This is a genomic window from Mesorhizobium sp. M0478 (genome assembly GCF_040321305.1).
Lineage (GTDB): Bacteria > Pseudomonadota > Alphaproteobacteria > Rhizobiales > Rhizobiaceae > Mesorhizobium.
On the sequence record NZ_JAMYRH010000024.1, the window covers coordinates 1 to 42,374 of the forward strand.

Genomic DNA, 42,374 nt, shown 5'->3' on the forward strand with positions numbered 1-42,374 from the left:
CCCACACGCTGCCCGCGCTCACGGCGCTTTTTACGCGGGCTCCCCCCCGCCGACCCCCCCCCCCTGTGGGGGGCGGGCGCCCCCCCGGCCGGGGGGGGGCCCGGTGCCGCACCCCCACCCCGCTGCTTCGCAGCGACCCTCCCCACAAGGGGAAGGGTAAAACTTACGCCGCCAGCAACGACTTCAGCTTTACCCCCTGCGATCCCAGCGCCTCCGGCGCCGGCCTGGCCCGTTTGGCGATCAGCATCTCGGCCAGCCTGATGTCGCGCGCCACGGCATTGCCCGTACCGAGGCCGCTCGCCGCCACCAGCCTGCCATCCTCGGCCAGATGAAACAGAATAAAAGCACCGTCGCCGAGATCGCGGCGGACCGTGCTTTTGCCCTCGTCCGAAAGGCCGGCGATCTGCAGCGACAAACCATACTGATCCGACCAGAACCATGGCACCGCGGCATGCGCTTCGCGGGCGCCCAGCATGTTCTTCGCGGCCAGCGCACCCTGTTCCTGCGCATTGCGCCAGGCTTCCAGCCGCACCCGCCGGCCAGCATAGACAGCGAGCGGAAACGAGCAGCAATCGCCGGCGGCGAAGATGTCGGGATCGATTGTTTGGAGTTCGCCATTGACGGCGATGCCGTTATCGACGGTCAGGCCCGCTTCCGCGGCAAGCCCGGTCACCGGCACGGCGCCGATGCCGATGACGGTGAGATCGGCGACGATGTCCTGCCCATCGGCGAGCATGATGTGCACCTCAGCGCCGTCGTCGGCGATATCAGCGATGCCCTGACCGGTGAGCACGGTCACGCCTTCGGCCTCATGCGCCTGATGGATGATTTCAGCGATCTCCGCCGGCACCCCGCGCATGAGGATGCGCGGCTGCGCCTCAATGACCGTGACGCTGGCCCCGAGCTTGCGCGCCGAAGCGGCGAGCTCCAGGCCGATAAAGCCACCACCAATGATGGCGATGCGGTTTGCCGGGCTGAGGTGGGCGCGAATGGCCAGCGCGTCGGCAAAGGTGCGGAGGTAGACGCAGCGCGACCCCAATCCCGGCATCGGCAGCTTGCGCGGTGTCGAGCCGGTCGCCAGCAGCAGCTTGTCGTAGGGCAGGGCCGAACCGTCCGACAGCCGCACCATATGCGCCGGGCGGTCGATCGCCACCGCTTGAACGGAATGGATATGCCGGATCGATTTCTCGGCCAGAATTTCGTCGCTGGCGATCGTCTTGATCTCGGCCGCGTCGCTCGTCATTGCGTCCTTGGACAGGGGCGGCCGCTCATAGGGCAGATGGGGTTCGTCACCCACCAGCGTCACCGGCCCGTCATAGCCCAGTTCGCGCAGAGCAAGGGCTGCCCGCCCGCCGCACTCGCCGGCGCCAATGATGACCATTCCCGCCTGCATGGTCCTACCCGATCTGGATCAGCACTTTGCCGGCCTCGACCTTTATCGGATACGTGGCGAGATTGACGCAAACCGGCGCGCCGCGTGCCGCCCCCGTCTTGTAATTGAAGCGGCCATTATGCTTGGGGCACTCGATGATGTCATCCATCACCAGCCCGTCGGCCAGATGCACCTTTTCGTGCGTGCACAGGCCATCGGTGGCGAAGTAGTCGTCATCGGGGCTGCGATAGATGGCGAAGGTGCGGCCGCCATGATCGAAGCGCATCACATCTTCTTCGTCGATGTCGCCGGCAGCACAGGCCTCGACCCAGTCGCTCATTTTTTCTCTCCCAAAGCAATTCCAGGAAAAGTGCGTAGCGGTTTTCCGTCCGGAATTGCGTCAAAACAAACAGTCTAACAGGATCGTCATTCCGCCGCGGCGGCGACGGCGTCGTTGTGGAGTTCCTCGCGATAGGGCCGCGCCGTCGGCGGCAATTCGCGCTTGAGGAAATAGTCCTCGTTGCGCAGCTGGCGCAAAAAGGCCGGGATCATCTCGCGATAGCCGGCCAGGATCGACGGCGTCGGCGCCGGCAGATCGTGCTTGATCAGCGCATGCAGTTTGGGCAGCGCATGATAGGGCACCATCGGGAACATGTGGTGTTCGACGTGATAGTTCATGTTCCAGTAGATGAACCGGCTGACCGGGTTCATGTAGACGGTGCGGCTGTTCAGCCGGTGGTCGACGACATTTTCGGCGAGCCCGCCATGCTGCAGCAGGCCGACCATGACATGATGCCAGGCGCCGTAGAGCCGGGGCAGCCCGACCAGCATCAGCGGCAGCCATGAACCGAAATAAAGCGCCAGCGCGATCGTCACGGCATAGATCGCCGTCCAGATGCGGGCGATGCGAATGGCCTTAGGCTGCTCCTGTTCGGGGATAAAAGTCTTTTCCGCCGCGCTGATATTGCCGGCGGCAATGCGCAGCATGTCCGACATCGCATGCCAGGCATCCAGCACGCCGATAAAGCCAAGCGCGACCCGGAACAGATCCGGCGGCCGCATGACGGAGATTTCCGGGTCGCGGCCGACGATGATGGTGTCGGTGTGGTGGCGGGTGTGGCTCCAGCGCCAGGTCACCGGATTGCGCATGATCATGAAGCAGGCGATCTGGTAAACCGCGTCGTTCATCCACTGGGTGCGGAAGGCGGTGCCATGGCCGCATTCGTGCCAGCGTGAATCGGTGGACGAGCCGTAGAGCACGCCATAGACGAAGAAGAACGGCACGCACCACCAGCTGCCCCAGAACCAGGCGCCGCCGGCGGCACTCAGGATCAGCGCGGCGAGCCAGATCGTGGTGTCGCGGATCGCCGGCCCGTCGGAGCGCTGCATCAGCTCCTTCATCTGCTTGCGCGGTATATCGGTGTGATACCACTCGGCCGCCGCCAGCCCGGTCTCGACGGCGAGCTTGGAATCGCGGCCGATCAGGCTGTAGTCGCGCCGGGACGGTGGTGTGGATAGTGTCGCTTCCATAGGGGCTGCCTCCGTCGGCCACAGCATCCGTCAGGACGGATATGTCCATTACAGGCGGTTATGTCCGAGCGCAAAATAGCGCCATGCGGTGATAGTCTCAATATCACAAAGATAGTTTCTATCATTTTCCATCAGAACGATGTAAGCAGTTGCAGGCACTCATGCGGGACAGTCATGGCAAAACGCCCAACCATCACCGATCTGGCGCGCATCTCCGGCGTCAGCGTCGCCACTGTCGACAGGGTGCTGAACAACCGGCTGCCGGTGCGCGAGGAAACCGCGCGCCGCGTCTATGAGGCGGCGACCGGCATCGGCTACCACGCCGCCGGGCTGATCAAGCGGCGCATGCGCCAGGAATTGCCGGAATTCCGCCTCGGCTTTCTGCTGCTGCGAGGCAATGATGTTTTTTACGGCGATTTCGCGAGGGAGCTAGAAATGGCGGTCTCGCAATCGCAGCGCTTCCGCGGCGTCGCCACCATCGATTTCGCCAGCTCGCTTGCCGCCGACGAGATCGCCGCCCAGATGCGCAAGCTGGCAGCGAAATCCAGAGCAATCGCCGTTGTCGGTCCGGACCATCCGACGCTGACGGCGGTCGTGGAGTCGCTGAAAGCGAGGGGGCAACCTGTCTTCTCGCTGCTGTCCGACTTTGCCGCTGGCATCCGTGAGGGATATGTCGGCCTCGACAATCGCAAGGTCGGTCGCACCGCGGCCTGGATGATCGCCAGGGCGGCAAAGAACCCCGGCAAGGTCGCCCTTTTCGTCGGCAGTCATCGCTTCCACGGCCATGAACTGCGCGAGATCGGATTTCGCTCCTTCTTCCGCGAACATGCGCCGGACTTCACGGTGATGGAAACGCTGGTCAATCTGGAAGCCAACCAGGTCACCCACGATGCGATGATCGATCTCCTGGTGCGGTATCCGGATCTTGCCGGCTGCTATGTCGCCGGCGGCGGCATGGAAGGCGCGGTCTCGGCGCTGCGGGCTGCGAAGCCCGCAAGCATGCCGGTGGTCGTCTGCAACGAGATCAACGCCGAATCGCGCGCGGCACTCGCCGACAACATCCTGACCATGGTGATCTCGACGCCGCTCGCCGCCTTGTGCCGCGAGCTTGTCGACCTGATGGCGCATTCCATCGAGGCCGGCGCCGCCAACGCGCCGGGCCAGACCTTTCTGCCCTTCGACATATATCTGCCGGAAAATATCTAACGCGTTGCCGCGCCGACCCGTTCGGCGCGGGCTCTCCCGGCGATGATAGAATCTATCAGATTCTGCCTTCAGACTCGGCCTGGGCCGCTGCCGGCCTTGATTCGACGTGAAATTGCGGCGCGGCGACCGAAAATCCGCTTTCCGACTTAGGAATCGCTCTTGACGTCTCGCGAAAAAATGGAATAAATATTTCATCAGATTGGTATTTTGGTTCTTTCGTTCCGGAACATCTGTTTCAAACTGGGAGCCTGGCGTTCCATCGCTTGGACAAAACGCCATACGGAACAGGAAGGCATCAGGGAGAGATTCCTCGGGCTATCGGGGATTCCGGGTAGATCGGTGCAGCCGGACACCAATGTGGAGGAGAAACACAATGAAGAAACTGATTTTGGGCGTCGCCTTTGCGGCGCTGATGAGTTCGTCCGCTTTTGCCGCCAAGGTCGGCGTGTCGATGGCCAAGTTCGACGACAATTTCCTCACCGTGCTGCGCAACGGCATGATCGAGCAGGCCAAGGGCATGAGCGGCGTGGAACTGCAGGTCGAGGACGCGCAGAACGACGTCGCCAAGCAGCTCGACCAGATCAAGAACTTCGCCGCCTCGGGCGTCGACGCCATCATCGTCAACCCGGTCGACACCTCGGCCACGCAGGCGATGTCGGACGCCGCCGCAGCCGCCAAGATCCCGTTGGTCTATGTCAACCGCCAGCCGGTCAATGTCGACACGCTGCCGGACAACCAGGCCTTCGTCGCGTCGAACGAGGCCGATTCCGGCACGCTCGAGACCAAGGAAGTCTGCCGCCTGTTCACCGAGGCCGGCAAGAAGGAAGCCAATGTCTATGTCATCATGGGCGAGCTTTCCAACCAGGCCGCCGTGCAGCGCACCAAGGACATCGAAGAGGTGATCGCCACGCCGGAGTGCAGCTTCATCAAGATCATCGACAAGCAGACTTCGAACTGGAACCGCGACGAAGCGCAGAACCTGATGACCAACTGGCTGTCAACCGGCAAGCCGTTCGACGGCGTCATCGCCAACAATGACGAAAGCGCCATCGGCGCCATCCAGGCGATGAAGGCCGCCAACATCGACATGAAGACGGTTGTCGTCGGTGGGGTCGACGCCACGCAGGACGCGCTTGCCGCCATGCAGGCCGGCGACCTCGATGCGACCGTGTTCCAGGACGCGGCCGGCCAGGGCGCTGGCGCGCTCGACGCGGCACTGAAGCTCGCCAAGGGCGAGAAGGTCGAGCACAAGGTCTACGTGCCCTTCCAGCTGGTTACGCCGGCCAACATCGACAAGTTCCTGAAGAAGAACTGAGCCGGCAACTCGTTCGACTAACGGAGCGGCGCATCAATCGCGCCGCTCCTGTTTCCCTCACCGCCCTTACGTGCGGGAGGGCAAATGCCGCCTCACGGAGGACAGACATGTCACAGACATCTCATGGCGTCGGCGGGGTCAGCTATGACGCGAAGAGGCGGACATGGCCGGCCGAATTCAACGTCTTCCTGGCGCTGGTCATTCTGGTCGTCATCTTCGAACTGATCGGCCGCATCTTTCTTGGCGACAGCTTCCTGTTCAACACGCGCGACAACGTCGCCGGGATCTTCAATGAGGCCCGCCTGCAGATCATCATCCTGCAGGTGTCGATCGTCGGCATCATCGCCATCGGCGTCACGCAGGTGATCATTTGCGGCGGCATCGACCTGTCCTCGGGCTCGATCGTCGGCGCCACCGCCATGATCGCCATGAGTTTTGCCCAGGTGGCGACGGTCAACGGTAACCCCAACCCCAAGGCGATGTTCCTGGCGCAAGGCTGGACCGACCTGCCGGTGATCGTGCCGGTACTGGTCGCCATCGGCTGCGGTCTGCTCGCCGGTCTCGTCAACGGCTCCTTGATTGCCTATACGCGCATTCCACCGTTCATCGCCACGCTCGGCATGATGGTGACCGCGCGCGGCATTGCCAAATGGTGGTCCAAGGGCCAGCCGATCTCGTTCCCGACCGAAAGTTTCGCTGGCATCGGCAAGGGGCTGATGCCGGTCATCATCTTCCTGTCGCTGGCGGTGCTGTTCCAGCTGATCATGACCTACACACGCTACGGCAAGCACTGCTACGCCATCGGCTCCAACGAGGATGCCGCGCGCATGTCGGGGATCAAGATCGCCAACCACAAGATCCTCGTCTATGTCATTGCCGGCATCCTCGCCGCGCTGGCCGCCGTCGTGCTCTCCTCCAAGAACCTGACGGCACAGTCCGGCATGGGCGTCATGTACGAGCTCGACGCCATCGCCATGGCGGTCATCGGCGGCGTCTCTTTGTCGGGCGGCCGCGGTTCGATCGTCGGCACGGTGATCGGCGCGCTGATCTTCGGCGTCATCATTTCCGGCTTCACCTTCCTGCGCCTCGACGCCTACTATCAGGAGATGGTGAAGGGCGTGATCATCGTCGGCGCGGTCGTTCTCGACCAATGGCGCCAGCGCATGCGGGCATTGAGGGCTTGACCATGCCAGATATCTCCACGACAGACATCGTCCTGAAGACCGAAAACCTGACCAAACGCTATGGCGGCGTGCACGCGCTGGAAGGCGCCAATTTCGAGCTGCGCAAGGGCGAGCATGTCGCCATCATGGGCGACAATGGCGCCGGCAAATCGACCTTCGTGCGCCAGATCACCGCCGTCGAGCAACGCACCAGCGGCCAGATCTGGTTCGACGGCAGGGAAGTGAATTTCGCCGGGCCGATCGAAGCGCGCACGGCGGGCATCGAGACCGTGTTCCAGAACCTGGCGCTGGCCGACGATCTCGACGTGCCGTCGAACCTGTTCCTCGGCCGCGAAAAGGTGCTTTTCAATCTCGGGCCGTTCTCGATCCTCGACCGCAAATACATGCGCAAGGCGACCGAGGCGGCGCTGATCCGCACGGCAGTGAAAATCCCCAATTTGTCCAACACCATTCGCCACATGTCGGGCGGCCAGCGCCAGTGCGTTGCGATCGCCCGGACCGCGACCTTCGCCTCCAAGCTGATCATCATGGACGAGCCGACGGCAGCCCTTGGCGTGCAGGAGACGGCGCAGGTCGAGAACATCATCCGCACGCTGAAGGACAATGGCGAGCCGCTGATCCTGATCAGCCACAACATGCGCCAGGTGTTCGACCTGTGCGACCGCATCGTCGTCTTCCGGCGCGGCCGCATCGTCGCCAACCTGCGCAAGGAAAACACCGACGGCAACGACATCGTCTCCTACATCACTGGCGCCAAGACCGGGGAGGCGGAACTCGCGGCCTGAACAGGATGGTCATCCTGTTTTCTGGCGTGCTCGAAAAATTATCTTGCCACCTTTCTCAAAAGGAAGGTGGAGACACAACTCTCTCGAACCCATCCCCCTAGAGGAAATACCCCATGACTGTTCGTTTCGCCCTCCTCGGTGCCGGCCGCATCGGCAAGGTCCATGCCCGCGCCGTCGGCTCCAACCCGCAGGCCAGACTGGTGGCCGTTGCCGACGCTTTTGAAAAGGCGGCGACCGAGTTGGCAACCGCCTATGGCGCCGAAGTGCGCACCATCGACGCGATCGAGAAGGCCAAGGACATCGACGCCGTGGTCATCTGCACGCCGACCGACACCCATGCCGATCTGATCGAGCGTTTCGCCAAGGCCGGCAAGGCGATCTTCTGCGAGAAGCCGATCGACCTCGACGTCAAGCGTGTCGAGAAATGCCTTGCCGTGGTCGACAAGGCCAAGGCGACGCTGATGGTCGGTTTCAACCGCCGCTTCGATCCGCATTTCGCCGCCGTGCGCAAGGCGATCGACGACGGCGCAATCGGCAAGGTCGAGATGGTCACCATCACTTCGCGCGATCCAGGTGCGCCGCCGGTCGACTACATCAAGCGCTCGGGCGGCATCTTTCGCGACATGACCATCCACGATTTCGACATGGCGCGCTTCCTGCTCGGCGAAGAGGTGGTCGCGGTCAGCGCCCATGCCTCGGTTCTGGTCGACAAGAAGATCGGTGAGGCTGGCGATTTCGATTCGGTCAGCGTCATCCTCGAAACCGCGTCCGGCAAGCAGGCCGTCATCTCCAATTCGCGCCGCGCCACCTATGGCTACGACCAGCGCATCGAGGTGCATGGCTCCAAGGGCATGGTCGCCGCCGAGAACCAGCGGCCGGTGTCGATCGAGGTGGCCAATGAGAAGGGCTATACGCGCCCGCCGCTGCACGACTTCTTCATGACCCGCTATCTCGACGCCTACGCCATCGAGATTGCCGCTTTCATCACTGCTGCAACCTCGGGCAAGAAGGCATCGCCGAGCGGCGCCGACGGCCTCGTGGCGCTGAAGCTGGCCGATGCCGCGCTGAAGTCGGCGAGATCAGGCAAGACCGTCCGTCTCGACAAGTAAGAACCGGAACCAAGGCACAGGAGCAGAGCGATGAGCACATCCGCCGATCGCAATTCGAAGACGCGCGCCATCGTCACCGGCGGCGCGCAAGGCATCGGCTTTGCCGTCGCCGAAGCGCTGGCCGACGAGGGCTGCAAAGCGCTGGCGCTCATCGGCCGCTCGCAGGAGAAGGGCGACAAGGCGGTCGCCCACTTCAAGAAGGCCGGCGTCGATGCGATCTTCATCAGCGCCGACGTCTCGAAAGTGGCGGACTGCAAGCGCGCGGTGGCAACCGCGATCTCGCATTTCGACACCATCAACGCGCTGGTCAACGCCGCCGCCACGTCCGCGCGTGGTTCACTTGTCGAAACTTCGGAAGAGGTGTTCGACCAGATTTTCCACACCAATGTGCGTGGTCCCTTCTTCCTGATGCAGGGCGTGGTGGCGCATCTGCTGGACAAGAAGGCGCCGGGCTCGATCGTCAACGTGCTCTCTATGTCGGCGCATTGCGGCCAGTCCTTCCTGGCGCCCTATTCATCGAGCAAGGGTGCACTGGCGACACTGACCAAGAACGTCGCCAACGCCTATCGCTCCAACCGCATCCGCTGCAACGCCGTTCTGCCGGGCTGGATGGACACCGAGGGCGAGGACATCGTGCAGAAGAAATGGCACGGTGCCTCCGACGACTGGCTGGCAAAGGCAGAGGCCGGCCAGCCCATGGGCCAACTGGTGAAGCCCGACCAACTGGCGCGGCTGATCAGCTACATGGCCAGCCCGCAATCCGGTGTCATGACCGGCTCGCTGGTCGACTATGACCAGAACGTCGCGGGGACCTCGCCGGAGTAGCTTCAAACCCTGTTGCAGCAACATCGCCATTCCCAGATAGTCATGATAGTCATGATAGTCACGAGGGATGCGATGCTAACGTCATCCAAAGGCACCAACTGGACGGTTGCCGGGGCAAAAGCCCGGCTCTCCGAGGTCATCGAGCGCGCGCAGTCCTCGCCGCAGACGATCACCAAGAACGGCAAACCAAGCGTGGTTGTCGTCTCGGCCGAGGAATGGCAGCGCAAGATCGCACGCAAGGGTACGCTTGCCGAGTTCCTGCTGGACTCGCCGCTGCGCGGCGCCGATCTCGACCTTGAACGTCAGCGCGACGAACCGCGTGACCTGCCGCGGTGAGACTGCTGCTCGACACGAATGTCCTGTCCGAGGTGACGAGGCCAGCGCCTGTCGCACGTGTCCTGGGCTGGCTGGACGAGCTTGATGAGGACCGCTCCTTCATCAGCGTAGTGTCGATCGCCGAGATCCGGCGCGGCGTCTCTCTGATGGATGAGGGCCGCAAACGCGAGGCGCTGGCCGAATGGCTCGCCCGGGACCTGCCCCAGCGCTTCGAACAGCGGGTTTTGCCGGTGGACGATGCGGTTGCCTTGCCTGGGGCGACCTGATGGGTCTTGCGAAGCGCCGCGGTCGTGGTCTGTCGTCGATGGACGGCCTGATCGCAGCCACTGCGATTGCGCACGAGCTCACCTTGGCAACGTGCAATACGAAAGATTTCGAAGGCTTTGGGCTTGAACTCTTCGATCCCTGGACCGCATGAGCCGCTCCGCGTTATACGTGTTGGCGATTGGCGAACCGCCGGCACTTCGTCATCCACGGGCGGAGCAAGGAGCGTGGCGACGCAGCGCAGACCCGAGGATCCACGCCGCGACTTCAGAGCGCTGCTACGGTCCAGAATTCTGCTCCGCCGCACTCCACGGCCCAGGTCACGGAATGGATCCCAGGGTCTCCGCGACGGAGCTTCGCTCCTGCTCCGCCCAGGGATGACGAAATCGCGAGGATTCGGCCCATCCCGAATTGTCTCCGCATACCCCACGTGACAAACACCCCCGCATCGACTATATGAGCCTCATGATCAACCTGACCGCCACCTATTGGTACTTTACGAGCTCGCTGGCGGCGGGAGGATTGCGCTCGATCTGAAGATTGCAGCAACAAGTCCGAACAGCCGCCAGACCTGGCGGCTTTTTTGTATCAGCCGGCAGGTCTCCTAAAAACAGGAGCAGAAAGCCGTGTTGACCACCACAGACGATCTTCGGGTCAAGGAAATCCGAGAATTGAGTACGCCGGACGAGGTGATGCGGGAGATCCCGCGCACGCTGACGGCAACGCGCACCGTGAGCGCATCACGCAACGCCACCCATGCCATCTTGAACGGCACCGACGACCGGCTGCTTGTCATCGTCGGCCCGTGTTCGATCCACGACCCGGTCGCGGCCGTTGACTATGCCAGCCGGCTAGTGGCGCTGCGCGAGACCCTGTCCGACCGGTTGGAGATCGTCATGCGGGTCTATTTCGAAAAGCCGCGCACGACTGTCGGCTGGAAGGGCCTTATCAACGACCCCGATCTCGACGGCAGCTTCAACATCGACAAGGGGCTGCGGATGGCGCGCAACGTGCTGTCGGCGGTCAACAATCTCGGCCTGCCCTCGGCCACCGAATTTCTCGACATGACGACGCCGCAATACATTGCCGACCTCGTCGCCTGGGGCGCCATCGGCGCGCGCACCACCGAGAGCCAGATCCACCGCGAACTGGCTTCCGGCCTGTCCTGCCCGGTCGGCTTCAAGAACGGTACCGACGGCAATCTCAGGATCGCCGCCGAGGCGGTGAAATCCGCCGCCCAGCCGCATCATTTCATGGCGGTGACCAAGGGCGGACGCAGCGGCATTGCGACTACTACCGGCAATGAGGACTGCCACGTCATCCTGCGCGGCGGCGTTCAGCCGAATTACGATGCGGCGAGCGTCGAGGCGGCCTCGGTCGAACTTGCCCGCATCGGCGTCGCCCCCCGTCTGATGATCGATGTCAGCCACGCGAACTCGAGCAAGAAGCCGGAGAACCAGCCGAAGGTGGCGGCCGATGTCGCCGGCCAGGTGGCAGCAGGGGACGAGCGTATCATCGGCGTCATGATCGAGAGCAATCTCGTCGCCGGCCGGCAGGACGTGGTATCAGGCAAGCCGCTCGTCTATGGCCAGAGCATCACAGATGGCTGCATAGACTGGGCGACCACAGAGACGGTGCTGCACGGCCTCGCCGGCGCCGTAGAATGGCGCCGCTCAGCCCGCCGCGCCATGATGGAGAACCGGCCGGGCGCCGCCTGATACGAGGCGATGCGCGGGAAGGACGCTGCGGCTCCCTTGCACCCCGGCAACCGGTCTGCTAAATACTGAACCATATGGTTCAGTATACCGACTTGGATTCCTCGTTCGCCGCGCTCTCGGACGCCACCCGGCGTGGCGTTCTGGAGCAGCTCGGACGCGCAGACGCTTCGATCACCGAGCTTGCCGGAAAGTTCCACATGACCCTCACGGGCATGAAGAAGCACGTCGGCGTCCTGGAGCAGGCGGGGCTCGTCACCACGCAGAAGGTTGGCCGCGTGCGGACCTGCAAGCTCGGCCTGCGCGGACTGGAGGAAGAGGCGGCCTGGATCGAGCGGCACCGCCTGCTCTGGGACGCACGCTTCAACGAGTTGGACAAGGTTGTCGAGGAATTGAAACGGAAGGAGAAAGCCGATGCGCCAAAGAACCGAGAGTGAGCCCACGAACAGCCGCACCACGGTCGAACGGAAGTCCGAGCGCGAGCTGGTCGTCACGCGAACAGTCAACGGTCCGGCGCGCATCGTGTTCGAGGCGTGGACCAAGCCCGAGCTGTTCAAGCAGTGGTGGGTGCCGAAGTCGATGGGCATGTTCCTGCGTTCCTGCGAGATGGATGCTCGTACCGGAGGCACGTACCGCCTGGTGTTCGGCCACGACGCCTCGGACCTTCACGAATTCTTCGGCAGGTATATCGAAGTGACACCCCACTCACGCCTCGTCTGGACCAATGACGAAGGTGGTGACGGTGGACCCGTCACCACGCTGACCTTCGAGGAAAAGGGTGGCAAGACGCTGCTGGTCATGCACGAACTCTATCCCTCGAAGGAGGCTCTCGACGCGGCCGGTACCGGGGCGGCGGATGCGATGGGCGAGACGTTCGAGCAATTGGACGAGCTTCTCGTCGTCTTGGGCGAGGGCGTGAGGCGGTCATGACGTCATCGGTCTCGCGGACGGGGTAGCTGCCGCCCTCGACGACGAAAAGACCGGGACAGTGATCCGCAAGCGCCGCGCCGAGGCGAAGAAACGCGGCGTCATCGCTTGATCGGGATCACGCTGCCCTCAACCCTTCCCATGCCGTAAACACCGAGACCGCAAACAGCAGCAGTCCGGCCGCCCGGCCCGCAAAAGCGGTCGCCCGCGGATTGGCCACCAGCAGATTGCGGCTGCGGCCGGCGGTGATGGCGAGCCCGCCATAGATGGCGGCCTGCGTCAGCATCGTCAGCAAGCCCATGACCGTCGCCTGCATCCAGATCGGGCCGTAATCCGGCTTCAGGAACTGCGGATAGACGGCAAATATGAAGAGATAGGCCTTCGGGTTGATCAGGCAGGTCACCAGTCCCTGGCGAAAGGCCTTCCAGGCCGTACGGCTGCCGGCGGGCCCGTCATGGCCGACGGTGATGGAACTGCGCATCAGCGAGATGCCGATGAAGGCCATGTAGGCGGCGCCGGCTATCAGCAGCGGCTTGTACAGGATTGGTACGAAATGCATCAGCAGGCCGACGCCGATGGCGCCGTTCAGCGTGTGCACGATGCCGCCGACCATGATGCCGCCCGTGGCGGCGAGGCCCCGGTCGCGGCCGCCGGTGAGCGCATTGGCCAGCACGAACAGCATGTCCATGCCGGGCACGATGATGATGCCGGACAGCAGGATAAAGAACAGCCAGAGATTTTCCGCGTAACTCATGTCAGTTACTTGTCGCTTCCTGCTGGGGTGCCGTTAAGGAATTTGTTGATTTTCAAGCTGATAGGCAGTCCAATAAATCACCCCAACTGACGGGGATGTGTCAGTAGCGTTTCATCAGGGAGAGGAAATGCGCAAGGCGTCGCGCCTGTTCGAGATCATCCAGATCCTGCGGCTGGCGCGGCAGCCGGTGACGGCGGCGATGATCGCCGGGCAGCTGGAAGTCACGGTGCGTTCGATCTATCGCGACATCGCCGCACTGCAGGCGATGCGCGTGCCGATCGAAGGCGGGCGTGGCATCGGCTATATATTGCGGCCCGGCTTCGACCTGCCACCGCTGATGTTCTCAATCGAGGAGATGGAGGCGATCGTCCTGTCGCTGGCGCTGCTGGAGCGCACGGGAGACAGCGAACTCAAGCAGGCGGCCAAGCGCGTCAGCGCCAAGATCGCCGGCGCCGTGCCGCCGCCACTACGCCAGGCGTTCGACGCCAACGCACTGCATGTCTGGGGGTTCGCTGCACCGGCAATCGGCACCATCGATCTGGCGCTTGTGCGCCGCGCCATCCGCGACGAGGAAAAGCTCGACCTGTCCTATCGCGACGAAATCGGCCGCGCCTCCGAGCGGCTGATCCGTCCAATCGCGCTGATCTACTATTCAGAAACCGCCAACATCGTCGCCTGGTGTGAACTGCGCCAGGCCATCCGCAATTTCCGCAGCGACCGCATCGAGGCTTGCCAGCCGACCGGCCTGCGCTTCAAGGGCGAAGGCGATCGCCTGCGGCAGGTCTGGGTCAATGGCTGGGAGGCGAACGCTGTCGCTGGCGGCTGAAGCGAGCGGATCTTACCGCACATCCACCCAGCGCTTCTCCTCGAACGACCTCGCCATCGCGTGAACGGTGCGCTCGATCTCCAGCCCTTCGGCAAATTCGATGACCCGTGCCGGCTTGCCGGCAAGCCGCGTCAGCAATTCGTGGCACTCGATGATCTTGAGGTCGTTGAAACCGAGCCCATGGCCCGGCGCCGGGAGGAAGGCGTCGTAAGGCTTGTGGTGCGGCGCCACCAATATGGTGCGGTAGCCCTGTTCGGTCGGGCGATCGGCGGTGACGTAGAGCTGGATTTCGTTCATCCGCTCCTGGTCGAACAGGATCGATCCTTTGGAGCCGAAAATCTGTATGGCGATGCGGCCCTTGCGGCCCCAGGCCGAGCGGTTGACCAGCAGCGTGCCGGCAATGCCGTTTTCCAGATGCATCAAAACGCTGGCGATGTCGTAGGTCTCCACCGCACGGCGGCCGCCGCCGGCCAGCTTGCGGTCGGCATAGGGCTTGGCCATGTCGCAGATGACTTTTGCGACGCGGCCGAACAGTGTCGAGACCAGCGACAGCGGATGCACGGCGAAATCGTCGAGCGCGCCATAGCCGGAAGCAGCCTCGTGCTTCCAGAAGAACAGCGCTTCCGGGTCGGCCATGAAGTCCTCGTCCATCTCGATGCGCAGATGGTTGACCTCGCCGATGATCTTTTCCTCGAGCAGCGCACCGATGTGGCGAATGGCCGGGCTCTGTATGTAGTTGTAGCCAAGGGCTGCGACCTTGCCGGATTTCCTGGCAGCGGCCGCCATCGCCGCTGCTTCGGCAAAGCTCGGCGCCATCGGCTTCTCGCACCACAGATGCTTGCCGGCTTCGAGGACGGCGATGGCCATCTCCGGATGGAACTGATTGGGCGTGGTCAGCGAGACGATATCGACCTCGGGGTCGTTGACGACGGCACGCCAGTCGCCCGACGCCTTGGCGAAGCCGAACTCGCCGGCCTTACGCTTGGCCAGCTCCTCGTTGACCTCGCCGAGATGGACCAGCTTCGGCTTGGCGACATCGGGAAAGACGGCGCCGACGGCGCTCCACGCAATGGCGTGGCATTTGCCCATGAAACCCGTGCCGATAAGACCAACGCCGACCATTTCTTTCTCCCAATACCTGAAGCGATCGATGGATGAATTAGTCCATTTATTCTCCGAATGGAATGTCTGCCTCATTTTTTATGGCCTTCTTGCGCAGGCTCGCTATGATGGGGCAGAGAGGACGTCACTTGAGTTAAAGAGAGCATGATGTCGTCCGAAACCGATGCACTCTTTTCGGCATCATGCTCTAATGCATGTCGCCCAGAAGTGTGCCGCGGTTCTGGGACAACGGCATGCATCAAAACAAAGACTTAAAGCGCATCGCACGAATCCGTTCACCGCGACGCGCTTTAGGTGAGCTTGGACGGGGCGACGATGGACGAACGGGTACCTCGCGACTTCGAGACGCTGCGCGCCACGATCCTCGATCGCCGTGAAACCTTGCCCAAGCGCATCGCCCAGATCGCCGCCTATGCGCTCGACAATCCCGATGACATCGCCTTCGGCACCGCCGCCAGCATCGCCGCTTCGGCGGGCGTGCAGCCGTCCACCTTGATCCGCTTTGCCCAGCAACTAGGCTTTGACGGCTTCACCAGCCTGCAGCAGGTGTTTCGCGAGCGGCTGCGCGAGCGCAATTCCTCTTATGACGAACGCCTGCAGGCGCTGCGCGCCAAGGCCGATGCGGGTGCTGGACACCGAGCCATCTTCGACGGCTTCGTCGCCGCCGCCAGCACTTCGCTCAACGACATCTCACGCTCGCTGGACGAGGCGCATCTGGAAGACGCGATCTCGCTGCTGGCCAAGGCCGAGACCATCTATGTCCTGGCCAAGCGCCGCTCCTACCCGGTGGCGAGCTACATTGCCTATGCCTTGGGCAAGCTGAAGATCCGCAACCAGCTGATCGAATCCGCCGCCGGCCTCAATGCCGAGATGGTCGCCTTCGCCACCCCGGCGGACGCCGTCATCGCCATCAGCTTCTCGCCCTACGCACCGGCCACCATCGAGGAAGCCCGCACCATTTCCGAACAGGGCGTGCCGATCGTCGCCATCACCGACAGTTCGTTTTCGCCACTCGCCCAGTTCGCCAAGGTCTGGTTCGAGGTCGCCGAGGCCGATTTCGCCGGCTTCCGCTCGCTGTCGGCCACCATGGCGCTGGCCATGGCGCTCACCGTCGGCGTCGGCGAGAAGCGGCGCAGCACCGGAAAGAAGCGCAAGGTCTAGGCAATCCCAGAAAAAGGCGTGAAGCGGTTTTCCGTCCGGAAAATGCGGACTTGGGATCTGTGGAAAGGGATCATCCCGTATGCCATGCTAGAACCGAAGTTCATCGAGAATGGTTCATGCATGAATTGGGAACAGATCGCATCGGATTTCGCTTGGGACGGCTCATGGCGAGATATCTACGTTCTGAACACGTCTGAGGCAGATTGGCAGGCCGTCTGGGACATCCTCCTCGAATGGACCCCGCCTGCCAATTTCAGTGTCTCCGGCAAGATCGAATCGATGCCATTGGGGGTCGAAGCCGCCCTGGAAAGCGAAACAGACAGCCTACTTTCTTTTTACGTCGGGCCAATCCAGCTTGCATGTCACTTCTTCACCGTTGTCGAAATCGAGTTCGACTTCGATCCTAGGCAAGTCAGCGGAGAAACTGAGATTGAGCACCTTGACCGCTTTGTGCGATTGCTAGGTGACGCTACTGGGAAGCAGGTAACTCTGACGCAGGAAAATGATCAGGAGGCTATCATCGCCCGCTACTCTCCCGACCTTGGGAGTGTGGTCTGGCGTGCTTTTTCATAACCGAATCGTTTTGTCGGCTGGCGGCTTTCCCCCTCAAACTCGTCTCGATCCACATCTGGTTGCGCGGTAACGGGTCTCCATCCTAAGTCTCCAGCAGCCATCGCTCTTCGGCACTTTTAAAGGAAGGAATGCTCATTCCATATTGACTATGGATTGGAATTATTATTTCATATTCCCGGCGCCACGCTGCCGCTCGCGCGTGTCCCCCAACTACGTTGCTCAAGACAACAAGACCGACGGGAGGTTCCAATGAGCGAAGCCGTGGACGCCAAACAGGCGACGCTCGATGTCATCACCATCGGTCGCGCTTCCGTCGACCTTTACGGCCAGCAGATCGGCTCGCGGCTGGAGGACATCACCTCCTTCGCCAAATCGGTCGGCGGCTGCCCGGCCAACATCTCGGTTGGCACGGCGAGACTAGGCCTGCGCTCGGCGCTGCTCACCCGCGTCGGCGACGAGCAGATGGGCCGCTTCATCCGCGAGCAGCTGCGGCGCGAAGGCGTCAATGTCGACGGGCTGAAGACCGACAAGGAACGGCTGACGGCTCTGGTGCTGCTTTCGGTCGAGAGCGAAGGGGTCTCGCCGATGATCTTTTATCGCAGCGACTGCGCCGACATGGCGCTTGCCGAAGAAGACATCGATGAAGCCTTCATCGCCTCGGCCCGCTCGATCGTCGTCACCGGCACGCATTTTTCTCGGCCCAACAGCGACGCCGCCCAGCGCAAGGCTATCCGCATCATCAAGGCCAGGGGCGGCAAGGTGGTGTTCGACATCGACTACCGCCCCAACCTCTGGGGCCTCGCCGGCCATGCCGAAGGTTTTGAGCGCTATGTCAAATCCGACCGCGTCTCGGCCCAGCTGAAGACGGTGCTGCCCGATTGCGATCTCATCGTCGGCACCGAGGAAGAGATCATGATCGCGTCGGGTGCCGACGATTGCCTGAGTGCGTTGAAGACGATCCGCGCGCTGTCTAAGGCAACCATCGTACTGAAGCGCGGCGCCATGGGCTGCATCGTCTATGACGGGCCGGTCAGCGACGATCTGGAAGACGGTATCGTCGGCAAGGGCTTTCCGATCGAGATCTACAATGTGCTCGGCGCGGGTGATGCCTTCATGTCCGGTTTTCTGCGCGGCTGGCTCGGTGGCGAAAACCTGGCAACGGCGGCGACCTGGGCCAATGCCTGCGGCGCCTTCGCCGTGTCGCGGCTGCTCTGCGCGCCGGAATATCCGACCTTCGAGGAATTGCAGTTCTTCCTCAAGAACGGCAGCAAGCACTTAGCGTTGCGCAAGGACGAGGCGATCAACCACATCCATTGGGCGACGACCCGCCGCCGCGATATCCCCTCGATGATGGCGCTCGCCTGCGACCACCGTGTGCAGCTTGAGGACGTCGCGGCAAAGACCGGCGCCGATCCGGCGCGCATCCGCGATTTCAAGGTGCTGGCGGTCAAGGCTGCGGCGAAAGTCGCCGCCGGCCGCGACGGCTATGGCATGCTGATCGACGAGAAGCATGGCCGCGAAGCAATGTTCGAATTCGCCCGCCACCCCTTTGCCTGGCTCGGCCGTCCCGTCGAACTGCCGGGCTCGCGGCCGCTGCGCTTCGAGTTCTCGCAGGACATCGGCTCGCAACTGGTGGAATGGCCGGTCGACCACTGCATCAAATGCCTGTGCTTCTATCACCCCGACGATCCGGCAGCGCTCAAGGATGAGCAGCAGCAGAAGCTGCGCTCGCTGTTCGAAGCCGCGCGGAAGGTCGGCCGGGAGCTTCTGGTCGAGATCATCGCCGGCAAGCACGGCAAGCTCGACGAAACGACCATCCCGCGCGCCCTGGAAGAACTCTATGCGCTTGGCATCAAGCCGGACTGGTGGAAGCTCGAACCGCAGGCGTCGGCCGGCGCCTGGGCGAAGATCGAAGCGGTGATCCTGAAGCACGATCCCTGGTGTCGTGGCGTCGTGCTGCTGGGTCTCGAAGCGCCGCAGGACGAACTGGAAGCGGCCTTTGCCGCCACCGCCAAGGCGCCGATCGTCAAGGGCTTTGCCGTCGGCCGCACCATCTTCGTCCACGCCGCCGAACAATGGCTGGCGGGCAAGATGACGGATGACGAGGCTATCGCCGACATGGCCGCGCGCTTCGAACAGTTGACCGAAGCGTGGCTTGCCGCGCGTGGCCGTAAAGCAGCATAAAGGCGCGGCAAGAGGACTGCGGAGGAAAACACCATGAGCAAGACAATCCGCCTGACGATGGCGCAGGCGCTGACCCGCTTTCTGAGCAAGCAGATGACCGAGATCGACGGCAGACGAGTGCCCATCTTCGGCGGTGTGTGGGCGATCTTCGGTCACGGCAATGTCGCCGGCATCGGCGAGGCGCTGTACCAGCTGCGCGACGAATTGCCGACCTTCCGCGCCCACAATGAGCAGGCGATGGCGCATGCGGCGATCGCCTATGGCAAGGCCAATTTCCGCCGCCGCTTCATGGCCGCGACCTCTTCGATCGGCCCCGGTGCGCTCAACATGGTGACGGCGGCGGCGCTCGCCCATGTAAACAGGTTGCCCGTCCTGTTTTTGCCGGGCGATGTCTTCGCCAACCGCATTCCCGACCCGGTGCTGCAGCAGGCCGAGGACTTTTCCGACGGCACCGCGACGGTCAATGACTGCTTCCGTCCGGTGTCGCGCTATTTCGACCGCATCACCCGTCCCGAGCAGATCATCCCGGCATTGGCGCGGACCATGCAGGTGCTGACCGATCCGGCGGAATGCGGCCCGGTGACGCTGTCGCTCTGCCAGGACGTGCAGGCCGAGGCCTATGACTATCCCAAGAGCTTTTTCGCCGAGCGCGTCTGGCACCAGCGCCGGCCGCGTCCGGACCGGCATGAATTGGCGGCGGCGGTCACCGCGCTGAAGGGTGCGAAAAAACCGCTGATCATCGCCGGCGGCGGCGTGCTGTATTCGCAGGCTTCGGATGAACTGGCGAAATTCGCCGAGAGCGCCGGCATTCCGGTCTGCGAGACGCAAGGCGGCAAATCCTCGCAGCCCGACACACATCCGCTCAACATGGCGGCAGTCGGCGTCACCGGCACGTCCGCGGCCAACCGGCTGGCGGAAGAGGCCGATGTCGTGCTGGCGATCGGCACCCGCCTGCAGGATTTCACCACCGGCTCATGGGCGCTGTTCAAGAATTCCGGCAAGACCATCATCGGACTCAACGTGCAGCCTTTCGATGCCGGCAAGCATCGTGCGCTGCCGCTGGTCGCCGATGCGGCCGAAGGGCTCGCCGAACTCGGTGCTGCGCTGGGGAACTGGAAAGCACCGGCGACATGGACCGACAATGCGACCCAAGGCAAGAAGGCTTGGCAGGCCGAAGCCTCCAAGGTGACGGCGTCGACCAACGCCGCCTTCCCGTCGGACGCGCAGGTGATCGGCGCCGTGCAGCGCGCGCTGGGGTCCGGCGTGACCTTGCTGAACGCGTCGGGCGGCCTGCCGGGCGAGTTGCACAAGCTCTGGCAGGCAGGCGCGCCCGGCTCGTACCATGGCGAATATGGCTTCTCGACCATGGGCTACGAGATTGCCGGCGGGCTCGGCGCCAAGATGGCCAAGCCCGACCAGGAGATAGTCGTCATGGTCGGGGACGGCTCTTACCTCATGATGAATTCCGAAATCGCCACGTCGGTGATGCTTGGCCTGAAGCTGACCATCGTGGTGCTCGACAACAGGGGTTATGGCTGCATCAACCGGCTGCAGATGGCCACCGGCGGCGCCAATTTCAACAACCTCTTGAAGGACGCGCGCCACGAGATCCTGCCCGACATCGACTTCGCCGCGCATGCGGCGAGCATGGGCGCTATTGCCGAGAAGGTGCCGTCGATCACTGGCCTGGAGACCGCGCTGCAAAAGTCGAAAACCAACGACCGCACCACCGTACTGGTCATCGACACCGACCCGCTGATTTCCACCGACGCGGGCGGCCATTGGTGGGATGTCGCGGTGCCGGAAGTGTCAGCACGGCCGCAGGTCAACGCAGCGCGCAAAGCCTATGACGAAAAGCGGCAGATGCAGACTATTGGCGATTGATGCAAGTCAGCGCTGCCCCCTACCTCCCCCTTGTGGGAGGTCGGACCGCAGGTCCGGGTGGGGGTCTGGCGCCGCACCCCACCCCGCTGCTTCGCAGCGACCCTCCCCACAAGGGGGAGGGTGAACAAGAAACCGGAGCTAAAACTTGAAAGCCAAACTGGGCATGTCCCCCATTGCGTGGTGGAACGACGATCTTGCCGAACTCAGCGACGACGTCTCGCTGGAAGAGTGCCTGCGCCAGTCGCGCTCGGCAGGCTTCACCGGCATGGAAATGGGCCGGCGTTTTCCAAACGACCCCGAAATCATGCTGCCGATCCTGAAGCAGGCCGACGTGACGCTGTGCGGCGGCTGGTTCTCCGGCACGCTGGTCGATGAGGACATGGGCAAGAACAAGGATCGCATCCAGCCGATGATCGACCTGTTCAAGGCGGTGAATGCGCCTTGCATCGTCTATGGCGAGGTCGGCCGCTCGATCCAGGGCGATCGCTCCAGGCCTCTCGCCACCAAGCCGAAATTGTCGAATGACGAGATGAGGGCCTATGCCAGGCGCCTCACCGAGTTCGGCGAATGGTGCGCCGAGCAAGGCATGCCGCTGTCCTATCACCATCACATGGCGGCGGTGGTCGAGACAGAGCCGGAGCTCGATACCTTCATGCGCCATTCCGGCGAAGGCATTCCGTTGCTGCTCGATGCAGGGCATCTCGCCTTTGCCGGTGGCGACGTGCTGCGCGCCATCGACAACCACCACAAGCGCATCAGCCATGTCCATGTGAAGGATGTGCGCATGGGCGTGATCGACGGGCTCGACCGCACAAAGCAGTCCTTTCTCGACGCCGTGGCGCTCGGTGCCTTCACGGTGCCTGGCGACGGTTCGCTCGAATTCGGCGCCATCGTGCAGCGCTTCGCCGACCATGGCTATGAAGGCTGGTTCGTCGTCGAGGCCGAGCAGGACCCGAAAAAGAACCCGCCGCTGAAGATGGCCCAAGTGGGTTACAAGGAGCTGATGCGGGTGATGACGGCGGCCGGCTACACGGTCGAGACGCAAGGCTTTCCCAATGCGTAAGCCGGTCCGATGAAGGATTACGAGCACCCGTTCTTCCGGCCGCTGTGGCGGCGCGTTGCCGTCGTCGCCGTCTGCGTGATCTGGGCCGGAATAGAATTCGCCTCCGGCACCCCGTTCTGGGGCATCATTGCGCTCGGCTTTGCCGCCTACGCCGTCTGGCAGTTCTTCTATCTTTACAAGCCGGTGGAGGAGAGCAAGGCTACGCCTGATCGACCGAAGACCGGCGAAGCGAAGGCGGACGCCGAACCGAAGGAATGAACGGCCGTGGCTCGGAAGGGCTTGCGGGTCGGACACTCGACACCTGGCGTATCGCCTACGTCGGTGATTGGCCGGAATGTCCCTCGCTTCGTCATCCTAGGGTCTTCGCGACGGAGCTTCGCTCCTGCTTCGCCCTAGGATGACGAAGTTGAGAGGCCGACCTCGAAGACATGCGATAGGAGAGACAAAACATGTCGAAACTGCTCGTCAAAGCCGACAAGGGCCATGGCCGCGTCGCGCATGTCACGCCCAACAGCGCCGGCTGGACCTATGTCGGCTTCGACCTGCACCGTTTGAAGCCCGGCGAAAACGCCTCGGGTAAGACGGGCGGTCGCGAAGTCTGCCTGGTGTTCGTCACCGGCAAGGGCACGGCCAAGGCCGGCGGCCGGGAACTTGGCCTGCTCGGCGAGCGCATGTCGCCCTTCGAGGGCAAGCCGTGGTCGGTCTATATTCCTGAGGGGTCGGATTGGTCGGTCACCGCCGACACCGATCTCGAGCTCGCGGTCTGCTCGGCGCCGGGCCTGGGCGGCGGCTTGCCCGTTCGCGTCATCGCACCCCACGACCTCGGCCAGGAGACTCGGGGCAAAGGCACCAACACGCGCTACGTCACCAACATATTGCCCGAGGGTAAGCCGGCCGACTCGCTGCTGGTGGTCGAGGTCATCACGCCCGGCGGCCACACATCGAGCTACCCGCCGCACAAGCACGACCAGGACAATCTGCCCGCCGAATCCTATCTTGAGGAAACCTACTACCACCGCCTCAACCCGCCACAGGGTTTTGCCTTCCAGCGCGTCTACACCGACGCCGACAAGACCGGCGCCCGCGAGCTGGACGAAGCCATGGCGATCGAGGACGGCGATGTTGTGCTGGTGCCCAAGGGCTATCACCCCTGCGCCGCCTGCCACGGCTACGACCTCTATTACCTCAACGTCATGGCCGGGCCGAAGCGGACGTGGAAGTTCCACAACGCGCCCGAGCACGAATGGCTGATGAAGGCCTGATCGGCCTTCACTTGCGGCGGAAGCTGTTGGTCAAGCAGGAAAAAATCGTCGGCTAACGATCCATGGGGTCGATTTGCCTTCGAAAACCCGCATAAGCTTCGTCAATCCGTCATGGAAATCACCTATGGCAGCGGGCCAGTGCATGTCGCCCAAAAGTGCGCAGCTTTTTTGGGATGACGACATGCAGCAAATTAAAGACTTAAAGCGCGTCGCGCCATCGGTTCGGTTTCGGCGCGCTTTAAGGAGGATTTTCGATGCGCTACGCCATCTATTTCACCCCAAGGCAGGACGAGCCGTTGGCGCGGATCGCCGCCAACTGGCTGGGCCGCGACCCCTTTGGCGCCGCCACCAGGCCGGTCGAGGCGGTGGGCGAGCTGTCGGCGGCCGAAGTCGCCTTTCACACCGCATCGGCGCGGCGCTACGGTTTTCATGCGACGCTGAAAGCGCCCTTCCGGTTGGCCGCCAACGAAACCGAAAGCTCGTTGCGCGCGGCGCTGGACGCCTTTGCCGAAGCAACGCCGACGGTCACCATCCCGCGCCTGGTCGTCAGCCAGATCGATGGTTTCTTCGCTTTGGTGCCGGAAGGCCCGCTGCCGCCGCTCAACCGTTTCGCCGATTATGTCGTGCTTAGCTTCGACCGTTTTCGCGCGCCGCTCACCGAGGCCGAGATCGAGCGGCGCAGCCTGGATTCGCTGAAGCCGGCCGAGTTCCGCAATCTCTGCCAGTGGGGCTATCCCTATGTGTTTGAGACCTTTCGCTTCCACATGACGCTGTCCGGCCGGGCCGGGCCGCAGGAAAGCCAACGTCTGCGCGCGGCAATTGACAGCCTGTTCGCCGATGTGCTGCAGCAGCCGGTGCTGGTGGATGCGCTGACGCTGTTCGTCGAAACCGAACCGGGCGCTCCGTTCATGGTGCTTTCGCATCATGCGCTCGGCCGCCGCGCTGCCCGAAAAACCGCCTGACCGCAATTCGTCCGAGTAAGCAAGGACTGCCTGAATGACCGCCGAAACTGTTCTCCACAACGCCCGCATCGTGCTTGCCGACGAGATCGTCGAAGGGTCGCTCGTGCTGCGCGACGGTTTTATCTCCGGCGTCGACGCCGGCACCGGCCACACCGGCGGGAGCATGGGCGGCGAGGACATGGGCGGCGACTACATCATTCCCGGCCTGGTCGAGCTGCACACTGACCATCTCGAAGGCCACTATGCGCCGCGCCCGAAAGTGCGCTGGAACCCGATCGCCGCCGTCCTTGCCCATGACGCGCAGGTGGCCACCGCCGGCATCACCACCGTGCTCGACGCTTTGCGTGTCGGCATGGACGAGGACGCGGATATTACCTCCGACGACATCCGCAAGCTCGCCGGCGCGATCGAGGACAGCGTCGCGAAAGACCGGTTGCGGGCCGACCATTTCCTGCACCTGCGCTGCGAGGTCTCGGCGCCGGATTGCTTGCGGGCTTTCGCCAATTTCGATGGCGACGGGCGGGTCAAGCTGGCCTCGCTGATGGACCATGCGCCGGGACAGCGTCAGTTCGTCAATCTCGAGACCTACGCCCATTACTATCAGCGCAAGCTGAAATTGACCGATCGCGACTTCCAATTGTTCTGCGAAAAGCGGATGTCGGAATCAGCGAAGAATTCGGGACCGAACCGGGTGGCGATATCAGCCGCCTGCAACGAGCGGGGCATTGTGCTGGCAAGCCATGACGACGCCACATCGGGCCATGTCGACGAAGCGATCGAGCAGGGCGTGCGCGTCGCGGAATTCCCGACCACGCTGGAAGCCGCCAAGGCCTCGAAGGATGCCGGGCTCGGCGTGCTGATGGGCGCGCCCAACGTCATGCGCGGCTCCTCGCATTCGGGCAACGTCTCGGCCCGCACGCTGGCCGGCGACGGCCTGCTCGACATATTGTCGTCCGACTACATTCCCTTCAGCCTGATCCAGTCGGCCTTCTTCCTCGGCGACGTCGTCGAGGGCATTTCCCTGCCGCAGGCGGTTGCGATGGTGTCGAAGAATCCGGCCGAGGCGATCGGCCTAAACGACCGCGGCGTCATCGAACAGGGCCGCCGCGCCGACCTCGTGCGTGTGCGCGTCGACGACCATGTGCCGGTCGTGCGCACTGTCTGGCGCCAAGGGCGCCGGGTCGCCTGATGGTCTCGGCGTCGATCGAGCGCGAACTCAGCAGCGAGGCCTTTCCGCTCCGCAACGGCGTGTTTGTCGCCGTCGTCGGCCCGAGTGGCGCCGGCAAGGATACGGTAATCGGTTATGCCCGCACCTTGTTTGCCGACGAGACGAGGCTGGAGTTCGTCCGCCGGGTCATCACCAGGCCGAGCGATGCGGCAAGCGAGGATCACGACACGCTGGCCGACGCGGCCTTTGTCGAAGCCGAGGCCGACGGCGCCTTCGCCATTTCCTGGGAGGCGCACGGCCTGCGCTACGGCATTCCGGCCGATGTCGACTCGTCCATCGCCAACGGCTATGTCGCGGTCGCCAATGTCTCGCGCGCAGTCATCCCGGTGCTGCGGGAGCGCTATGCCAATCTGGCTGTCGTCGAGATCACCGCCTCGCCGGAAATCCTCGCCGAGCGTCTCGCCCAGCGCGGCCGCGAATCGCGCGGCGAAGTGCTGGCTCGGCTCGCCCGCAGCGCCAATATCGCTTTGTCCGGCTCCGGCGTCACCTCGATCGACAATGGCGGCCAGCGCGAAGCCGCCGGAGAACGCTTCGCCGAGGTGCTGCGCAAGGCGATGGCCTTCTCGGATATATCCGGCGTGATGTAGCGCTACTCCGCCGCGACAGTCTTCCGGCTGGCATCGAGCATCAGCCGCCTTGCGCGGAACACGCCCCATTGCTGGTCGACCAGCACGCCGATCAGGATCACGCCGCCCATCACCGCGAAGTTGAGCGAGGACGGGATGCCGAGCAGATTGACCAGGTTCTGCAACTCCTGCAGCAGCACGGTGCCCAGGATGACGCCAACCAGCGAGCCTTCGCCGCCGCGCAGCGAGAAGCCGCCGAGAACGGCGGCGGCAATGGCGTAGAGCTCGTAGAACTGGCCGTGGCTGGCCGGCGAGATCGAGCGCGTGTACATGGCGAAATAGATCGCCGACAGCGCCGTCAGCACGCCGCAGATGACATAGGCGGCCATCACGACGCGGCCGGTGCGGATGCCCGAATATTTAGCCGCCTCTTCGTTCTTGCCGATGGCATAGAGGTAGCGTCCGAACACCGAGCGGTGCAGCACCACCCACATGACGATCGAAATGACGATCAGTGCGATGAAACTGTTGGGCACGCCATAGCTGCGGCCCGCGGTGAGGAATTCGAGCTCGGGAAAATTCTGGCCGAAGGCGAAGCCGGCGGTGCCGTCGGCGGTATAGAAACGGGCGACCCCGCGATAGATCAAAAGGCCGCACAGCGTCACCACGAAGGGCTGCAATTTCAGCCTTGTGATCAGCCAGCCATGCGCCAGCCCGATGATGCCGCCCAGCACCAGGATCAGCGGCAGCGCCAGCGGCCATGGCATGTCGCGCACAGCGATGAAATCGATGAACAGCGTGCCGAGCAGCGCCACCAGCGACCCCACCGACAATTCGATGCCGCCGGTGATGATGACGAAGGCCTGGCCGATGGCGAGGATCCCGAACAGGCCGATCAGGTTCGAGGTGTTGGCGAGGTTGATCGGCAAAAGGAAGCGCGGGTTGATGGCGGTCACCACGGCGCCGACCACCAGGATCAGGATCAGCAGGCCGAGATCTTTTTTGCTCATCGTCTTCTCCCCAATGCGCCGGACCGGCAATCGCCTGAAGCCCGCTAGTTTGCCGGCTTGCCGACCGCCAGCAACAGCACGTTTTCCTGGCTGAATTGTTCCTTGTCGAGAATGCCCGAGATCTGGCCCTCATGCATGACGGCGATGCGGTCGGACACGCCGATCACCTCTTCCATGTCGCTGGAAATCATCAGCACGGCGACGCCGGCGTCGGCCAAGGCTCGCATCAGCCCGTAAATCTCGGCCTTGGCGCCGATATCGATGCCGCGCGTCGGCTCATCGAGGATCATCACCTTCGGGTTCATCGCCAGCCATTTGCCCAGCACCACCTTCTGCTGGTTGCCGCCAGACAGCGTGCCGGTTCGCGTCTGCACCGACGGCGCTTTGATGCCGAGATTCGTCTTCTGCTTCTCTGCGGTGGCGGCCTCGGAGCTTGCCGACACCAGTTGACGCTTCGCATGCGCCGGCAGGTTGGGCAGCGAGATGTTCTGCGCGATCGACAGGTCAAGCAAAATGCCGGTCAGCTTGCGGTCTTCCGGAACCAGAAAAATGCCATGCGCGACCGCATCGGCCGCCGAACCCAGCACAAGCGGCTTGCCGTCGAGTTCGAGCCCACCGCCAAGCGTGCTGTCGATGCCGAAGAACACCCGCGCCAGTTCGGTGCGGCCGGAGCCGACAAGGCCGGCGAGGCCGAGGATTTCACCGCGCCTGATGTCGAGGTCGACCGGCCGGGCAGGGTAGGCGGGGGTGCGGATGGCTTTGGCCGAGAGCGCAGTGGCGCCCGGCGCCCGAGCCGCCTCGGAGGCCTTCTCGCGCTCCTTCAGCATGCGGCCGATCATCAGCTTGACCATCTGGTCGTGGTTGATGGCGCTCTTCGGCAAGGTGCCAGCCAGCATGCCGTCGCGCAGCACCACGACGCGGTCGGCGACGCGCTCGACCTCATGCAGCCGGTGCGAAATGAAGATGACGCTGATGCCATCGGCCTTCAGCGCCTTGATGACGTCGAGCAGCTTGTCGGTTTCGGCGAGCGGCAGGCTCGACGTCGGCTCGTCGAGGATCACCAGCCGCGCCTTGATCGACAGTGCCTTGGCGATCTCGACCATCTGCTGCTGCGCCAGCGACAGCGAGGCAACCGGCGTATCGGCGGAGAAATTGGCGCCGACGCGCTTCAGCAGTGGCGCCACCATTTCGCGCAGCTTGGCGCGGTCGACCAATCTCAGCGGCCCGCCGCGCAACGGCTCGCGGCCGAAGAAGATATTGGCGGCAACATCGAGGTTTTCGAAGAGATTGAGTTCCTGGTGGACGAAGGCGATGCCCGACCCCAGGCTGCCTTCGACGGTAAGCCCGTCATGCGCAACGCCGTCGACGGTGATGGCGCCGCTGTCTGGCCTGGTGACGCCGCCGAGGATCTTCATCAAGGTCGATTTGCCGGCGCCGTTTTCGCCGACCAGGCCGATCACCTCGCCCGGCCTGACCTCCATGGAAAAGCCGTCCAGCGCCACCACGCCCGGATAGGTCTTGCGCACGTTCTCGAGGCCGAGGAACGGGGTGGTTGCGACGATAGATGGGTCGGAATAATTCATCACGCCATATTTGATCAGGCTTGCCAGCAGCCGGTGGGCTACAGACTGACGGGCCTTGGCAGACCCGTCAACACGATCGCCGGCTCAAGGCGAACCCTGAGCCGGCGCAACTGCTCGTGGTCTCAGTTTCCGGACATCGCCTTCAGATTGGCGGCATAGGCGTCGACATCGTCCTTACCGATGATCTTGGTCGGGATGATGATCAGGCCGCCTTCCGGAATGCCTGATTTGTCGCCCTTGAGATAGGCGGCCATCAGCTTCATGCCCTGATAGGCCCATTCGAAGGGCTGCTGCACGACGGTCGCCGCCACGGTGCCTTCCTTGACGCCGCCCAGCGTGATCGGATCGTCATCGAAGCCGACGACGGTGATCGAGCCGAGCTTCCCGGCGTCGCGCAGCGCTTCATAGATGCGCGGCGTGTTGTAGGAATAGAAGCCGACCATGCAGGTAATGTCGGGGCTGGCGACCAGCGCGTCCTCGACATTCTTCTTGGCGCGCGCCTGGTCGATGTCGTCGCCGCGCACGTCCACCAGTTCGATCTTGCTGCCGGCGAGGCCGTCCTTCATGCCCTGGATGCGTTCCTTGGCATTGTCGGCGCCGAGCAGGCCGACGAAGCCGAGGCACTTGCCGCCGTCCGGCATCGCTTTCTTGGCGATCTCGGCCGCCTGCTTGCCGGCGTCGACATTGGACGAGCCGATATAGGCAACGCGCTTGGTCTGCGGGGCATCGGAGTCGGTGGTGAACAGCGCCGTTTCCGACGCGATCTTGTTCAGACCGTCGGTCGAGGTCTTGGGGTCGACGGCCGAGACCATGATGCCCTTGACGCCGGCGGTCACCAGATCGTCCATCAGCCGCTGCTGGATGGCGACCGAGGACTGCTCGGGATATTTGAGTTCGAGATTGTAGTCGGGCAATTCGGCCTGCGCCTTCTTGACGCCGGCTTCGGCGGCCTTCCAGAAATCGGAAGCGCCGTTGACGACGAAGGCCAGCGTCGGCTTGTCGTCGGCGCGCGCAATGGCTGTCGCGGTCAGGCCAAGCAGCAGGGCTGCGGTGGCCACGGATGCATGTCGTATCAAGGATTTCATGTTCAACCTCCCGTTTTGGCTCAGTCGTCGGACTGAACCGATCTTGCATTCACTGACTTGCCGCTCGCGATTTGGACGCCCTCCTCCTCAGGGGTTCCCGGCGCTGAAGAATGGCGTCGTCGGTCGCGATCACGGACTTTAGAGACTCATCCCGTGCTCGTAAATAGTCTGATTTGTCTGACATATCACATGTCCGAGACCAGGCTTGCGGAGGCAAACCCCGCTCGCCATCGGGCCATTCACGTGCACTTCTCGCCGCACGGGCCCACCTGACCGGACACGGCGGATTGACGTTACAGCGTCGTTTTGTATTAGTAAACACTATTAGCAGAGGTCTCGCGCGGACACTCGGCGGCGGCCCTAGGTCTAGTTTGCCCGAACAGGTGCAGCACGGCTTCGCGCAAGCAGATGCCTTGCAGTCCTCGAATTTCACGCGGCCCGAAGCGGCATGGCGGGGAACTTCAAAGCTGCTAATAAAGATAAACGCCTTCGACTATTTCCATTGGTCGACGGCGCGACACCATCTTGTCGGTGTGGCAGGCTTGCGACTAGACAGGCTGGGGATTGGGACGCAATGCCATGAGCGAGACGAGGGATCCGGACGACACGGCGAAGCGGCGCAAGGCGCCGGCGAGAGCCGCCAAGGGCGGCCGCGTCACCATGACCGACATCGCCAAGGCAGCCGGTTGCTCGCAGGCGACCGTCTCTTTCGTGCTCAACGATTCGCCCGGCATCCGGCTGTCGCAGCAGACGCGCGAGCGGGTGATCGACGCCGCGCGTGCGCTCGGCTACGCAGCACCCGCCTTCTCGGCGCTGCGCAAACCTGTTGCCGCCTTCGATGGACTTGACGGTGTCATCGGTTTCGCTGTCGACCAGTTGGCGACAAGCCCGGAAGCCGTTGTCGCCATCGAGGGCGCGCGCCAGGCATCGTGGAACGCCGGCAATGTGTTGCTCGTGGCGCAGACGATGGGCGACTCCGTCATGGAGCCGCGCGCCATTGCGGCGCTCACCAGGCGCGGCATCTCGGCGCTGGTCTACATGACCATCTTCACCCGCGAGATCACGGCACCGGACTTCCTCTACGGCCTCGACATCCCGGTCATCCTGCTCAACTGCTACACGGCCGATTATGCCTTCCCGGCCGTGGTGCCGTCCGAGATCGCCGGCGGCCAGAACTCGACCCGGCATCTGATCGGCCACGGCCACCGCCGCATCGCCACCATCACCGGCGAGCCGTGGATGCAGGCCGCGCAGGACCGGCTCAAAGGCTACCGCAGGGCGCTCGCCACCGCCGACATCCCGTTCGATCCCGAACTGGTGGTCGAGGGCGACTGGTCGGCGAGCGCCGGCTACGCGGCGACCGTGAAGCTTTTGGCGCTGAAAGAGCGTCCGACCGCTATCTTCTGCCAGAACGACCGCACGGCCATCGGCTGTTACGAAGCGCTGAAGGAGGCGGGCCTGCACATCCCGCAGGACATCTCCGTCATCGGCTATGACGACGAGGAGATCGCCCGTCACCTGTTCCCGCCGCTGACGACATCGATCCTGCCGCACATGGCGATGGGGCAATGGGCGATCGAACAGCTCGAAGTGCCGCCGCCTGCCGGCCGCGGCCGCTATCCCATCACCAAGCTGGAATGCCCGCTGGTCGAGCGGGAGTCGGTGGCAGCTGTGGCTGGATAAAGCTGAAACAACCCATCCCGATGCAAATCGGGATGGGTCTGTTTGGTGGTTGCGCCTCAGGGCAGGGTCAATCCGGGAACGTGCCGCGGTTAGAACCGCAAGACGACAAAGGAGCGCCTGCGATAGCAGCGCCGGCGCAACCGGCCATGCCGCCAGAACGTGCGGCAGTGCCGTCTCCAGACATGCCGCCTGTGGTGGCGACGACGGTGCCATCGCCGATGCGATATCTGCTCGACATCGCCCGGGCCTTCGTCGTCATCAAACGAATTGGCATCCTGCTTGTCGAGTTCATCGAGAATGCCGTTGCCGACATTGGGAACCCCGGCCACGGCCTCGAGAGGCCGAACCGCGGTAGCAAGCGCCGCGGCCCCCGCAACGCCGAACAATGCTGTCAAGAATGATCGCCGATCCATCAAAACCTCCATCAGCAAGACAAGGCTAACATGACGAGCCTAACACAAAGCAGCTAGAGCGGGTGATACAAAAGGCCAGAGGCGAATCTTCGAGCCGGCCCAAACGGGTGACCGGACGGACGGCAGAGGTCAGATTAAGGCCGCAACCGGGCGGCGCGCTTCCTTCGGCTCGGCGACCAAGCCATGCGGAATGCCGCCGATGAAAGCGCACAGCCTGAGCGGTTCCGCCTTTCCGCGAAACGCTGAACCGCTCGGCAAAGCTCTCTCCCTAAGAATGCCCGCCACCTTGCGGCATTGGGGCTGGCTGAGAGACTGACGCCCCACGGCAGATGCGATGTTGCGGTACTCAGCGCCGCGCCAATATCCGGCAGAGCTCCTTCAGGTCCCGGTCGTAGGTGCCCTTGCCGCTGAGCACGCTGGCGCAGCGTTTCTTCATCTTGGCGATCTGGCCGGCCGACATGGCGCTGATGGCAACCACCGCCGGTCGCGTCGGCACCGCCGGCGTGTTGGGATCCCGAGGGCTGGTGGGCGCGGTCGGTGCGCCAATGCCGACCCCGACCCCGGCCGTCACCCCATTGCCCACCCCGACACCGGCGCCGACCCCGACACCGCTGCCGACGGTTGCGCCGACCCCGACCCCGACGCCCGTGCCGACCGATACGCCGGCGCCGGCGGTAACGCCGCCGCCAACCGTAGCGCCGACACTGGCGGTGGTGCCGCTGGTGCCGCCGACCGTTGCGCCGACATTGGCGCCCTTGCTGCCGCCGACCGAGACGCCGACGCCAAGCCCGCCGCCACTGCCGCCGACCGAGACGCCCACCCCACCGCTGCCGCCGATGCCCACACTGAGCCCGCCCGCGCCAGCCGGAAAGCACAAAGCCACGGCAACAGCGCCACCGGCCAAGGCCTTTGTTAAACTTTTAAAGAAATCCATAATGACGCTCCCCGTGTTGGTTGCCTGGACGCAGGTTGAACAGCATCCGTTACCAATATGATTACGCGAGTGTAGCGTTTTTAGTTTCTGCAAGAATAGGTAGTATTGGGAATCGTTGTTATGGCTTCTTGCGGCGACCGGAATATATATTTTGGAATTGGCGGAAAAAATCGAGGATTTGCGGTTAGACTCGGAACCTTAGACAGGCAGGACGAGTGCTCGCATGCGGGAATTTACCGGGCGCATGCCTCAGGCCATCTTGCGACGCCGCTTCGCTAGGCTGCGGTGGAGAATGGACCCTCGAGAATGGGGCTCGTACTGCAGAAAAGGGGACGACCCAAGAAACCCGCGACGATCTCCACCGATGTCGGGCGCGTTGTGCGTCACATCGTTCCGCTGCTCGCAGTCGACGGCGTCAGCGCTACCCTTGCGGGCATACCTTCGCCCCGTTTGGCGTTTCTGCCCTTTGGATCGGATGCCGATCGTCCGCTGGCGTTTCGAATCTCTTCAACTTACGCCGAGTTTCGCAAATCCACTTTCATCCCGGCTAACGTTCGAAGGGTTCGCCAAGCGAGGCGACACCGTTCAGCCTGAGCAAGCGGCGGTCCGCCGAGATGACACCGAGCACGACGATCGTAACGAGATAGGGAAGGCTGGAAAGCAGTTGCGATGGCAAGTCCAGACCGGTCGCCTGGGCGGCAAGGCTCATCAGCGAAACCGCGCCGAAGAGGCAGGCACCCAGGAAGATGCGGCCAGCGAGCCACGTACCAAAGACAACGAGTGCGATCGCGATCCAGCCACGTCCGGCAATCATACCGTCCGCCCAAAGGGGCGTGTACACCGCCGCCGCATAGGCGCCGGCAAAACCCGCCATCATGCCACCAAAAGCTATGGCCGCGACACGGATAGCGATGACCGGATAGCCGATGGCGTGGGCTGCCTTGGGATTCTCGCCGATTGCCCTCACGACAAGGCCGACTCTCGTATAGGCAAACATCGCCCAGATCGCAAACGTCACGGCAAGGGAAAGCCATACGACGACGTCCTGGACAAACAGCCTGCCGACTACCGGGATTTCCGAGAGGCCGGGAAAGACAAGTTTCGGGAGCCCCTTCACCGTCAAGCTCTCGTAGCTTTTGCCGAACAGCGCCGAAAGGCCTTGGCCGAGAATGCCGATCGCAAGGCCTGTCGCGACCTGGTTTGCCCGGAATCCGAGTGCCAGCACTGCAAAGACGAGGGACAGGACGGCGCTACCGAGGCCGGCGGCAACGAACCCCAGCAGGTGTCCACCGCCGTGGTAGACGACGATGAACGCGAGCACCGCGCCGAGGGCCATCAGGCCCTCTACGCCGAGGTTAAGAACACCGGCGCGCTCGACCACCAACTCGCCGAGTCCGGCAAGGAGAAAGGGGGTTGCCGCTGCGAGCATGCCCGAAATAATGAACTCGACGGCGTTCATGGCTGGCTCAGGTGATGGGGGCGGCGCCACTCGATGCGGTAGCGCACGAAGGCCACAGCGCCGAGATAGGCGAGCAGCAAGCTGCCTTGGAAGACGCGGACGGCGGCGATCGGCAGGTTTGCCGACACCATCGCATTGTCGCCGCCGATATAGAGGACAGCCATAAAGAGCGCGGAAAAGATGATGCCGACTGGATGCAAGCCGCCGAGATAGGCGACAATGATGGCCGCATAACCGTAGCCGGTCGAGATCGAGCGCTGCAGCTGGCCGAGCGGACCCGCGACTTCCGCCGCGCCTGCCAGTCCCGCCGCCATGCCACCGATCAGAAGCGATAGCCAAATCGCACGCCCTTCGCTGAAGCCGGCGTAACCGGCCGCGCGCGGGGCAAGGCCGCCGACCTTGAGCTTATACCCCATGAAGCTTCGCTGCATGAAAACCCAGGCCACCAGCGAGAGCGCAAGTGTGATGAGCAGCGAGACGTTGACGCGGGTACCGGTGATCAGGGTCGGCACCATCGCGTCGTTCTGAAACATGACGGATTGTGGGAAATTGAAGCCGGTCGGGTCCTTCCATGGGCCGAGCAGCAGGTAGTTGAGGACTTGCGCCGCAACGAGGCTCAGCATCAAGGAGACCAGGATCTCGTTCGCATTGAGCCTGACGCGCCAGAAGGCGGTGATAGATGCCCAAAGTGCACCGCCGAGGGCACCGAGAAGCAGCATCAGCGGCCAGATCCACTGCCCGGTCGCCTGCGGAAACCAGACGGGGATCGCCGAGGCGAAAATAGCGCCCAGGATAAACTGGCCCTCCGCGCCGATGTTGAACACTTTTGCGCGGAAACCGATCGCCAGCCCCTGAGCAATGAGGAGAAGGGGCCCCGCCTTCAGCAGCACCTCCGCAAACGATGCCCAGGAGAGGAACGGCTCGAGAAGCATCGCGTACAGGACGGCCGCCGGATCTCGGCCTATCAGCACATAAAGGCCCAGATTGAGGATGATCGCCATGCCAAGCGCGACAGCCGGGGCCAGCATGGCCGCGACGAGCGAGGCATGCTCCCGGCGGACGAGCGCGGGGAGGAACGGCGCGGCCCAAACGCTCATGCAGGAACCTTCTCTGGCGAGGCATGTGCTCCGATCATGTATCTGCCGATGTCTTCGGGGCGCGTGTCCCGCGTGACCAGAGGCGGACTCAGCATTCCATGATGGAGCACCTGGATGAAATCGCAGAGTTCGAAAAGTTCCTCGAGTTCCTCGGAAATTACGAGGATCGCCACGCCCAGGTTGCGCAACGCGATGAGCCGCCTTCTGATGGCGGATGCAGCGCCAATGTCTACACCCCAGGTTGGCTGCGCCACGAAAAGCAGTTTTGGCGACAGCATCATCTCGCGACCGACGATGAATTTCTGCAAGTTGCCGCCGGACAGCGAGCCCGCTTCGGCATCCGGGCCGGAGGCGCGGACGTCGTACCGACGGATGCATTCGCTGGTGAAAGCCGTCGCTCCGGCGCTGTTGATGAGGCCGCGCCTCACGAGATCGAAAGGATGGGCGGTAAGAACGGTGTTGAGCACGAGCGACATTTCAGGGACCGCGCCGCGTCCCAGCCGGTCTTCGGGCACGAAGGCGAAGCCAAATCTCCTGCGCGCGGCCGCATCGAGTGTGCCTACGTCGCGGCCCATCATGTAGATCCGGTCGCGTTGTTCCTTCAGCAGCATCGCTTCGCCCGAGATGAGCGCGGCAAGCTCGCCTTGGCCATTGCCCGATATTCCGGCTATGCCAAGGATCTCGCCTGATCGTACCGTGAGGCTGATGCCGGAGAGCGGCGTGGCAAAGGGGTCGTCCGGCGTGTAGTCCATGTCGATTATTTCCAGCCGCTTCTCCCCCTCGGGCATGGCCAACGCGGGCATCACCTCGGGCATGTCGCGGCCGATCATCATCCGGGCGAGGTCGTGCGCATCATAGTCGCGCGGGTCGACGGTGCCGATAACGCGCCCTCCACGCAAGACCGTCGCCTGGTCACAGATCGTGCGAATTTCCTCCAGTTTGTGGGAGATGAACAGGATGGACACGCCGCGGTCGCGAAGGCGCCTGAGCGTGTCGAACAGCTTCTTCACCGCCTGCGGCGGCAAGACCGAGGTCGGCTCGTCGAGAATGAGCAGCTTCGGGTCCGTCATCAGGCAGCGGATGATCTCCACCCGCTGCCGTTCGCCGACCGATAGCGCGTGCACATCGGCGAGAGGATCTACTTCAAGGCCAAAATCCTGGCCGAGGCTGCGGATGCGCCCGGCCAGCTCCGCCTTGCCGCCGGGGACGACGAGCTGGATGTTCTCGACGACAGTCAGCGTCTCGAACAGCGAGAAATGCTGAAAGACCATGCCGATGCCCCTGCGCCGTGCCTCAGCCGGCGAGGCAAGGCGCAGAGGCTCTCCGTTCCAGACGACGGTGCCTTCGTCCGGCTGTTCAACGCCATAGATGAGCTTCATCAGCGTCGATTTGCCCGCCCCATTCTCCCCGAGGATCGCATGGATCGATTGGGGCGCCACGTCCAGATCGATGGCTTCGTTAGCCCGGATCTGGCCGTAGCTCTTCGAGATGCCGCGGAGCGACAGAAGGGGCGGGGTCATGACTTACTTCGGCAGTGGTGTGGTGACACCCTTGACGTGCCAGTCCATCGCGACGATCTCGGGATCCGCTATCGTCGCACCGGCGGCGGCGGCTTCGCTGCCGTCGGCCTTGGTGATTGGACCTGTGAAGGGCGAGAAGCTGCCGTCGGCGATCCTCGCCGCCACTTCCTTGATCTTCGTCATCGTGTCGGCTGGGATATCTGAGTTCCAGTCCACGACCTCCACCACCTTTTCCGCGACGCCGAGGAAGGTGTTGGCGCCCTTGAAAGTTCCGGCGAGATGGGCATCCACGGAAGCCTTGAAGAAGGGCGACCAGTCCGTCGCGATGCAGCCGAGATATTTCTTCGGTGCATATTTCTTCATCGACGAATTGAGGTTGAACGCATAGACGCCAGCCTCCTCGCAGGCCGAGATCACGGAGGGTGTGTCCTGCGCGTTCGAGAAGATCACGTCGCAGTTCTGTGCCATCAGCGCCTTGGCGGCTTCCTGTTCCTTGGCCGGGTCGAACCAGGAGTTCACCCAGACGACCGATACCTCGACATCGGGATTTACAGTCTGTGCGCCGAGCGTGAATGCGTTGATCGAGGTGATCAGCTCCGGAATGGCGAAGGCCGAGACGGAGCCGAGCTTGCCGGTCTTGGAAAGAGCTGCGGCGGCTATGCCGAGCAGGTAAGTGCCCTGGAAATACTTCGCCGCGAAGGGCGAGAAATTCGGCGCGGTCTGGAAGCCGGAGGCATGCAGCACGGTGACCCCAGGATCGCGGCGGGCGATCTGTAGTGCACCATTCTGGTAGCCGAATGAGCCGGCGATCAGGAACTTGTTACCGTCGGCGACGGTCTTGTTCATGATCCGGTCGGCGTCCGGCCCTTCGGCGATGTTCTCGATGACGGTGATCTTCACCTTGTCGCCGTAGGCGGCCTTGACCGGCTCGAGGCCGGCGGCGAGCGCATGGCCCCAGCCGACATCGCCGACCGGCGACGGGAGCACGAGCGTGATACCGAGCGGCTCGTCGGCCGCAAAGGCGGGACGGCTGCCAAGCGCGCCGGCAAGCCCTGTCGCGGCAAGGCCCTTCATCAGAGTTCTGCGGGTCAGATAGTTCAGCATGTCAGTTCCCCTGTCTTAAGTTGTTAGAATTCCACCGCGGCAAAGGCGGCTTCCGCGTCCGCAGCAAGCCGGGCCTCGTTCAGCCCGGTAAACGCACCCTTCTCCCAGACGATGCGGCCGTTGATCATGGTCATGTCGGTGGGCATGCCGATACCGACCTTGGCGATCAGGCTCAATGGATCGTGGCGCGTGCCGACATAATCCATGCGGCGCGTGTCGATCGCGAAGAGGTCGGCGGCCATGCCGGGCGACAGTCGGCCGATGTCATTGCGGCCCAGAAGCGCGGCCCCGCCCGTTGTCGCATAGCCGAGGAAATCGACCGGCGCAGGCACGGGATGAGCGCGCGTCGAGGCCGCCAGGCATTGCAGCATGTAGGCGGAATGGATGCAGTGCATGAGGTTGGAATTGTCGTTCGAGGCAGCACCGTCGCAGCCGAGACCGACGCGCAGGCCAAAGGCGGACATGGCGGGAATATCAGTCACCTCCGCGCCCACCAGATAGACCGGCTCAGGGCAATGCGAGACACCGGTGCCGCTCGCCGCCATCAGCCGCAGTTCGTCATGCGTCAGCTCCCAGCAATGGGCATAGAAAGTGTCTCGGCCGGCAAATCCGAGGTCCTCGAGATAGTCCACCGTACGCATGCCATGGCGGGCCTCGATGATCGGGCTTTCGCCCTCGCCGACATGGGTGTGCATCCGCACCCCGCGATCACGCGCCAGCGAAACCGATTCCACGAAGGTCTCGCGGTAGCAGTTGACCGGCTGGCAGGGAGCGACCACGACCTGACGCATGCTGAAGGGACTGGTGTCGTGATAAGTGTCGATGAGGCGTGCGCAGTCGGCAATGAATTCGTCCGTGGTCTCCAGCATCTCGTCTGGAATGGTCGAGCCTTCCGATTTTGGCAGCGTGTTGCCGCCGCGGCCGGCATGGAAACGCATGCCGAGAAGATCGGCCGCTTCGAACTGCCGGTCGATGAGCCGTTTTCCGGCATGGCGCGGAAAATTGTACTGGTGGTCGAAGGCCGTCGTGCAACCGTGCTTTATCATCTCTGCCATCGCCGTGATCGAGGCGTGGTAGAAACAATCCTCGTTGAGCCGGGAGAAGATCGGATAGATCCGGTCGAGCCATTCGATGACCGACAGCTTCGTCCAGTCGAGTTCGGCACGGTTGCGCACAAAGCACTGAAAGAAGTGATGGTGCGTGTTGACGAGGCCGGGATAGACGAACCAGCCGTCGGCGTCCTGCACGATAGTACCGGCCGGCAACTCGCTTCTGTGCAGGCCTTGCCCGATTGCCTCGATCTGCGGGCCATTCGTCAGCACATCGACATTGCGCCGGACGCTCGGACCCCTGCCCTCGTCGGTGATGACCGCTGCGCAATTCTTCAGGAGATAGCCGGTCACCTCACGCCTCGTCCAGCATGGGTCGCGGTTCGGGCTTCAACTCGTGCAGCCGGTGGATACCGGGCATTTCGATGAAATTGTCGAGGCTGCGGAGCGCTCGCGACCAGAGCCGGATCGTGGGATACGGATCGAGGGAAACGCCGCCGTCGGGCGCGAGCGCGACGTAGGGAAAGCAAGCAATGTCGGCAATCGTCGGCCGGTCGGATGCGAGAAACCGATCGCCACGCATTTTTTGTTCGAAGAGGCCGGCTTCCAGCTCACGTAGTGCCGCTATGCCATTGGCCTGAAGCGCACCGATGTCACCGGGACGCAGCAGCATCTCATGCAGGCGCGCGCCGCCGAGGTTGGCGGTCAGCCTGTGCGAGAAGGAAAGCCATTGCTGGATGCGCGCCGTCTCCTCGGGGGCGCCGCTGCCGAGCCAGGCCGGTGCTGCCTTCGCGGCGAGATAGCCAAGCATGGCGGAAGACTCGGTCAGGATCAGGTCGCCGTCTTCAAGGATCGGGATGGAGCCTCCCGGATTAAGCGCCATAAGCTCGGGGCCACGATGCTCGGCGCCGGGATGGAAGTCGACCGGGCGGATTTCGAGCTTCACACCTGACAGCGTCGCCATCAGGCGCACCTTGTAGCAACTTGGGGAGAGGATGTAGTCGTAAAGCTTCATTGTGCCACCAATTGCGCGCCGTAGGTATAATTGTGGCGCTTCAGCCAGCGGCGATAGGCGACCGAGGTCAGGTCGGCGCGCGTCGGGATTTCCATGCCGGGATCGAGCGGCAAAAGACGCGGGATCTGGTTTTCGAGGATCGAGCGGTCCTGCAGGAAAATCGTCTGCTGGAAATGGATGAGGTCGGTCTGTGGCGTCTCGTCATCGAAAAGCGCCATCCACGGCCAGACGTCGCAGAGATCCTCGGCAAGCGGTTGGACGAATAGCGCAATGACATCCCATTCGCCCGGGCGCGGCGGGCAGGTCTTGTAGAGGACTGAGCAGGTCGGAGCCGGCACGCGGTACATGTATTCCGTCGTGATACCTCCGCTCGCGGATTTCGCCGCCTGCGGCTGGTAGAACTTTACCTGGGTCGCCCAGACCTCGTCCTCTTCCTCGCGGATCTCGACCTTGTAGTTTTCGACCTCGGTATGCGGCTCCGAGCCGAGGATGTCGGTATGGACGAAGGGGAAGTGCGCGATGTCGAGGAAGTTCTCGACGGCGCGGAGCGGCGAGCAGCGCACCCGCACCACGCCGACATCGACGAAGCGGCGCCCGGGCTGGTCTGCCTCGGGAATCGGAAAGACCGGTTTCTTCGGTTCGCCGAGCGATGACCAGATATGGCCATAGCGCACCGAAACCGGCAGCACGCGCCCGTTTTCGCCTGTCACTTTCGCCGCGCCATTGGCGTCGAGCGCAACCTTGATCGGCTCGTCCATCAGGGTGGTCTCGCGCCCATAGCGGTCGAGCCGGCTGAAAAGCCCGACCGGATACCATTCGTCGCGCATCGCATCGTCGATCATGGCACAGCCCCTTTCGCCTCGATCCCTTCGGCCATGCGCCGAAGGCTCTCGGCGGCTCGCGAGGCGGCGATGCGCTCGGACGCATCGCAATCGGCTGGAACAAGGACGTGGATCAGCGTCTCGCCGGCTTCCTGCGGGATAGGCAGCAGGCGAATTGCCGGCGCGCCGGGTGCCTGCCAGACGTATCCTTCAACGGTGGCCTTCGTACCGGCAGCGACCGAGAGCGCCGAATGTCCGGCACGGGCCGTCAATGAACGGAGCGGCACGTAACCCTCAAAAAGGGGTGGCTTGCCATCAGGCTCTCCATCAGCGACCCAGATGATCCCGCCGGCCTCTTCGACCAACCGGGTCGCAACGCGAATCGTCTCCGGCGGCGTGAGGCTGGGATGGGCAGGAATGCGCAGGCACTGACCGGCCTGCGAATAGGTCCAGCCGTGATAGATGCAGGAGAGCGCCTCGCCGCGCACGAAGCCATGGGAGAGGCGCATGCCGCGATGCGGACAGCGATCCGCCGATGCCGCCAAGCGCCCCGATTGGCTTCGCCAGAGGGCAATGGGACCGGCGGGCGTCCGCGCCGGCATTACCTGTCCTGTTGGCAGATCCTGGGTAAGGGCGACCGGCACCCAGGTGTCCGTCTTGTCGGACAGCATGACCTTACTTTCCGTACTGATACTACTGTTTCCCGACCAGAGAGATGCCGGCGCAAGGAGTTGGCGAACCGCTCGACGCGGCTGACGTATGCATAATAATTTCGCAATTGCAATATTGGTTAAATTAAGTGCAAACCGAGGTAACCACACGCAAAGCTATATGTTTTTTTGCTCGACAGGCGCGCGGTCGATCGTCTCGACCCAGACCTCAATGGGCCCAAGCGAACATCCCATCTCCATCATGTCGATCAGCTCCGCCGCACCGGCAATATCGAGTTCGATGCGATCGGTGCTTGCATGAGCGATGTGGTGCGCGAGACCGAGCTTGGCCGCATGGCGCATGATCCAGGGCACGAAGGACGCGGGTTCGAGGTGGCCGCGAATGGTCATCCGCTCATGCAAGCGGTATTGACTTTGCTTCATCACGAACGGAACGCCTTGGTGTCACGGTCGGCAGCATAGCGTCTGACTGAACGGGCGGAAGTGGTAATCGACGCGCCATAACGCCGAATATCGACTGATCGCCCGTGCCTAGACCCGGGCACTCATGCATGTCGCCCAGAAGTGAGCCGCGGTCCTGGGACAACGACATGCATTAAAACAAAGACTTCAAGCGCGTCGCATGGATCCGTTCAGCGTGACGCGCTTTAGGGTTATCTGAGCTATTGTAATACAGTGCCCTTCCCGAGAGATGGGTGACAGTTCATTCCGGAGACATGGGTTACACTTTCGGCCCTTTGCAAGGAGAGCAAGGTGCCTTGGAAGGAGTGTAACGTC

41 protein-coding genes and 1 pseudogene are annotated in these 42,374 nt (G+C 63.2%); 24 read left to right on the forward strand and 18 right to left on the reverse strand.

All coding sequences use genetic code 11. From position 1 onward, the window contains the following. Positions 1-163: 163 nt before the first annotated feature. The 3 genes from NKI64_RS31210 to NKI64_RS31220 form a co-directional block, all read right to left on the reverse strand. On the reverse strand, positions 164-1,381 hold the full coding sequence (locus tag NKI64_RS31210) for an NAD(P)/FAD-dependent oxidoreductase (protein ID WP_352671945.1): 1,218 nt from the start codon (positions 1,379-1,381) through the stop codon (positions 164-166). 16 nt (positions 1,382-1,397) lie between these two features. Further along, positions 1,398-1,712 carry a MocE family 2Fe-2S type ferredoxin gene (locus tag NKI64_RS31215; protein WP_352671947.1) on the reverse strand — a complete coding sequence of 105 codons (315 nt, stop codon included), beginning with the start codon at positions 1,710-1,712 and terminating at the stop codon, positions 1,398-1,400. A gap of 86 nt (positions 1,713-1,798) precedes the next feature. Then, positions 1,799-2,902, reverse strand: coding sequence for a fatty acid desaturase family protein (locus NKI64_RS31220; protein WP_352671949.1), 1,104 nt, complete (start codon positions 2,900-2,902; stop codon positions 1,799-1,801). A 174-nt stretch (positions 2,903-3,076) separates the two neighbouring features. Here NKI64_RS31220 and NKI64_RS31225 point away from each other — a divergent pair, with 174 nt between their 5' ends. From NKI64_RS31225 to NKI64_RS31275, 11 genes and pseudogenes are all read left to right on the forward strand, one after another. Next, positions 3,077-4,108, forward strand: coding sequence for a LacI family DNA-binding transcriptional regulator (locus NKI64_RS31225; RefSeq protein WP_023727846.1), 1,032 nt, complete (start codon positions 3,077-3,079; stop codon positions 4,106-4,108). A 373-nt stretch (positions 4,109-4,481) separates the two neighbouring features. Continuing rightward, positions 4,482-5,423 carry a sugar ABC transporter substrate-binding protein gene (locus NKI64_RS31230; protein ID WP_023684065.1) on the forward strand — a complete coding sequence of 314 codons (942 nt, stop codon included), beginning with the start codon at positions 4,482-4,484 and terminating at the stop codon, positions 5,421-5,423. Positions 5,424-5,530: 107 nt separating this feature from the next. Then, entirely contained in the window at positions 5,531-6,607 is a 1,077-nt protein-coding gene (locus tag NKI64_RS31235) for an ABC transporter permease (protein WP_023694633.1), read from the forward strand. Between the two features lie 2 nt (positions 6,608-6,609). Further along, positions 6,610-7,392, forward strand: coding sequence for an ATP-binding cassette domain-containing protein (locus tag NKI64_RS31240; protein WP_027049093.1), 783 nt, complete (start codon positions 6,610-6,612; stop codon positions 7,390-7,392). Between the two features lie 113 nt (positions 7,393-7,505). Further along, positions 7,506-8,501 (forward strand): inositol 2-dehydrogenase, encoded by a 996-nt coding sequence (gene iolG, locus NKI64_RS31245; protein WP_352671952.1) that lies wholly within the window; start codon positions 7,506-7,508, stop codon positions 8,499-8,501. 30 nt (positions 8,502-8,531) lie between these two features. Beyond that, positions 8,532-9,326 carry an SDR family oxidoreductase gene (locus tag NKI64_RS31250; protein ID WP_023702089.1) on the forward strand — a complete coding sequence of 265 codons (795 nt, stop codon included), beginning with the start codon at positions 8,532-8,534 and terminating at the stop codon, positions 9,324-9,326. A 72-nt stretch (positions 9,327-9,398) separates the two neighbouring features. Continuing rightward, the gene (locus NKI64_RS31255; RefSeq protein ID WP_023702090.1) at positions 9,399-9,662 is read left to right on the forward strand and encodes a type II toxin-antitoxin system Phd/YefM family antitoxin; all 264 of its coding nucleotides are present in this window, start codon (positions 9,399-9,401) and stop codon (positions 9,660-9,662) included. Continuing rightward, positions 9,659-10,080 (forward strand): annotated as a pseudogene (locus tag NKI64_RS31260) (type II toxin-antitoxin system VapC family toxin). Before NKI64_RS31255 ends, NKI64_RS31260 begins: the two are co-directional and overlap by 4 nt. Before the next feature lie 472 nt (positions 10,081-10,552). After that, entirely contained in the window at positions 10,553-11,644 is a 1,092-nt protein-coding gene (locus NKI64_RS31265; RefSeq protein ID WP_023695981.1) for a 3-deoxy-7-phosphoheptulonate synthase, read from the forward strand. A gap of 74 nt (positions 11,645-11,718) precedes the next feature. Further along, a complete protein-coding gene (locus NKI64_RS31270; RefSeq protein WP_023672338.1) occupies positions 11,719-12,078 on the forward strand; it encodes an ArsR/SmtB family transcription factor in 360 nt (119 codons plus the stop codon). After that, entirely contained in the window at positions 12,056-12,571 is a 516-nt protein-coding gene (locus NKI64_RS31275; protein ID WP_023702091.1) for an SRPBCC domain-containing protein, read from the forward strand. Before NKI64_RS31270 ends, NKI64_RS31275 begins: the two co-directional genes overlap by 23 nt. 115 nt (positions 12,572-12,686) lie before the next feature. On the opposite strand, the gene NKI64_RS31280 is transcribed toward NKI64_RS31275, so the two are convergent. Then, positions 12,687-13,322, reverse strand: a complete 636-nt coding sequence (locus NKI64_RS31280; RefSeq protein WP_023672340.1) for a LysE family translocator — start codon at positions 13,320-13,322, stop codon at positions 12,687-12,689. 127 nt (positions 13,323-13,449) lie between these two features. On the opposite strand from NKI64_RS31280, the gene NKI64_RS31285 reads away from it, so the two are divergent. Beyond that, on the forward strand, positions 13,450-14,148 hold the full coding sequence (locus tag NKI64_RS31285) for a helix-turn-helix transcriptional regulator (protein WP_023821754.1): 699 nt from the start codon (positions 13,450-13,452) through the stop codon (positions 14,146-14,148). Between the two features lie 12 nt (positions 14,149-14,160). Here the strand turns inward: NKI64_RS31285 and NKI64_RS31290 are convergent, their stop codons facing one another. Beyond that, on the reverse strand, positions 14,161-15,270 hold the full coding sequence (locus NKI64_RS31290; RefSeq protein ID WP_352653231.1) for a Gfo/Idh/MocA family protein: 1,110 nt from the start codon (positions 15,268-15,270) through the stop codon (positions 14,161-14,163). Between the two features lie 315 nt (positions 15,271-15,585). On the opposite strand from NKI64_RS31290, the gene NKI64_RS31295 reads away from it, so the two are divergent. The 10 genes from NKI64_RS31295 to phnN all read left to right on the forward strand — a co-directional run bounded on the left by NKI64_RS31295 (position 15,586) and on the right by phnN (position 26,174). Continuing rightward, positions 15,586-16,431: a MurR/RpiR family transcriptional regulator gene (locus NKI64_RS31295; RefSeq protein ID WP_352653230.1), complete on the forward strand. Its 846-nt coding sequence runs from the start codon at positions 15,586-15,588 to the stop codon at positions 16,429-16,431. 18 nt (positions 16,432-16,449) lie between these two features. Beyond that, complete coding sequence (locus tag NKI64_RS31300) at positions 16,450-17,004, forward strand: hypothetical protein (RefSeq protein WP_352653229.1); 555 nt, start codon at positions 16,450-16,452, stop codon at positions 17,002-17,004. A 249-nt stretch (positions 17,005-17,253) separates the two neighbouring features. Beyond that, positions 17,254-19,188, forward strand: coding sequence for a bifunctional 5-dehydro-2-deoxygluconokinase/5-dehydro-2-deoxyphosphogluconate aldolase (locus tag NKI64_RS31305; protein WP_352671954.1), 1,935 nt, complete (start codon positions 17,254-17,256; stop codon positions 19,186-19,188). 33 nt (positions 19,189-19,221) lie between these two features. After that, a complete protein-coding gene (gene iolD, locus NKI64_RS31310; RefSeq protein WP_352671956.1) occupies positions 19,222-21,072 on the forward strand; it encodes a 3D-(3,5/4)-trihydroxycyclohexane-1,2-dione acylhydrolase (decyclizing) in 1,851 nt (616 codons plus the stop codon). Between the two features lie 145 nt (positions 21,073-21,217). Beyond that, on the forward strand, positions 21,218-22,135 hold the full coding sequence (iolE, locus tag NKI64_RS31315) for a myo-inosose-2 dehydratase (RefSeq protein ID WP_023808067.1): 918 nt from the start codon (positions 21,218-21,220) through the stop codon (positions 22,133-22,135). A 9-nt stretch (positions 22,136-22,144) separates the two neighbouring features. Beyond that, positions 22,145-22,393: a hypothetical protein gene (locus NKI64_RS31320; protein WP_023694642.1), complete on the forward strand. Its 249-nt coding sequence runs from the start codon at positions 22,145-22,147 to the stop codon at positions 22,391-22,393. 191 nt (positions 22,394-22,584) lie between these two features. After that, positions 22,585-23,397: a 5-deoxy-glucuronate isomerase gene (gene iolB, locus NKI64_RS31325; RefSeq protein WP_023694643.1), complete on the forward strand. Its 813-nt coding sequence runs from the start codon at positions 22,585-22,587 to the stop codon at positions 23,395-23,397. Between the two features lie 254 nt (positions 23,398-23,651). Next, positions 23,652-24,359 (forward strand): DUF1045 domain-containing protein, encoded by a 708-nt coding sequence (locus tag NKI64_RS31330; protein ID WP_023694644.1) that lies wholly within the window; start codon positions 23,652-23,654, stop codon positions 24,357-24,359. A gap of 34 nt (positions 24,360-24,393) precedes the next feature. Further along, entirely contained in the window at positions 24,394-25,548 is a 1,155-nt protein-coding gene (locus NKI64_RS31335) for an alpha-D-ribose 1-methylphosphonate 5-triphosphate diphosphatase (protein ID WP_023728868.1), read from the forward strand. Then, the gene (gene phnN, locus NKI64_RS31340; RefSeq protein ID WP_023827374.1) at positions 25,545-26,174 is read left to right on the forward strand and encodes a phosphonate metabolism protein/1,5-bisphosphokinase (PRPP-forming) PhnN; all 630 of its coding nucleotides are present in this window, start codon (positions 25,545-25,547) and stop codon (positions 26,172-26,174) included. The genes NKI64_RS31335 and phnN overlap by 4 nt, the downstream gene beginning before the upstream one ends. Before the next feature lie 2 nt (positions 26,175-26,176). On the opposite strand, the gene NKI64_RS31345 is transcribed toward phnN, so the two are convergent. The 3 genes from NKI64_RS31345 to NKI64_RS31355 all read right to left on the reverse strand — a co-directional run bounded on the left by NKI64_RS31345 (position 26,177) and on the right by NKI64_RS31355 (position 29,831). Then, a complete protein-coding gene (locus NKI64_RS31345) occupies positions 26,177-27,163 on the reverse strand; it encodes an ABC transporter permease (protein ID WP_023672350.1) in 987 nt (328 codons plus the stop codon). 44 nt (positions 27,164-27,207) lie between these two features. Further along, positions 27,208-28,746, reverse strand: a complete 1,539-nt coding sequence (locus tag NKI64_RS31350; RefSeq protein ID WP_352510633.1) for a sugar ABC transporter ATP-binding protein — start codon at positions 28,744-28,746, stop codon at positions 27,208-27,210. A gap of 122 nt (positions 28,747-28,868) precedes the next feature. Beyond that, positions 28,869-29,831 (reverse strand): sugar-binding protein, encoded by a 963-nt coding sequence (locus NKI64_RS31355; protein ID WP_023684049.1) that lies wholly within the window; start codon positions 29,829-29,831, stop codon positions 28,869-28,871. Positions 29,832-30,410: 579 nt separating this feature from the next. Between NKI64_RS31355 and NKI64_RS31360 the strand changes: the two genes are divergently transcribed. Next, positions 30,411-31,514 (forward strand): LacI family DNA-binding transcriptional regulator, encoded by a 1,104-nt coding sequence (locus NKI64_RS31360; RefSeq protein ID WP_031197777.1) that lies wholly within the window; start codon positions 30,411-30,413, stop codon positions 31,512-31,514. Positions 31,515-31,732: 218 nt separating this feature from the next. After that, a complete protein-coding gene (locus tag NKI64_RS31365; protein ID WP_031205052.1) occupies positions 31,733-31,915 on the forward strand; it encodes a hypothetical protein in 183 nt (60 codons plus the stop codon). Between the two features lie 358 nt (positions 31,916-32,273). On the opposite strand, the gene NKI64_RS31370 is transcribed toward NKI64_RS31365, so the two are convergent. From NKI64_RS31370 to NKI64_RS31415, 10 genes are all read right to left on the reverse strand, one after another. Further along, on the reverse strand, positions 32,274-32,861 hold the full coding sequence (locus tag NKI64_RS31370) for a hypothetical protein (protein ID WP_352671960.1): 588 nt from the start codon (positions 32,859-32,861) through the stop codon (positions 32,274-32,276). A 547-nt stretch (positions 32,862-33,408) separates the two neighbouring features. Next, positions 33,409-34,320 (reverse strand): ABC transporter permease, encoded by a 912-nt coding sequence (locus tag NKI64_RS31375; RefSeq protein ID WP_352671962.1) that lies wholly within the window; start codon positions 34,318-34,320, stop codon positions 33,409-33,411. Then, entirely contained in the window at positions 34,317-35,417 is a 1,101-nt protein-coding gene (locus NKI64_RS31380) for an ABC transporter permease (protein WP_352671964.1), read from the reverse strand. The genes NKI64_RS31375 and NKI64_RS31380 overlap by 4 nt, the downstream gene beginning before the upstream one ends. Continuing rightward, entirely contained in the window at positions 35,414-36,937 is a 1,524-nt protein-coding gene (locus NKI64_RS31385) for an ABC transporter ATP-binding protein (protein ID WP_023699370.1), read from the reverse strand. Before NKI64_RS31385 ends, NKI64_RS31380 begins: the two co-directional genes overlap by 4 nt. Positions 36,938-36,940: 3 nt before the next feature. Continuing rightward, on the reverse strand, positions 36,941-38,038 hold the full coding sequence (locus tag NKI64_RS31390) for a BMP family ABC transporter substrate-binding protein (RefSeq protein ID WP_196813867.1): 1,098 nt from the start codon (positions 38,036-38,038) through the stop codon (positions 36,941-36,943). Between the two features lie 26 nt (positions 38,039-38,064). Next, positions 38,065-39,444, reverse strand: coding sequence for an amidohydrolase (locus NKI64_RS31395; protein ID WP_023689144.1), 1,380 nt, complete (start codon positions 39,442-39,444; stop codon positions 38,065-38,067). 1 nt (position 39,445) lies between these two features. Beyond that, positions 39,446-40,105, reverse strand: coding sequence for a glutathione S-transferase family protein (locus tag NKI64_RS31400; protein WP_023699368.1), 660 nt, complete (start codon positions 40,103-40,105; stop codon positions 39,446-39,448). After that, positions 40,102-40,947: an aromatic ring-hydroxylating dioxygenase subunit alpha gene (locus NKI64_RS31405; RefSeq protein WP_352671966.1), complete on the reverse strand. Its 846-nt coding sequence runs from the start codon at positions 40,945-40,947 to the stop codon at positions 40,102-40,104. The genes NKI64_RS31400 and NKI64_RS31405 overlap by 4 nt, the downstream gene beginning before the upstream one ends. Then, the gene (locus NKI64_RS31410) at positions 40,944-41,597 is read right to left on the reverse strand and encodes a Rieske 2Fe-2S domain-containing protein (RefSeq protein WP_023683609.1); all 654 of its coding nucleotides are present in this window, start codon (positions 41,595-41,597) and stop codon (positions 40,944-40,946) included. The genes NKI64_RS31405 and NKI64_RS31410 overlap by 4 nt, the downstream gene beginning before the upstream one ends. Before the next feature lie 156 nt (positions 41,598-41,753). Further along, positions 41,754-42,020 carry an acylphosphatase gene (locus NKI64_RS31415; protein WP_352671968.1) on the reverse strand — a complete coding sequence of 89 codons (267 nt, stop codon included), beginning with the start codon at positions 42,018-42,020 and terminating at the stop codon, positions 41,754-41,756. Between the last annotated feature and the right edge of the window lie 354 nt (positions 42,021-42,374).

Bases quoted from the DNA above. Each gene is read 5' to 3' on its own strand.
- NKI64_RS31210 (WP_352671945.1), bottom strand. From the start codon at position 1,381: ATGGTCATCATTGGCGCCGGCGAGTGCGGCGGGCGGGCAGCCCTTGCT.
- NKI64_RS31215 (WP_352671947.1), bottom strand. From the start codon at position 1,712: ATGAGCGACTGGGTCGAGGCCTGTGCTGCCGGCGACATCGACGAAGAA.
- NKI64_RS31220 (WP_352671949.1), bottom strand. From the start codon at position 2,902: ATGGAAGCGACACTATCCACACCACCGTCCCGGCGCGACTACAGCCTG.
- NKI64_RS31225 (WP_023727846.1), top strand. From the start codon at position 3,077: ATGGCAAAACGCCCAACCATCACCGATCTGGCGCGCATCTCCGGCGTC.
- NKI64_RS31230 (WP_023684065.1), top strand. From the start codon at position 4,482: ATGAAGAAACTGATTTTGGGCGTCGCCTTTGCGGCGCTGATGAGTTCG.
- NKI64_RS31235 (WP_023694633.1), top strand. From the start codon at position 5,531: ATGTCACAGACATCTCATGGCGTCGGCGGGGTCAGCTATGACGCGAAG.
- NKI64_RS31240 (WP_027049093.1), top strand. From the start codon at position 6,610: ATGCCAGATATCTCCACGACAGACATCGTCCTGAAGACCGAAAACCTG.
- iolG (WP_352671952.1), top strand. From the start codon at position 7,506: ATGACTGTTCGTTTCGCCCTCCTCGGTGCCGGCCGCATCGGCAAGGTC.
- NKI64_RS31250 (WP_023702089.1), top strand. From the start codon at position 8,532: ATGAGCACATCCGCCGATCGCAATTCGAAGACGCGCGCCATCGTCACC.
- NKI64_RS31255 (WP_023702090.1), top strand. From the start codon at position 9,399: ATGCTAACGTCATCCAAAGGCACCAACTGGACGGTTGCCGGGGCAAAA.
- NKI64_RS31270 (WP_023672338.1), top strand. From the start codon at position 11,719: ATGGTTCAGTATACCGACTTGGATTCCTCGTTCGCCGCGCTCTCGGAC.
- NKI64_RS31275 (WP_023702091.1), top strand. From the start codon at position 12,056: ATGCGCCAAAGAACCGAGAGTGAGCCCACGAACAGCCGCACCACGGTC.
- NKI64_RS31280 (WP_023672340.1), bottom strand. From the start codon at position 13,322: ATGAGTTACGCGGAAAATCTCTGGCTGTTCTTTATCCTGCTGTCCGGC.
- NKI64_RS31285 (WP_023821754.1), top strand. From the start codon at position 13,450: ATGCGCAAGGCGTCGCGCCTGTTCGAGATCATCCAGATCCTGCGGCTG.
- NKI64_RS31290 (WP_352653231.1), bottom strand. From the start codon at position 15,270: ATGGTCGGCGTTGGTCTTATCGGCACGGGTTTCATGGGCAAATGCCAC.
- NKI64_RS31295 (WP_352653230.1), top strand. From the start codon at position 15,586: ATGGACGAACGGGTACCTCGCGACTTCGAGACGCTGCGCGCCACGATC.
- NKI64_RS31305 (WP_352671954.1), top strand. From the start codon at position 17,254: ATGAGCGAAGCCGTGGACGCCAAACAGGCGACGCTCGATGTCATCACC.
- iolD (WP_352671956.1), top strand. From the start codon at position 19,222: ATGAGCAAGACAATCCGCCTGACGATGGCGCAGGCGCTGACCCGCTTT.
- NKI64_RS31320 (WP_023694642.1), top strand. From the start codon at position 22,145: ATGAAGGATTACGAGCACCCGTTCTTCCGGCCGCTGTGGCGGCGCGTT.
- iolB (WP_023694643.1), top strand. From the start codon at position 22,585: ATGTCGAAACTGCTCGTCAAAGCCGACAAGGGCCATGGCCGCGTCGCG.
- NKI64_RS31330 (WP_023694644.1), top strand. From the start codon at position 23,652: ATGCGCTACGCCATCTATTTCACCCCAAGGCAGGACGAGCCGTTGGCG.
- NKI64_RS31335 (WP_023728868.1), top strand. From the start codon at position 24,394: ATGACCGCCGAAACTGTTCTCCACAACGCCCGCATCGTGCTTGCCGAC.
- NKI64_RS31345 (WP_023672350.1), bottom strand. From the start codon at position 27,163: ATGAGCAAAAAAGATCTCGGCCTGCTGATCCTGATCCTGGTGGTCGGC.
- NKI64_RS31350 (WP_352510633.1), bottom strand. From the start codon at position 28,746: ATGAATTATTCCGACCCATCTATCGTCGCAACCACCCCGTTCCTCGGC.
- NKI64_RS31355 (WP_023684049.1), bottom strand. From the start codon at position 29,831: ATGAAATCCTTGATACGACATGCATCCGTGGCCACCGCAGCCCTGCTG.
- NKI64_RS31360 (WP_031197777.1), top strand. From the start codon at position 30,411: ATGAGCGAGACGAGGGATCCGGACGACACGGCGAAGCGGCGCAAGGCG.
- NKI64_RS31365 (WP_031205052.1), top strand. From the start codon at position 31,733: ATGCGATATCTGCTCGACATCGCCCGGGCCTTCGTCGTCATCAAACGA.
- NKI64_RS31370 (WP_352671960.1), bottom strand. From the start codon at position 32,861: ATGGATTTCTTTAAAAGTTTAACAAAGGCCTTGGCCGGTGGCGCTGTT.
- NKI64_RS31375 (WP_352671962.1), bottom strand. From the start codon at position 34,320: ATGAACGCCGTCGAGTTCATTATTTCGGGCATGCTCGCAGCGGCAACC.
- NKI64_RS31380 (WP_352671964.1), bottom strand. From the start codon at position 35,417: ATGAGCGTTTGGGCCGCGCCGTTCCTCCCCGCGCTCGTCCGCCGGGAG.
- NKI64_RS31385 (WP_023699370.1), bottom strand. From the start codon at position 36,937: ATGACCCCGCCCCTTCTGTCGCTCCGCGGCATCTCGAAGAGCTACGGC.
- NKI64_RS31400 (WP_023699368.1), bottom strand. From the start codon at position 40,105: ATGAAGCTTTACGACTACATCCTCTCCCCAAGTTGCTACAAGGTGCGC.
- NKI64_RS31405 (WP_352671966.1), bottom strand. From the start codon at position 40,947: ATGATCGACGATGCGATGCGCGACGAATGGTATCCGGTCGGGCTTTTC.
- NKI64_RS31410 (WP_023683609.1), bottom strand. From the start codon at position 41,597: ATGCTGTCCGACAAGACGGACACCTGGGTGCCGGTCGCCCTTACCCAG.
- NKI64_RS31415 (WP_352671968.1), bottom strand. From the start codon at position 42,020: ATGAAGCAAAGTCAATACCGCTTGCATGAGCGGATGACCATTCGCGGC.